The 56,873-nt window shown below is 67.3% G+C and carries 53 protein-coding genes, 1 tRNA gene and 2 pseudogenes (1 of these 56 running past the window's edge); 27 read left to right on the top strand and 29 right to left on the bottom strand.

Features of this window, described 5'->3' with window-relative positions; translation table 11 throughout:
• The 7 genes from ACFXC1_RS32130 to ACFXC1_RS32100 all read right to left on the bottom strand — a co-directional run.
• Positions 1-466, bottom strand: the 5' portion of a protein-coding gene (locus tag ACFXC1_RS32130; protein WP_381249208.1) for a 2-aminoethylphosphonate ABC transporter permease subunit. 377 nt of this gene lie to the left of the window's left edge; only the first 466 of its 843 coding nucleotides appear in the window; its start codon is at positions 464-466; its stop codon lies beyond the left edge, outside the window.
• Positions 459-1,502 (bottom strand): ABC transporter ATP-binding protein, encoded by a 1,044-nt coding sequence (locus tag ACFXC1_RS32125; RefSeq protein ID WP_381249206.1) that lies wholly within the window; start codon positions 1,500-1,502, stop codon positions 459-461. The genes ACFXC1_RS32130 and ACFXC1_RS32125 overlap by 8 nt, the downstream gene beginning before the upstream one ends.
• Positions 1,499-2,164, bottom strand: coding sequence for an HAD family hydrolase (locus ACFXC1_RS32120; RefSeq protein ID WP_381249591.1), 666 nt, complete (start codon positions 2,162-2,164; stop codon positions 1,499-1,501). The genes ACFXC1_RS32125 and ACFXC1_RS32120 overlap by 4 nt, the downstream gene beginning before the upstream one ends.
• 16 nt (positions 2,165-2,180) lie before the next feature.
• Positions 2,181-3,266 carry a TIGR03364 family FAD-dependent oxidoreductase gene (locus tag ACFXC1_RS32115; protein WP_381249588.1) on the bottom strand — a complete coding sequence of 362 codons (1,086 nt, stop codon included), beginning with the start codon at positions 3,264-3,266 and terminating at the stop codon, positions 2,181-2,183.
• A gap of 171 nt (positions 3,267-3,437) precedes the next feature.
• On the bottom strand, positions 3,438-4,193 hold the full coding sequence (locus ACFXC1_RS32110; RefSeq protein ID WP_381249203.1) for a GntR family transcriptional regulator: 756 nt from the start codon (positions 4,191-4,193) through the stop codon (positions 3,438-3,440).
• Between the two features lie 32 nt (positions 4,194-4,225).
• Positions 4,226-5,005 carry a hypothetical protein gene (locus ACFXC1_RS32105; protein ID WP_381249200.1) on the bottom strand — a complete coding sequence of 260 codons (780 nt, stop codon included), beginning with the start codon at positions 5,003-5,005 and terminating at the stop codon, positions 4,226-4,228.
• A 335-nt stretch (positions 5,006-5,340) separates the two neighbouring features.
• The gene (locus ACFXC1_RS32100) at positions 5,341-6,498 is read right to left on the bottom strand and encodes an ROK family transcriptional regulator (protein WP_381249197.1); all 1,158 of its coding nucleotides are present in this window, start codon (positions 6,496-6,498) and stop codon (positions 5,341-5,343) included.
• A 56-nt stretch (positions 6,499-6,554) separates the two neighbouring features.
• Between ACFXC1_RS32100 and ACFXC1_RS32095 the strand changes: the two genes are divergently transcribed.
• From ACFXC1_RS32095 to ACFXC1_RS32085, 3 genes are all read left to right on the top strand, one after another.
• Complete coding sequence (locus ACFXC1_RS32095) at positions 6,555-7,640, top strand: Gfo/Idh/MocA family oxidoreductase (RefSeq protein WP_381249194.1); 1,086 nt, start codon at positions 6,555-6,557, stop codon at positions 7,638-7,640.
• A 17-nt stretch (positions 7,641-7,657) separates the two neighbouring features.
• Positions 7,658-8,152: a heme-degrading domain-containing protein gene (locus ACFXC1_RS32090; protein WP_381249585.1), complete on the top strand. Its 495-nt coding sequence runs from the start codon at positions 7,658-7,660 to the stop codon at positions 8,150-8,152.
• Between the two features lie 69 nt (positions 8,153-8,221).
• On the top strand, positions 8,222-9,088 hold the full coding sequence (locus ACFXC1_RS32085; protein WP_381249191.1) for an LLM class F420-dependent oxidoreductase: 867 nt from the start codon (positions 8,222-8,224) through the stop codon (positions 9,086-9,088).
• Positions 9,089-9,096: 8 nt separating this feature from the next.
• Here the strand turns inward: ACFXC1_RS32085 and ACFXC1_RS32080 are convergent, their stop codons facing one another.
• From ACFXC1_RS32080 to ACFXC1_RS32070, 3 genes are all read right to left on the bottom strand, one after another.
• On the bottom strand, positions 9,097-11,196 hold the full coding sequence (locus ACFXC1_RS32080; protein WP_381249189.1) for an acyltransferase family protein: 2,100 nt from the start codon (positions 11,194-11,196) through the stop codon (positions 9,097-9,099).
• Positions 11,197-11,263: 67 nt separating this feature from the next.
• On the bottom strand, positions 11,264-12,121 hold the full coding sequence (locus ACFXC1_RS32075) for a fumarylacetoacetate hydrolase family protein (protein WP_381249186.1): 858 nt from the start codon (positions 12,119-12,121) through the stop codon (positions 11,264-11,266).
• Positions 12,122-12,256: 135 nt separating this feature from the next.
• A complete protein-coding gene (locus tag ACFXC1_RS32070) occupies positions 12,257-12,793 on the bottom strand; it encodes a winged helix-turn-helix transcriptional regulator (protein ID WP_381249183.1) in 537 nt (178 codons plus the stop codon).
• 68 nt (positions 12,794-12,861) lie between these two features.
• Between ACFXC1_RS32070 and ACFXC1_RS32065 the strand changes: the two genes are divergently transcribed.
• On the top strand, positions 12,862-14,259 hold the full coding sequence (locus tag ACFXC1_RS32065; RefSeq protein WP_381249180.1) for an MFS transporter: 1,398 nt from the start codon (positions 12,862-12,864) through the stop codon (positions 14,257-14,259).
• 13 nt (positions 14,260-14,272) lie between these two features.
• Here the strand turns inward: ACFXC1_RS32065 and ACFXC1_RS32060 are convergent, their stop codons facing one another.
• On the bottom strand, positions 14,273-15,055 hold the full coding sequence (locus ACFXC1_RS32060; protein WP_381249178.1) for a class E sortase: 783 nt from the start codon (positions 15,053-15,055) through the stop codon (positions 14,273-14,275).
• A 267-nt stretch (positions 15,056-15,322) separates the two neighbouring features.
• Between ACFXC1_RS32060 and ACFXC1_RS32055 the strand changes: the two genes are divergently transcribed.
• The 8 genes and pseudogenes from ACFXC1_RS32055 (at position 15,323) to ACFXC1_RS32020 (ending at position 22,325) form a co-directional block, all read left to right on the top strand.
• Entirely contained in the window at positions 15,323-16,798 is a 1,476-nt protein-coding gene (locus ACFXC1_RS32055; protein WP_381249175.1) for a glycoside hydrolase, read from the top strand.
• Positions 16,799-16,827: 29 nt separating this feature from the next.
• Complete coding sequence (locus ACFXC1_RS32050) at positions 16,828-18,033, top strand: MFS transporter (RefSeq protein ID WP_381249173.1); 1,206 nt, start codon at positions 16,828-16,830, stop codon at positions 18,031-18,033.
• 175 nt (positions 18,034-18,208) lie between these two features.
• A complete protein-coding gene (locus tag ACFXC1_RS32045; protein WP_381249170.1) occupies positions 18,209-19,219 on the top strand; it encodes an SEC-C metal-binding domain-containing protein in 1,011 nt (336 codons plus the stop codon).
• 9 nt (positions 19,220-19,228) lie between these two features.
• A complete protein-coding gene (locus tag ACFXC1_RS32040; protein WP_381249167.1) occupies positions 19,229-19,600 on the top strand; it encodes a nuclear transport factor 2 family protein in 372 nt (123 codons plus the stop codon).
• Between the two features lie 90 nt (positions 19,601-19,690).
• Positions 19,691-19,904, top strand: a pseudogene (locus ACFXC1_RS32035) (very short patch repair endonuclease); the annotation flags it as partial.
• A gap of 92 nt (positions 19,905-19,996) precedes the next feature.
• Positions 19,997-20,992 (top strand): NaeI family type II restriction endonuclease, encoded by a 996-nt coding sequence (locus ACFXC1_RS32030; RefSeq protein WP_381249165.1) that lies wholly within the window; start codon positions 19,997-19,999, stop codon positions 20,990-20,992.
• Positions 20,993-21,040: 48 nt separating this feature from the next.
• Positions 21,041-21,856, top strand: a complete 816-nt coding sequence (locus ACFXC1_RS32025; RefSeq protein ID WP_381249163.1) for an HNH endonuclease — start codon at positions 21,041-21,043, stop codon at positions 21,854-21,856.
• A 4-nt stretch (positions 21,857-21,860) separates the two neighbouring features.
• The gene (locus tag ACFXC1_RS32020) at positions 21,861-22,325 is read left to right on the top strand and encodes a very short patch repair endonuclease (protein WP_381249161.1); all 465 of its coding nucleotides are present in this window, start codon (positions 21,861-21,863) and stop codon (positions 22,323-22,325) included.
• On the opposite strand, the gene ACFXC1_RS32015 is transcribed toward ACFXC1_RS32020, so the two are convergent.
• Complete coding sequence (locus ACFXC1_RS32015) at positions 22,322-23,458, bottom strand: DNA cytosine methyltransferase (protein WP_381249159.1); 1,137 nt, start codon at positions 23,456-23,458, stop codon at positions 22,322-22,324. The two genes, ACFXC1_RS32020 and ACFXC1_RS32015, sit on opposite strands and share 4 nt — an antisense overlap.
• A gap of 173 nt (positions 23,459-23,631) precedes the next feature.
• Between ACFXC1_RS32015 and ACFXC1_RS32010 the strand changes: the two genes are divergently transcribed.
• Positions 23,632-24,408: an HNH endonuclease gene (locus ACFXC1_RS32010; protein ID WP_381249156.1), complete on the top strand. Its 777-nt coding sequence runs from the start codon at positions 23,632-23,634 to the stop codon at positions 24,406-24,408.
• Here the strand turns inward: ACFXC1_RS32010 and ACFXC1_RS32005 are convergent.
• Positions 24,381-25,013 (bottom strand): ATP-binding protein, encoded by a 633-nt coding sequence (locus ACFXC1_RS32005; protein WP_381249153.1) that lies wholly within the window; start codon positions 25,011-25,013, stop codon positions 24,381-24,383. The genes ACFXC1_RS32010 and ACFXC1_RS32005 overlap by 28 nt on opposite strands.
• A gap of 217 nt (positions 25,014-25,230) precedes the next feature.
• Between ACFXC1_RS32005 and ACFXC1_RS32000 the strand changes: the two genes are divergently transcribed.
• Positions 25,231-26,076: a helix-turn-helix domain-containing protein gene (locus tag ACFXC1_RS32000; RefSeq protein WP_381249151.1), complete on the top strand. Its 846-nt coding sequence runs from the start codon at positions 25,231-25,233 to the stop codon at positions 26,074-26,076.
• Positions 26,077-26,274 (top strand): DUF397 domain-containing protein, encoded by a 198-nt coding sequence (locus ACFXC1_RS31995; protein WP_381249149.1) that lies wholly within the window; start codon positions 26,077-26,079, stop codon positions 26,272-26,274. It abuts the gene before it with no gap.
• Between the two features lie 86 nt (positions 26,275-26,360).
• Here ACFXC1_RS31995 and drmB read toward each other — a convergent pair whose 3' ends face one another.
• The 4 genes from drmB to ACFXC1_RS31975 are packed head-to-tail and all read right to left on the bottom strand — an operon-like array spanning position 26,361 to position 34,367.
• A complete protein-coding gene (drmB, locus tag ACFXC1_RS31990; RefSeq protein ID WP_381249146.1) occupies positions 26,361-28,304 on the bottom strand; it encodes a DrmB family protein in 1,944 nt (647 codons plus the stop codon).
• A complete protein-coding gene (locus tag ACFXC1_RS31985; protein WP_381249143.1) occupies positions 28,301-31,753 on the bottom strand; it encodes a helicase-related protein in 3,453 nt (1,150 codons plus the stop codon). Before ACFXC1_RS31985 ends, drmB begins: the two co-directional genes overlap by 4 nt.
• Positions 31,750-33,495 carry a nuclease-related domain-containing DEAD/DEAH box helicase gene (locus ACFXC1_RS31980; RefSeq protein WP_381249140.1) on the bottom strand — a complete coding sequence of 582 codons (1,746 nt, stop codon included), beginning with the start codon at positions 33,493-33,495 and terminating at the stop codon, positions 31,750-31,752. The genes ACFXC1_RS31985 and ACFXC1_RS31980 overlap by 4 nt, the downstream gene beginning before the upstream one ends.
• Complete coding sequence (locus ACFXC1_RS31975) at positions 33,483-34,367, bottom strand: hypothetical protein (RefSeq protein WP_381249138.1); 885 nt, start codon at positions 34,365-34,367, stop codon at positions 33,483-33,485. The genes ACFXC1_RS31980 and ACFXC1_RS31975 overlap by 13 nt, the downstream gene beginning before the upstream one ends.
• A gap of 1,998 nt (positions 34,368-36,365) precedes the next feature.
• Here ACFXC1_RS31975 and ACFXC1_RS31970 point away from each other — a divergent pair.
• The 7 genes and pseudogenes from ACFXC1_RS31970 to ACFXC1_RS31940 all read left to right on the top strand — a co-directional run.
• Complete coding sequence (locus ACFXC1_RS31970) at positions 36,366-37,106, top strand: DUF6879 family protein (protein ID WP_381249135.1); 741 nt, start codon at positions 36,366-36,368, stop codon at positions 37,104-37,106.
• The gene (locus ACFXC1_RS31965) at positions 37,103-37,951 is read left to right on the top strand and encodes a helix-turn-helix domain-containing protein (RefSeq protein ID WP_381249133.1); all 849 of its coding nucleotides are present in this window, start codon (positions 37,103-37,105) and stop codon (positions 37,949-37,951) included. Before ACFXC1_RS31970 ends, ACFXC1_RS31965 begins: the two co-directional genes overlap by 4 nt.
• An 87-nt stretch (positions 37,952-38,038) precedes the next feature.
• A complete protein-coding gene (locus ACFXC1_RS31960; protein ID WP_381249130.1) occupies positions 38,039-38,482 on the top strand; it encodes a hypothetical protein in 444 nt (147 codons plus the stop codon).
• Positions 38,483-38,706: 224 nt separating this feature from the next.
• Positions 38,707-39,144 carry a glycine-rich domain-containing protein gene (locus tag ACFXC1_RS31955; RefSeq protein ID WP_381249127.1) on the top strand — a complete coding sequence of 146 codons (438 nt, stop codon included), beginning with the start codon at positions 38,707-38,709 and terminating at the stop codon, positions 39,142-39,144.
• Positions 39,145-39,226: 82 nt separating this feature from the next.
• Positions 39,227-39,616: a hypothetical protein gene (locus tag ACFXC1_RS31950; protein ID WP_381249124.1), complete on the top strand. Its 390-nt coding sequence runs from the start codon at positions 39,227-39,229 to the stop codon at positions 39,614-39,616.
• 189 nt (positions 39,617-39,805) lie between these two features.
• Positions 39,806-40,654 (top strand): hypothetical protein, encoded by an 849-nt coding sequence (locus tag ACFXC1_RS31945; RefSeq protein WP_381249121.1) that lies wholly within the window; start codon positions 39,806-39,808, stop codon positions 40,652-40,654.
• 328 nt (positions 40,655-40,982) lie between these two features.
• A pseudogene (locus tag ACFXC1_RS31940) lies at positions 40,983-41,915 on the top strand (hydrolase); the annotation flags it as partial.
• A gap of 192 nt (positions 41,916-42,107) precedes the next feature.
• Here the strand turns inward: ACFXC1_RS31940 and ACFXC1_RS31935 are convergent.
• From ACFXC1_RS31935 to ACFXC1_RS31925, 3 genes are all read right to left on the bottom strand, one after another.
• Entirely contained in the window at positions 42,108-42,767 is a 660-nt protein-coding gene (locus tag ACFXC1_RS31935) for an SDR family NAD(P)-dependent oxidoreductase (protein ID WP_381249118.1), read from the bottom strand.
• An 88-nt stretch (positions 42,768-42,855) separates the two neighbouring features.
• Positions 42,856-43,278 carry a hypothetical protein gene (locus ACFXC1_RS31930; protein ID WP_381249115.1) on the bottom strand — a complete coding sequence of 141 codons (423 nt, stop codon included), beginning with the start codon at positions 43,276-43,278 and terminating at the stop codon, positions 42,856-42,858.
• Positions 43,279-43,374: 96 nt separating this feature from the next.
• On the bottom strand, positions 43,375-44,721 hold the full coding sequence (locus ACFXC1_RS31925; RefSeq protein WP_381249112.1) for a DUF445 domain-containing protein: 1,347 nt from the start codon (positions 44,719-44,721) through the stop codon (positions 43,375-43,377).
• A gap of 106 nt (positions 44,722-44,827) precedes the next feature.
• Between ACFXC1_RS31925 and ACFXC1_RS31920 the strand changes: the two genes are divergently transcribed.
• Entirely contained in the window at positions 44,828-46,177 is a 1,350-nt protein-coding gene (locus ACFXC1_RS31920) for an SGNH/GDSL hydrolase family protein (protein ID WP_381249109.1), read from the top strand.
• Positions 46,178-46,198: 21 nt separating this feature from the next.
• Here the strand turns inward: ACFXC1_RS31920 and ACFXC1_RS31915 are convergent, their stop codons facing one another.
• The 4 genes from ACFXC1_RS31915 to ACFXC1_RS31900 all read right to left on the bottom strand — a co-directional run bounded on the left by ACFXC1_RS31915 (position 46,199) and on the right by ACFXC1_RS31900 (position 49,714).
• Positions 46,199-47,056, bottom strand: coding sequence for a DUF1707 SHOCT-like domain-containing protein (locus tag ACFXC1_RS31915; RefSeq protein ID WP_381249107.1), 858 nt, complete (start codon positions 47,054-47,056; stop codon positions 46,199-46,201).
• 33 nt (positions 47,057-47,089) lie between these two features.
• A complete protein-coding gene (locus tag ACFXC1_RS31910; RefSeq protein ID WP_381249104.1) occupies positions 47,090-48,067 on the bottom strand; it encodes an ABC transporter ATP-binding protein in 978 nt (325 codons plus the stop codon).
• Between the two features lie 2 nt (positions 48,068-48,069).
• Positions 48,070-48,834, bottom strand: a complete 765-nt coding sequence (locus ACFXC1_RS31905; RefSeq protein WP_381249582.1) for an ABC transporter permease — start codon at positions 48,832-48,834, stop codon at positions 48,070-48,072.
• Positions 48,835-48,913: 79 nt separating this feature from the next.
• Positions 48,914-49,714 (bottom strand): ABC transporter permease, encoded by an 801-nt coding sequence (locus ACFXC1_RS31900; RefSeq protein WP_381249101.1) that lies wholly within the window; start codon positions 49,712-49,714, stop codon positions 48,914-48,916.
• Between the two features lie 243 nt (positions 49,715-49,957).
• On the opposite strand from ACFXC1_RS31900, the gene ACFXC1_RS31895 reads away from it, so the two are divergent.
• Positions 49,958-52,384, top strand: coding sequence for a transglycosylase domain-containing protein (locus ACFXC1_RS31895; RefSeq protein WP_381249098.1), 2,427 nt, complete (start codon positions 49,958-49,960; stop codon positions 52,382-52,384).
• 77 nt (positions 52,385-52,461) lie between these two features.
• On the opposite strand, the gene ACFXC1_RS31890 is transcribed toward ACFXC1_RS31895, so the two are convergent.
• Complete coding sequence (locus ACFXC1_RS31890) at positions 52,462-52,818, bottom strand: GroES family chaperonin (RefSeq protein WP_026178110.1); 357 nt, start codon at positions 52,816-52,818, stop codon at positions 52,462-52,464.
• Positions 52,819-52,874: 56 nt separating this feature from the next.
• A complete protein-coding gene (locus tag ACFXC1_RS31885) occupies positions 52,875-53,222 on the bottom strand; it encodes a DUF3618 domain-containing protein (protein WP_381249095.1) in 348 nt (115 codons plus the stop codon).
• A 94-nt stretch (positions 53,223-53,316) separates the two neighbouring features.
• Between ACFXC1_RS31885 and bcp the strand changes: the two genes are divergently transcribed.
• Positions 53,317-53,784: a thioredoxin-dependent thiol peroxidase gene (bcp, locus tag ACFXC1_RS31880; protein ID WP_381249092.1), complete on the top strand. Its 468-nt coding sequence runs from the start codon at positions 53,317-53,319 to the stop codon at positions 53,782-53,784.
• On the opposite strand, the gene ACFXC1_RS31875 is transcribed toward bcp, so the two are convergent.
• Positions 53,781-54,323 (bottom strand): GNAT family N-acetyltransferase, encoded by a 543-nt coding sequence (locus ACFXC1_RS31875; protein WP_381249089.1) that lies wholly within the window; start codon positions 54,321-54,323, stop codon positions 53,781-53,783. The two genes, bcp and ACFXC1_RS31875, sit on opposite strands and share 4 nt — an antisense overlap.
• A 160-nt stretch (positions 54,324-54,483) precedes the next feature.
• On the opposite strand from ACFXC1_RS31875, the gene ACFXC1_RS31870 reads away from it, so the two are divergent.
• Both ACFXC1_RS31870 and ACFXC1_RS31865 read left to right on the top strand, forming a co-directional pair.
• Entirely contained in the window at positions 54,484-55,473 is a 990-nt protein-coding gene (locus ACFXC1_RS31870; RefSeq protein WP_381249086.1) for an HNH endonuclease, read from the top strand.
• A 53-nt stretch (positions 55,474-55,526) separates the two neighbouring features.
• A tRNA-Leu gene (locus ACFXC1_RS31865) sits at positions 55,527-55,610 on the top strand.
• Between the two features lie 43 nt (positions 55,611-55,653).
• Here the strand turns inward: ACFXC1_RS31865 and rdgB are convergent.
• Positions 55,654-56,256 (bottom strand): RdgB/HAM1 family non-canonical purine NTP pyrophosphatase, encoded by a 603-nt coding sequence (gene rdgB, locus ACFXC1_RS31860; protein WP_381249083.1) that lies wholly within the window; start codon positions 56,254-56,256, stop codon positions 55,654-55,656.
• 42 nt (positions 56,257-56,298) lie between these two features.
• Positions 56,299-56,706 carry a hypothetical protein gene (locus tag ACFXC1_RS31855; protein WP_381249080.1) on the bottom strand — a complete coding sequence of 136 codons (408 nt, stop codon included), beginning with the start codon at positions 56,704-56,706 and terminating at the stop codon, positions 56,299-56,301.
• Positions 56,707-56,873: the final 167 nt, after the last annotated feature.

The raw sequence follows: 56,873 nt of genomic DNA, 5'->3' as shown, positions 1-56,873 counted from the left end.
CGAGCAGCACCCCCCAGGGCGTGGCGAGGAACTGGAACGAGCCGACGATGCCGGTCGTGCCGTAGATGAAGAGCAGCGCGAGCGTGATCAGGAAGGACGGGAAGGAGAGATACACGTCGATGAACCGCGCGACCGTCCTCGCCCCGGGGAACGGCACGAAGGCGATGACCAGCGCGAGCACGAACCCGAGGACCAGACACCCGACGGTGGAGACGACGGCGATCCAGACGGTGGTCCAGAGGGCGGTGCGGAACAACTCCGAGGAGAAGACGTCGGCGTAGGCGGTAACCGGCTGAAACGACTGCCGAACAACGAGGGCGAGCGGATAGAGGAAAAGGAGGCTGAGCAGGGCAACAGGCGCGAGGGCAACCCCCCAGGGGCACGGAGCTGTATTCGATTTGCGGCTACCGCCGCGTGGGCGCGACCAGCCCCCACCGACCCGCACCCGACGAACAACCTCACTCATGGCCAACTCCAACAGCTAGCAGCGTCGCGTCCTCCGGTGCGAAATGCAGGGTTACGACGTCCCCGTGCGCGGGTGGAGCCTTGAGTTCCGGCACGTCGGCCATGACCCGATGCCCGTCCACCTCGACGGAGACGCGGTGGGTGGCACCGCGCCACTGCACCTCACTCACCGTCCCGGACAGCTGATTGGGCCCGGCCCCCAGGCCGACCAGATGCGGCCGTACGCACAAGGTCGCCGCTCCCTCCACAACCCCCCGCACCTCGATCCGCTGCTCCCCGAAGAACACGCCCCGCTCCCCCACCGACACCGGCAGCAGATTCGCGCTCCCGACAAAGCCCGCCGTGAACTCGCTCCTCGGCGCCCGGTACAGCTCGCGCGGTGTCCCGCACTCCTGGAGCCGGGCCTTGTCCATCACGGCGATCCGGTCGGCCAGGGTGAGCGCCTCGACCTGGTCGTGGGTGACGTAGAGGATCGAGACGTCCGGCAACTCCCGGTGCAGCCGGGCGAGTTCGGAGAGCATGCCGGAGCGGAGCTGCGCGTCGAGCGCGGACAGGGGTTCGTCGAGGAGAAGGACGCCGGGCCGGATCGCCAACGCCCGCGCGATCGCGACCCGTTGCTGCTGGCCGCCGGACAACTCGCGGGGATACCGGCGCCCGTACTCCGCCATCCCGGTCAGCTCCAGCGCCTCGGCGACCCGGGGCCGGATCTCACTCCTCGCGACCTTCTGCGCCTTGAGCCCGAAGGCCACGTTGTCCTCGACGCGCAGGTGCGGGAAGAGGGCGTACTGCTGCACCACCATCCCCACACCGCGCCGGTACGGCGGCAGGTCGGTCACGTCGCGTCCGCCGAGGAACACCCGCCCGGACACCGGCCGCACGAAGCCGGCGACCGCCCGCAGCGCGGTGGTCTTGCCGGAGCCGGACGGTCCGAGCAGCGCCATGACCTCGCCGGGTTCGACGGTGAGGTCGAGGGCGTCGAGGACGACGGTGCCGTCGTAGGCGACGGTGACGGACTCGAAGCGGATGCCGCCGGTCATGCGAGGACTCCGGGCAACTGTCCTACGCCGTCCAGCACTTGGGTCGCTCCGGCGGTCCGCAGCGCGTGTGCGTCGTGTGCTCCGGTGAGGACACCGGCGACCACGCCCGCTCCGGCGCGGACCCCGCTGAGCATGTCGTACGAGGTGTCGCCGACGACGGCGAGCTGCCGTACGTCGTCCGCCGCGGCCGTCCGCAGGAACGCGGTGAGGACCATGTCCGGGTACGGGCGTCCCCGGCCGCCGGCGTCGGCGGGGCAGAGGGCGAGGTCGGCGAGGTCCTGCCAGCCGAGGGCGGACAGGATCGCGTCCTGGGTCGCGCGGGCGAAGCCGGTCGTCAACACCACTGTGCGGCCTTGGGACTTGAGGGTCTCGATGGTTTCGCGGGCGTCGGGCAGGGCCGTGACCCGGCCGGCGCCGACGAGGTCCGCGTATGCCGCCTCGAAGGCCTTGTTGGCTTCCTGGGCCTGCGATTCCGTCCCGAACAGCTGCCGGAAGACGGAGATCTTGGACTCGCCCATGGTGGCGCGGACGTGGTCGAGCATGCCGGCGGGTTCCGCGCCCAGGTGCCGGGCCGCGGCCGTGAAGGCTTCCTCGACGAGGCCGTCGTCGGCGACGGTGGTGCCGGCCATGTCGAGGACGACGAGACGGATGTCGTGGGTCATGAGGCTCATGGGGGTGTCACCAGTCCAGTTCGTTCGCGGTGGTTTCGGCGATCGCGGGGGAGCAGGTCATGCCGCGTCCGCCGGGACCGGTGACCAACCACACGCCGTCGCGCACCTGTTGGCGGTGGACGACCCGGGCGGGGTCGGTGCACTGGGCGTACACGCCGGCCCAGCGGCGGCGGATCTTCGGGAGGGGGCGGCCGAGCAGTGACTCGACGACCTCGGTGAGGTGGTCGTAGGGGTCCTCGACGGTGTCGAAGGCGAAGGGGTGCTCGTACTCGTGGGTGTCGCCGATGGTCAGGCCGCCGTCGGCGCGCTGCACCATGAGGAGTTGCATGGCGTGCGCGGCCGCGGTGGGCAACTGCGGCTGGTGCGCCGCGAGTTGGTCGAGGGCGGGGCCTCGGTAGGCGGGGTAGTAGCGGAAGCTGTCCGCGTCGGCGACCGAGGTGGGGAGGGGTTCGCCGAGCGGGTCGGTCTGCATCATCTGCAAGCGGACGCGGCGGACGGGGAGTTGGGGTCCGGCGAGTTCGCGGACGAGGCCGCCGAGCCAGGCGCCCGTGCACAGGATCACGGCGTCGGCGGGGTGCACGTCCCCGTGGTCGTCGCGTACCGCGTGGTCGCCGACCACCTCGCGGACCTCGCGGCCCGGCAGGAAGGTGTAGCGCGGGGACTTCGACAGCTCGGCGCGCAGGGCGAGTTGGGCGGTGCGGGGTTCGACGGCCGCGTCGCGCTCGCAGTACAGGGCGGCGGTGAAGTCGCCGCGCAGGGCGGGGTTGAGGGCGCGGGCCTCGGCCGGGGTGAGGAGCTTGTAGCCGCGGGCGGCGGAGTCCTCGCGGGCCACCGACGCCTCGGCGACGGCGAGTTCGCGGTCACCGCGGACCGGGGTCAGCGAGCCGTTGGCCCGGAAGCCGAGCCCGGGGACGCGGGCGCCGATCTCCGCCCACAACTCCCTTGCCCGCAGGGCGGTTTCGAGTTCCTCGCCGCCCGCCCGTCCGCTCACCCAGATCTGCCCGAAGTTGCGCAGGGACGCGCCACGAGCCTCCGTCTCGCGCTCGATCTGTACGACCTCATGGCCGCGTTCCACTGCTTGCCAGGCGTGCATGGTGCCGACCACGCCGCCTCCGACCACTGTCACTCTCACGACGGCCACGCTCCTCGGGATCCGGGAACCGGAAAGGTCCGGCTCCCAACGAGAGCGTGAACGAGCCATCACGTTTGGGCTAGACCCGTTATCTATTCGTGACAATCCTGAGGTGAGCGGCGTGGGTGCGGTTCAGCCCGCGTGGTGTGTGGTGAAGGAGAAGCGGTCGCCCCGGTAGAGGCCGCGCACCCGCTCCAGCGGCTGCCCGTCCGTGTCCCGTGACACGCGGTGGATCAGCAGCATCGGCAGGGCCGGCGGGGTGCCGATGAGCAGGGCCTCGCGCGGGGTGGCGAGCACCGTCTCGATGCGTTCGTCGGCGTCGCCGAAGCGGATACCTCGGGCGCCGAGGTAGCCGTAGAAGGAGGAGTCGGGGTCGAAGTCCGTGTCCAGGTGCGGGAGTCGGGCGACGGAGACATAGGTGCTTTCGAGGCCGACCCGCTCCTCGTCGGCGAGCAGCACGCGCTCCAGGTGCCAGACGGGTTCGCCGCGGGTCAGTCCGGTCTCGGCGGCGAGCGCGGCGGGGCAGGGGAAGCGGTCGAGGGTGACGAGGCTGCGGCCCGGGGTGCGCCCCTGCCGCCGTACGCCCTCGGTGTAGCTGGCCAGGGACAGCGGCTGCTCCATCTTGGGTCCCGCGACGACCGTGCCCCGGCCCTGCCGGCGCAGCCTGCCCTCGAGTACGAGTTCGCGCAGCGCCTGGCGGACGGTCTCGCGGGCCACCTCGTACCGCTCGGTGAGGTCGCGCTCGGTGGGGATCACCGCGCCCTCCCCCAACTCGTCGACGAGCGCGGCGATTTGGGCCTTCACCGCGTAGTACTTGGGGATGCGGCCGTGCTCCGGGATGCCGTCGCGGACGGGGGCGCCGGGGGCCTGGTCGTTCGGGTAGTCCACGTGGAGATGGTCGCAGAAACGACGTCCCCCGTTTATCGGCGCCTCCGGGCCAGCAGCAGGGCGCCGGCGGTGACGAGGAGGACGGAGGTGGCGGCGAGGACGAGGTGGGCGGTGCCGATTCCGGTGCGGGCGAGTTCGTCGGCGAAGGAGAGGTCCTCGGCGGGCGGGGTCGTGGCGGAGGGAGCCGTTGTGGCGGGGGTGGGCGTGGCGGCTCCCGGGGCCGCCGCTTCGACGTCGAAGCGGTAGTCGTTCGACTGGCCGACCCAGTCGCCGTCGTCGGCATGGCGTTGTACGACGGCCGCGTTGGCGATGATCTCGTTCGGTCCGGTGTCCGGGGCGAGCGCGAGACGGACCTTGACGGTGAGGGTCTTGCCGGGGTCGACGGTGAAGCCCGGGAAGCCGTCGTCGAAGGCGCCGACGAGTTCGGCCTCGTCGGTCGTGGCGAAGCGGACGGGGTGCGGGCGCGGGCCGGTGCCGTCGTAGAAGTCGAGTCGGGGCTGCGCGGGCTTCAGGGCGCGCTGCTGGTCGACGAGGACGACGACCGGGTGGATCGCGGTGCAGCGGCGGGCGGTGGTGTTGGTGAGGTCGAGGTACCAGGTGCCGTAGCCACCGCCGGCCTCGTAGGTGTCGGGGCCGTCGTGGATGCGGGTGGTGAGGGGGAAGGTGCGGGCGCCGGGGGCGGCGCAGGTGGGGGTGGGGTCCGCCGCGCGCGCCGGCGTGGTCGCCGTGAGGAGGAGGAGGGGGGCGGCTGCGGCGAGGCAGAGGGACAGGGGGGTGCGCAGTGGGTTGCGCGGTCTCAGGGGCAGTCGCATAAGCACATGAGCGTGCCGGAGACGGGGGCCGATGGAGGGTGACGCGGCCGGTGGGGTGCCTCGAACGGGCGCGGATTTGTGCCTCGAACGGGCGCGGCGGGACCCCTGTTCGACGGATGTGTCACAGGTCTCGGAGAAAGTGACACACTTTTTCAGAACACCCCCGCCGGACGGCCGGATGGCCGGACAGCCGGACAGCCGGATGGCCGGACAGCCGGACAGCCGGATGGCCGGATGGCCGGACAGCCGGACAGCCGGACAGCCGGACAGCCGGACAGCCGGACAGCCGGATGGCCGGATGGCCGGACAGCCGGACTGCCGGATGGCCGGACGGCCTACCCGCCCGCCCGGCCGAACAGCGGTCCGAGCAGCAGCTGCGCCGCCCCCTCCGCGACACCCCGCGCCCCGCCGGCGGCGACCCGCACCGGTACGGCGGCCTCGCCCGCGCCCTCGCGCCGGGCGCGTTCGTCGAGGACCGCGGCGACTCCGCGTACGAAGGGCTCCGGGTCGGCGGCGACGGTACGGCCGCCCAGCAGTACGAGGTCGATGTCGAGCAGACCCACGAGGTTCGCGGCGCCCGCGCCCAGCACCCGCGCCGCCTCCCCCACGTCCCCGCGCGCCACGGCGGCCAGGCACAGGGCCTCGATGCAGCCCCGGTTCCCGCAGTCGCAGGGCGGCCCGTCCAGCTGGATGACCTGGTGCCCGAACTCCCCGGCCCCGGTCCGCGCCCCCCGGTGCACACCGCCGCCGATCACAAGACCGGCGCCGAGCCCCGTACCGAGATGCAGATAGGCGAAGGCCCCGCCCTCCCCGCCGACGGCCAGCCCGAGCGCGGCGGCGTTCGTGTCCTTGTCGACGACGACCGGAACCCCGAGCCGCCGCGAGAGCGCGTCGCGCAGCGGAAACCCGTCCCACTCGGGGAATCCGGTGACGCGATGCAGCACACCGTGGATGTGGTCGAGCGGACCGGGCAGGGCAACGCCCACACCGAGCGGATGACCGTCGGGCGCAAGGCGCGCCACCTCCCCGACCAGCCCCTCGACCTCCCGGGCCACCGCCTCCACGACCACCGCGGCGCCCGCCCCCAGGTCCAGCGGGGCGCTCCGCTCGCCGACCACCGTGCCGGTGAGATCGACGAGGACGACCCGCAGCTCGTCCCGGTCCAGGTGCACACCTACCGCGTGGCCGGCCTCCGGGACCAGCCGCAGTACCGTGCGCGGTTTGCCGCCGGTGGAGGCGCGGCGGCCGGCCTCCGTGACCAGGCCGGGCTCCCGCAGCCGGGCCGTGATCTTGCTGACGGCCTGGGGGGTGAGCCCGGTGCGGTCGGCGAGTTCGAGACGGCTGATCCCGTCCGGCCCGGCGGTCCGCAGCAGGTCGAGCACCAGCGCGGTGTTGTGACTGCGTACGGCGAGCAGATTGGCCCCCACCGCACCGGCCCCCGCGCCCGTACCCGCCGTAGCTCCGGTTCCACTCCCGCTCCGCGCACTGTTCACTCCCCCATTCTCCCCACCACTTGCACTTTGGCAACAGCGTTGCGAAAGTGGAGGGCATGACTGGACGCACCACTCGCACACCCCTCCGCGTCGGCCTCGTCGGCTACGGCCTCGCGGGCTCCGTCTTCCACGCCCCGCTGATCGCCGCCACCGAGGGCCTCGCCCTCGACACGGTCGTCACCTCGAACCCGGAGCGGCAGGACCAGGCCCGCGCCGAGTTCCCCGACGTCCGCATCGCCGCGTCCCCGGACGAACTCCTGGACCGCGCCGCCGAGTTGGACCTGATCGTCATCGCGTCTCCGAACAAGACGCATGTCGCGCTCGCGACGAGCGCCCTGAAGGCCGGCCTGCCGGTCGTCGTGGACAAGCCGATCGCCGGCACGGCAGCCGAGGCCCGCGAGCTGGCGGCCCTCGCCGAGGAACACTCCCTCCTCCTCTCCGTCTTCCAGAACCGCCGCTGGGACAACGACTTCCTGACCCTCCGCAAGCTCCTGGCCGAGGGCGAGCTGGGCGACGTGTGGCGCTTCGAGTCCCGATTCGAGCGCTGGCGCCCGCAGCCCAAGGGCGGCTGGCGCGAGTCCGGCGACCCGGCAGAGATCGGAGGTCTGCTCTACGACCTCGGCAGCCATGTCGTCGACCAGGCACTGACCCTCTTCGGGCCCGTGACCTCGGTGTACGCCGAGTCGGACATCCGCCGGCCGGGCGCGGAGACGGACGACGACACGTTCATCGCGCTGACCCACGCGAACGGCGTCCGCTCGCACCTCTACGTCTCCGCGACCACCGCCCAACTCGGCCCGCGCTTCCGCGTGTTGGGCTCCAGGGCGGGCTACGTCAAGTACGGCCTCGACCCCCAGGAGGCGGACCTCCGGGACGGAAAGCGCCCGGGCACGACGGACGGCTGGGGCGAGGAGCCCGAGTCGCTCTACGGCCGTGTCGGGTCCGGCGAGTCCCCGCTAACCGGCGGTGGCCGCCCCGAACCCACCCTCCCCGGTGACTACCCCGCGTACTACGCGGCCGTCGCCGCCGCCCTCCGCGACGGCGCCCCCAACCCGGTGACCGCCCTGGAGGCGGCCGCCGCCCTCGACGTACTGGAAGCCGCGCGCCGCAGCGCCCGCGACGGAGTGACGGTGACCCTGTGACCCAGCACAAGCCCGCGATGACCCAGCGGATCGCCCCCGAGATCACCCCGACGGTGGAGGAACTCGAGGCGCAGGAACGCCGGTTGGTGTTCCAGCACTTCACCTACGACGACGCCTGGGCGCTCGGTTCCCTCCTCGTGGAACTCGCCCGCGAGAGCCAGGCCCCGGTCGCCATCGACATCCGCCGCGCCGGCCAGCAGCTCTTCCACGCCGCGCTGCCGGGCTCGAGCCCCGACAACGACGCGTGGATCGACCGCAAGCGCCGGGTGGTCGAGCGCTTCGGCGCCGCCTCCTACCTGGTCGGCACCCGCTTCCGCGCCAAGGGCACCACCTTCGAGGACTCCTCCCGCCTCGACCCCGACGAGTACGCGGCCCACGGCGGCTCGTTCCCGATCAGGGTCGACGGCGTCGGCGTCATCGGCACGGTGACGGTGAGCGGCCTGCCGCAGCTGGAGGACCACCGGTTCGTGGTGGCGGCGCTGGAGCGGTTCCTGGACGACGACCGGAATTAACCCCGGGCCCCATCCGGTTGGGACTGTCCAGCACTTCCAGCGCATCCGACACCGGAGGGAACGGGACCGATGAGCAGTGCCCTGAAGGAGAAGGTCGGCCGGTACGGCATCTGGAGCGTGGGGCTGCGCTCCGAAGAGCCGTCCCGGCAGGGCGAGTTGGCCGAGGCCGCGGCCGAGCTGGAGCAACTCGGCTACGGCGCGGTCTGGTTGGGCGGCAGCAGCGCCGCCCGCAACGCCGTCCCGCTCATCGGGGCGACCTCACGGATCGTCTTCGGGACCAGCATCCAGAGCATCTGGCAGTACCCGGCGGCCGAGAGCGCGGCGAGTTTCGGAGAGCTGGAGCGGGCCCACCCCGGCCGCTTCCTGCTCGGCCTCGGGGTGGCCCACGCCAGGAACACGGCCGAGTACCGCCGCCCGTACTCGGCCCTGGTCGATTACCTGAACGCCCTGGACACGGCCGGTGTACCCGCGGACCGCCGCCTCCTCGCCGCGCTGGGCCCGAAGACGATCGAGCTGGCCCGGGACCGGGCGGCGGGCTCGATCCCCTACCTGGTCACCCCGGAGCACACGGCACGCTCCCGCGAGATCCTGGGTGAAACACCGCTGCTGGCACCGGAGTTGAAGGTCGTCCTGGAGACGGATCCCACCCGCGCCCGCTCCCTGGCCCGCGAGGCCCTCGCCCCCTACCTCGGGCTCCCGAACTACACCGGCAACTTCCTGCGCAACGGCTTCACCGAGGACGACATCACGGACGGCGGCAGCGACCGCCTGGTCGACGCGGTGTTCGCGTGGGGCGAGGAGACCCGGATCCGGTCCCGGATCGACGAGTTCGTCGACGCGGGCGCGGACCACGTGGCACTACAGGTGGTGGACGGCGCCTCCCGCGAGTCCCTCCCCCGCGAGGCATGGCGCACCCTCGCTTCCCTGCTGGCCTGAACCGGGGGTCAGACCCCCAGCTTCCGCAGTTCCTGCCACAGCACCGGAGTCAGCGCCTCCGCGTACGTCTCCGCCATGTGGCTCTCGTCTCGGTAGACGAAGGTGTTGCCCACGGCCACGGGGCAGCGGCCCGACGTGGGGCAGAGCCAGGGCTTGGGGTCGATCACGGTGGCGCCGGCGCGGAGTGCGCCCTCGCGGTTGGCCTCGCGGAGGGTGCGGTTCTTGGTCGCGTCGCGCTGGTCCGGCTCGCACTTCTCCAGCCGCAGGGGATGGGCCGACGCGCATTCGACGGGGTCGCCCAGCGGCCAGGGGGTGTCGAGCACGACGGCCACATGGTCCGCGGCGCGGGTCAGGCGGTCGTAGACGCGTGCGTAGCCCGCCGTCCACTCGGCCGACGGGTCCTGCATCGCCTTGTACGGCGCGGCCACCTCGGAGGAGGAGGCCACCACCAGCATCGGGTGCAGGTCGGCGATCCGCGCCAGCGCGTCCTTCCGCCAGGTGTCGCACGAGGTGTACGGGCCGTGGTTGTTGACGGTCGTGATGTCGGCCGTCTTGCAGGACGACTTCGTCAACGACACGAGTTTCCAGCCGTATCGGCGGCTCAGCTTCTGCAACGCCGGGAACCACTGGGCGGCATGGGAGTCGCCGTAGAGGACGACGACCTTGGTGGACGAAGGGTCCCCGTAGACGCAGGCGGGCGAGCGGGTCTTGACGTAGTTGAGGTGGCAGCTGTCCAGGTAGACCGCCGAGCGCTTCGCCTTGATGGCGGTGAGTTCCGGTGACAGGTTGCTCGGCAGCGCGGTCTCGGAGCCGGTGAGGAGGCCGGCGAGCCGGGCCTGGGGGTCGGGCGCCTTCGTGAGGGCCTCGGCCAGGCCGGGCACGCGGGTTGTGGAGCCGATCGATGGCGGGAAGGACGTCGCGACGACGGCGACGGACACGACGGTCGCGGACAGACCGAGGCCGAACGCCACGGCCACCGTGGGTCGTTGACGCAGCGCGCCGCTGAACCGGACCGGGTTCTCCACCAGGCGCAGGTTCACCCAGGCCAGCGCCAGGGCCACCGCGCACAGCGCGAGGTTCGTCCGGGGCCCGGCCGCCCGTTGCAGGGCCATGGGGCCGATCACCAGCAGCGGCCAGTGCCAGAGGTACCAGCCGTAGGAGAGGTCGCCGAGCCGCGCCAGGGGACGCACTCCGACCAGCCGGGAGGCGGCGGACGGGGCGTCGGCGCGGCAGCCGCCCGCTATCACCAGGGCGGCGCCGAGCACGGGCAGCAGCGCGAAGTGGCCGGGGAAGGGGGTGTCGGCGTCGTACAGCGTCGCCGCCGCGGCTATGCCGGCCAGCCCCAACCAGGCACCGGCTGCGGCCAGTTGGCGCGGAAGTCGGTCAAGTGACCCGGCGCCGAAGGCCAGCAGGGCCCCGACGCCCAGTTCCCACAGCCGCGTGTGCGGACCGAAGTAAGCCCAGGACGGCGAGACTTCGGTCGCCCGGACACCCAGGACGTACGACACCGCGCACAACACGCCGAGCGGCAGGACCCGCAGCCACGGGCGCCGGATCAACTTCCAGCTGACGAGCAGGAGTACGGGCCACAGGAGGTAGAACTGCTCCTCCACGGACAGCGACCAGAGGTGCTGGAAGGGCGACGGCGAGCTGCCCTCCTGGAGGTAGTCGGTGCCCGACCGCGCGAGGTCGACGTTCACGAAGTACAGCGCGCCCGCCGCCGCGTCGTGCATGAACTCGGCGTAGCGGATCTTCGAGGCGAAGAGCCGGCAGCCCAGGATGGTGGCCAGCGACACCAGGGTCGCCAGCGGGAGGATGCGCACGGCCCGCCGGGCGTAGAAGCGCCGCAGGGAGAGCGAGCCTGTGCGCTCCGTCTCGCGCAACAGGCCCGAGGTGATGAGGAATCCGGAGATCACGAAGAAGACGTCGACCCCGACATAGCCGCCGGCGACGTGCCGGACTCCGGAGTGCGCCAGCACGACGAGCGTGACGGCGAGGCCGCGCAGCCCCTGTATGTCGGGCCGCAGCGGTGGCCTCGCCGCATGGGCGGGCCGCGGGTCCGGTGCCGTGTCGCGCGCCGGACCGGCGGCCGTAGGGGTGTACGTCATACCCGGAACTGTCCTACAGGCGAAGGGCGTTCCGGTGATTCACCTCACAATGGTTCCCCGTTGTTCGTCAGGCGTCCTTCAACTCCTGCCGCTGCCGCCCGAGTCCGGAGATCTCCAGCTCCACGACGTCCCCGGCCCGCAGGAACGGCTTCGGCTCGGGCTGCCCGAGAGCGACCCCCGCCGGCGTACCGGTGTTGATGACGTCCCCGGGGTACAGGGTCATGAACTGGCTTACGTAGCGCACCACTTCGGCGACCGGGAAGATCTGCTCGGCGGTGGTGCCGTCCTGCTTCAACTCCCCGTTGACCCACAGCTTGAGCGAGAGCGCCTGCGGGTCCGGCACCTCGTCGGAAGTCACCAGCCACGGCCCCAGCGGGTTGAACGTCTCGCAGTTCTTCCCCTTGTCCCAGGTCCCGCCCCGCTCGATCTGGAACTCCCGCTCGGACACGTCGTGCGCGACCGCGTACCCCGCGACATGCGCGAGCGCCTCCTCGTGGGAGTCCAGGTAGCGGGCCGTACGGCCGATGACGACGGCGAGTTCGACCTCCCAGTCGGTCTTCACCGACTTGCGCGGCACGAGCACGGTGTCGTAAGGCCCGACGACCGTGTCCGCCGCCTTGAAGAAGATCACCGGCTCGGCGGGCGGCTCGGCGCCGGTCTCGCGGGCGTGGTCGTGGTAGTTCAGCCCGATGCACACGACCTTGCCGATCCGCGCCAGCGGCGGCCCGACCCGCAGCCCGTCGGCGTCCAGCGCGGGCAGCGACCCCGCGTCGGCCGCCGCGCGGATCCGGCCGAGCGCGGCGGTGTCGGCGAGCAGCGGCCCGTCGATGTCCGGGACGATCCCCGACAGGTCCCGCAGGATCCCCTCGGCGTCGAGCAGCGCGGGCCGCTCCGCCCCTGCCGTACCGACTCGCAGCAGCTTCATCTTCACCATCTCCATCGATCGCGCGGGCGCCGTCGACCGACGGGTGCAGCCATCGGAGGACTGGTCGATCCTCCAAGCTCAAGGTCCAGTCCGCAATACCCGGTTCACGGACTGGACCGTGAACACCGCCCCCTACTACCGCCCCGCCGTCGGGTCGGTCTCGAACGGCTGAAGCAGTCGCCGCGGCTGGAGGAGGGCGCGGCTGATCGGGTCCGTCGGGTTCGGATCGAGGCCGGGGCCCGGGTCCATGAGGACGTCGGCGACGGGGACGACGACCGCGCAGCGCGGGCACTCGCCGTAGACGCCGAGTTCGGTGCCGCAGTCGGCGTGCCGGAAGTAGCGCAGCTGGGGTTCGTCGAACTGCTCGCGGCCCCAGCGGCCGAGCGAGCGCAGCGTCGGCCACAGGGCGAGCGCGCGGGCCGTGGGGATGTACTCGTCGCGCGGCGGCGACTCCTGGTAGCGGCGCTTTTCGAGGATGCCCTCGGCGGTGAGCGCCTGGAGGCGGGCGGCGAGGACCGCACGCGGGATGCCGAGGTGGACGAGGAAGTCGTTGTAGCGCCGTACGCCGTAGAGGGCGTCGCGGATGACGAGCAGCGTCCAGCGCTCGCCGACCACCTCCAGTGCCCGGGCGATCGAGCACTCCTGCGTCGCGTAGTCCTTGCCCAGTGCCATGCCGTCCACCTTAGCCATTTTCCGACTCAAGGTTCAATGAACGAACCCACAATGCTACGGTACTCCGCATGACTAGGTTCAGTGAACGAACCCTCTCCCCGGTTTCCGAGAAACCCGAGGTCACCGAGGCAGACGCGCCCCGCCCCCGCGCCACCCTCGCCGTGACCAGCGCGGCCACCGCCGTAGCGCTGATGACGTACACCGCACCTATGGTCACGCTCCCCGACATCGCCGCCGCCCTGCACACCCCGCTCTCCGCCCAGGCCTGGCTGCTGAACGGCACCCCGCTCGGCCTCGCCGCGCTGCTCCTGGTCGCCGGCAGCCTGGCCGACGACTACGGCCGCCGCCGGATCTTCCTCGCCGGCACCTTCGCGCTCGGCATCACCACCGCGCTCTCCGCGCTCACCTCCTCGACCCTGCTGTTCACCCTGACCCGCATCGCGCAGGGCGCCTCCAGCGCGGCGCTCCTCGCCAGCAGCCTGGGCCTGATCGTGCACGCCTTCCCGACCCCGCGCGGCCGGCTGCACGCGACCGGCGTGTGGGGCGCGTTCGTCAGCGGCGGCATAGCGGTCGGTCCACTGGTGACGGGCGCGATGCCCGACTGGCGCCTCGCCTACGCCGTCCTCGGCGCCGCCGCCCTGATCGTCGCCGCCCTCGGCATCCGTACCCTCTCCGAGTCCCGCGCGCCCCGAGGCGGACGCCCCGACCTGGCCGGAGCGGTCACCTTCGGCCTGGCCCTGGTCGCCCTCGTGGCAGCCCTGACCCTCGGCCGCGACGGCTGGCTCCGGGCCCCGGTCGGCCTGCTGTTGCTGGCGGCCGTACTCCTCGTCGGCGTCTTCGCCCTCGTCGAACGCCGGGGTACGACCCCGATGATCGACCTGAGCCTGCTGCGCCACCGCCCCTTCCTGGCCTCCTCGGCGGGCGGCCTGTTCACGGGCTTCGCGGTGATCGGCCTGTTCAGCTTCCTGCCGGCGCTGCTACAGCAGACCCTGGGCCTGTCCGCGATCGACACGGCGTGGCTGTTCCTCCTCTGGTCGGGCCTGTCCTTCACGGTCGCCCTCCAGGCCCGCCGCCTCTCCGGCCGCGTCTCCTCCCGCCACCAACTCGCCCTGGGATTCCTGCTCCACGCGGCCGGCGTCCTGACGATGCTCGGCGCACTCGACTCCGGTTCCTGGACCCGGCTGCTGCCGGGCCTGGTCATCGCCGGGGTGGGCAGCGGCCTGCTGAACGCCGCGCTGCCGCTGCTGTCGGTGGAGTCGGTACCGGCGGCCCGGGCCGCGATGGGCTCCGGCGCGCAGCAGACCTTCCGCTACATCGGCTCCTGCGCGGGCGTCGCGCTGACGATCGCGATCGCCACGTCGGCGGGCAGCGGCCTCGCCCGCGGCGCGGACATCGCGATGGTGGTGTCGGCGGCACTCGCGGTGCTGGCGGCGGGGAGTGTGGTGGTCCTGCGCGAACGGGCGTGAACCCTCTGAACGCTCACCGGGACCGCGTGGATGTGAGCGTGCCCCACACCACCATCCGGTACCGGGAGGTGAACTCCGGGGTGCAGGTGGTGAGGGTGATGTAGTAACCGGGCCGGCTGTAGCCGTAGGACGGTTTGACGGTCGAGCGCGGGACAGGCCGGATGACGCCGGAGTCGGCGGCGGAGGTCTGCGGCAGGATCTTGTCGACCGTGTAGGTGTAGATGGCCGTGCTCGTCTCGACCTGGACGGTGTCCTTGAGCCGCAGTCGCGGAAGATACCGGAAGGGTTCGCCGTGGGTGTTGCGGTGCCCGGCGAGCGCGAAGTTCCCTGCCTGGCCCGGCTGTTGGGTGCCGGGGTAGTGGCCGACGTACCCCTTGTTCAGCACCTTCTGCTTGCTGACGCCTTCCGCGATCGGGACACGGAGGTGGAGGCGGGGGATGGTGAGGATGGCGTAGGCCTGGGAGGGGTGGAGGGTGGTCGTGGATCCGCCGGATCCCGTGGTGGCAGTGGTGGCGGTGGTGGTCCGGTGCGGTGAACTGCCGTCGCCGGCAGCCGTGTTGGCCGGTGTCGATGTTGCCCCCGGCGCCGGTGTCTGCGTGGCCCATTGCCGTTCCAGCGCCTGCACTTGGCGCTCCGCGCCCTGGCGGGCCTCCCGGTTGGTCCACCACAACTGCTGGACGACGAGAAGGAGCAGAACGACCCCGGCGGTGACGAGCAATTCCCCGCCGGTCCACAGAACGCGTCGGCGCAGCGCACGGCGTCGACGGATGTGCTGCTGCACGACGGGGACCCGCATGGGCGGCACGATAAGGGCGGGTTCCTGAACTCACCAGAGCCATGGCTCACGTTGACGCTCCTGATGGCACTCCCGACGGCACTCCGGTCGAAGCTCCCGTTGACACGTGAAGGTCGCCGTTCGATCCTTCGTACACGGGTTTTAGAAAGGGGTGTCACAACCCTCGACAACCCCAGGCACCACACCCGATGCTTCCTGGTGGCACGAGCCGGGGGGGATGGCCGACGCCGGTGGGACGACCGGCGTTTGAGCGAATCGGGAGTAGAGATGATCCGACGCAGAACCCTGCTGGCCGCGGCGGGCGGTGGCCTCCTCGGCACCGCCCTGGCGACCGGTACCGCGCGCGCCGACGCGACGATCGCGGTCAACCCGGCTACGAAGTACGGCACTTGGGAGGGCTGGGGCACCTCGCTGGCCTGGTGGGCGAACGTCTTCGGCGCCCGCGACGACTTCGCGGACATCTTCTTCACCACCAAGTCGACGACGTACAACGGCACTTCGCTCCCCGGCCTGGGCCTGAACATCGCCCGCTACAACCTCGGCGCGTGCAGCTGGAACTCGGTGAGCGGCGCGTCGATGGTCGCCTCCGCCAACATCCCCGCGTTCAAGCAGATCGAGGGCTACTGGCAGGACTGGAACAACGAGGACCCCACGTCGTCGGCATGGAAGTGGACGGCGGACGCGACCCAGCGCGCGATGCTGGTGAAGGCGACGGCACGCGGCGCGACCACCGAGCTCTTCGCCAACTCCCCCATGTGGTGGATGTGTCTGAACCACAACCCCTCCGGCGCCTCGGGCGGCGGCAACAACCTCCAGTCCTGGAACTACCGCCAGCACGCCTCCCACCTGGCTGCCGTCGCCCTCTACGCGAAGAACAACTGGGGCGTGAACTTCGCGACGGTCGAGGCCTTCAACGAGCCCTCGTCGAGCTGGTGGACGGCGACCGGCACCCAGGAGGGCTGCCACATGGACTCGACGGTCCAGGCGGCCGTACTGCCTTATGTCAGAAGCGAGTTGGACAGTCGCGGCCTGACAAGCACGAAGATCTCGGCCTCCGACGAGACGAGCTACGACCTGGCGCGCACGACCTGGAGCTCCTTCTCCTCCACGACGAAGGGCTACGTCAACCGCGTCAACGTCCACGGCTACCAGGGCTCGGGCGGCCGTAGGGACTTGTTGTACACGGACGTGGTGACAACGGCGGGCAAGGCCCTCTGGAACTCCGAGACGGGCGACAGCGACGCCACCGGCCTCACGATGGCGAGCAACCTCCTCTACGACTTCCGCTGGCTGCACCCCACGGCGTGGACGTACTGGCAGGTCATGGACCCGTCGTCCGGCTGGGCGATGATCGCCTACGACCAGAACACGCTCACGGCCGGCGCGGTGCAGACGAAGTACTACGTGATGGCCCAGTTCAGCCGCCACATCCGCCCCGGCATGACGATCCTGGACACGGGCGTGAGCTACGCGGCTGCGGGCTACGACGCGTCGGCGAAGCGCCTGGTGATCGTCGCGGCGAACACGGGCACGTCCTCGACGACCCTCACCTTCGACCTCTCCAAGTTCACGACGGTGGCGGGCGGTACGAGCGGCCTGGTCCCGCGCTGGAACACGGTGACGGGCGGCGAGGGCGACCTCTACACCTCCCACTCGGACACGTATCTGAGCGGTAAGACGGTGAGCGCGACGTTCGCGGCCGGGGCGGTGCAGACGTTGCAGATCGACGGGGTGGTGATCTGACCGCGCGGCTCCGGGATGGTGCTGGGCAGTTGGGCCTGCTGGCGCTGGCGCTCGGCGGTTTCGGAATCGGCTTGACCGAGTTCGTGATCGCCGGGCTGCTGCCGCAGGTCAGCCACAGCCTGAACGTGTCGACGGCCGCAGCGGGTTGGCTGATCTCCGGCTACGCCCTGACGGTAGCGGTGGGCGCGATAGGAGTGACAGCGGCGACGGCAGGCCTACCGCGCAAACCGGTCCTGGTAGGCCTGGTGGCCCTCTTCGTCGCGGGCAACCTGCTCTGCGCGATCGCCCCGAACTACCCGACCATGCTCCTCGGCCGCGTGGTGGCGGCCCTCTGCCACGGCACGTTCTTCGGCATCGGCTCCCTGGTGGCCCGCCGCCTGGTCCCACCGGAACGGGCCTCCCGAGCGGTCGCGATGATGTTCGCCGGCCTGACGGTGGCGAACGTGCTCGGCGTCCCGTTCGGCGCCCTCGTCGGCGAACGGTGGGGCTGGCGGGCGACGTTCTGGGCGATCACGGCGACGGGGGCGGTGGCGCTGGCGGCGATCGCGGTACTGGTGCCGGGCTGGGCGGGCCGGGTGAGTGGGGGTGCAACTCTGAGGGTCCAACTCCGCTCCTTCCGCTCGACTCAGGTCTGGCTGACCTTGACGGCCACGGCCCTCGGCTACGGCGGCATGTTCGGCGCGTTCAGCTACATCGCGTACACCTTCACCGAGGTCACGGGCTTCTCCACGACGGACGTCGCCTGGCTCCTGGTGGTCTACGGCACGGGCCTGGTCGTAGGCAACATCGCCGGCGGCCGGGGCGCCGACCACAACAGGGACGTGACGCTGATCGTCTCGTTGGTGGGCCTGGCGGCCACGCTGACGGCGTTCGGGCTGCTGGCGAGCAGCCGTCCGGCGTCGGTGATCCTGGTCTTTTTGTTGGGCGCGTTCGGGTTCGCGACGGTCCCCGGGATGATCACACGCGTGACGGACGCGGCGGGCGGGGTGCCGCTGGCGGCCAGCGCGAATGTCTCCGCGTCGAATGTGGGGAACGCGGTGGGGGCGTGGCTGGGGGGTGTCGTGATCAGCGCGGGGTGGGGGTATACGGGGCCGTTGTTCGTGGGGGCGGGGATTGTGGGGGTAGGGGTGGGGGTCATGGGGTGGGCGGCGTGGTCGGGACGCCCGGCGGGGGCGGCAGGGGCTACGGCGCCGGCTACGGCGCCGTCAGAGGACGCGGTGGCGCGGCGGTCCTAAACCTGCTGGAAGCCGGGGAGCCACCCGGGGTTCGCGATGGCCGGGCCTCCCCACGTCTGCTCACGTCTGCCTCACGTCCGTCTCACACCTGGCTCACGTCTCTCTCACTGGCCGACCTGCGGATATCTCTCCCCTTGCCTCCATCTGCGTCGGCATCGGCAGTACCGTGTCGTTCATGCGCCCCGACACGCCCGCCGAGAACGTCGACCACCCCGCCGAAGCGGCCCGCCTGGAGCGGACGGCCGCCCGCTACCCCGAGGACGCCGAGGCCCTGCTCATCCAGGCCGCGGCCCACCTGGAACTGGCCGGCGACCGCCCCGCCGCCACCGCGCTCTACGACCGCCTGCTGTCGTCGCCGGACAACCTGGAAACCCCCCATCTGGTACGAGCCCTCAAGGCCTCGAACCTCTGGGAGTACGGCCACGAGGCCGAGGCCAGGGCGATCATCGACGGTGTCCGCGCAGCGTCCCCGCGCGATCCCGCGCCCTGGGTGATCGTCGCGGAGTCCTTGGAGTCCCACGACGAGCTGGAGGCGGCGCAGGAGACGTTCACGGAGGGAGTGCTTCTTCTGCTGACAGACGTACCCGAACCGCCGTACTCCACCCACCCGTTGCTGTTCGGCCGCCACCGCGTCCGGCGCATGCTGGGCGTGTCGCACGACGAGTGGGACACGCTGGCGGACACCCTTCACTCGTCGCCGGTGTCGCTGGACGAGCTGCACGACCCGAAGAGGGTGTGGTCACTCGGCTCCGACAACCCGGCGGAGCTTGAGGCCGAGATCTCGCGACTGCGGGCAGAGCTGGGGGCGTTCCGGGAGGCGCTGTCCCGCCCCTTCCCGGTGGCCGTACTGCACTGGCCCGAGGGAGAGTTGGCGGAACTGGTGGGGTCGTATGCCTCGCTGGCGGAGGAGTACCCCTCGCACGAGGAGCACCTGGCGACGATAGAGGGGTCGCTGCGCGAACTGGCGGCTTCGGGGACCCCGAACCTCGGGATCGTGACGGGGACGGTGCCTTCTTATGAGGCGTTCGCGGCTTCGGAGGGGGCTTCGCCCGGGGATGTTGATCTGTTGCCGCAGTACGCGACGACGCTGGCTGCGCGGGGGCGGGCTGTGGTTTGGCCGCCTCAGCGGGGGGCTTCTTGTTGGTGTGGGTCGGGACGGGCTTATGCGGAGTGCCACGGGGACTGAGGGGCGATGGTGACTGCTGGACCTGAACAACACACGTCCACTGAACGCCAGTTGGTGCTCCGCTACTTCGAGATGTGGAACACCGGCGATTCGACGGTCGCCGGTGAGGTGCTCCATCCGAAGTGGCGGGACCATGCGCATCCGGAGATCACGGGGCCGGACGATGTTCGGCGGGCGGTGGAACGCGTCCGGACCGCCCAGGCGGATCTGCGCTTCGACATCAGCGCGGTGTTGAGCGAAGGGGAACTGCTGGCTGCGGTTGGGGAGGTGAGCCGTGGAGCCGGTTCGACGGCGACGGCGAGCGGGCTGATCTGGCTGATCCGCGTTCGGGACGGCCTGCTGGCGGAAATGTGGACGTACCGGCGCGACGAACGGGCGTGATCTGCGGCTCTCACCACAACGTCTCAAGTATGCCGGCACAATACTTCCGTGCCAGATGCCGTCCCGTCCTCCCCTGCCGTGTCCGCCCGCATGAGCCGACAGAGCTCCCGCGACACGGCCCCCGAGGTGGCGGTCCGACGCCTCCTGCACGCCGAGGGCCTGCGGTACCGGGTGAACGTGCCGGTGCCTGGCATGCCGCGTCGCACGATCGACATCGTGTTCCCGAAGGCCAAGATCGCGATCTTCATGGACGGTTGCTTCCCGCACAGTTTCCGAGCATGCGAAGCAGCCCAAGTCGAAGGCGCTCAGGCGAGACGGAGCACAGGTTGACTATCGTTGGTGTCGGCTCAGGCTCGGCTACTCTCACCTCCTCAACTCGCGGAACGGGGACCAGAATTGTCACCACTCGACGACGACATCAGAGCTGCCACGGCACTCGCGCTCTGGTCCACCGAAGAGGATTCACCTGGGACCGACGATGAACTCACCAAGGTCATCGAGCACATTCGTTCCCTGCCGCACAGCAAGCTGCGCTTCGCCAAGGTCTTGCGGAACACCATCGACCAGTTGCTCGACGGGGAGAACACCGGACGCTACGACTGGAACAGCCTGTACAAGACCGAGAGAACCCACGCCGGCACGCTGGTTGAGATAAACCTCCAGCGGGAGTTCAAGTTCGCTGACGGCGACCCTATGGACTACCGGATCCGAGGCATTGACGTGGACTGCAAGTACTCGCAGAAGTTCGGGAGCTGGATGATTCCGCCAGAAGCTCTGGGACACCTGTGCCTCCTGGTCTGGGCCGACGACTCCAAGTCACGCTGGCGTGCAGGGATCATGCGGATACGTCAGGAGTGGCTGAACAGCGGCAGCAACCGGGACCAGAAGTCCACGATCGCCAGCAGCCATCGGGACAAGATCCAGTGGCTCTGGCCGGAGAACGAGTGCGAACTGCCTGAGAACGTTCTGCTGCATCTGCCGCCCGATGACGTAAAAGCTGTATTTACTCCCACGTCTGGGCAAGAGCGGCTCAACGAACTCTTCCGGCGCGCACAGCGCCGCGTCATCAGCCGCAACGTGGTGCGCACGGTAGCGCAGCAGAAGGACTACATGAAGCGGGTCCGGGGAAATGGTGGCGCCCGCTCTGCTCTCGCCCGTGAAGGAATACTGATCATGGGTGACTATGAAAAGCACCGTCGGGTGGCCGAACAACTCGGTTTGCCCGTTCCTTCGGATGGCGAGTTCATCAGCGCACGCGTAGTCCGAGCCCGCGCTCATAACGCGCATCAGAAGCAAGTCGAGCTAAGCGGAGAAAGCTGGGTTCTAGCCCAAGCGAACGACGCCATAGAGGTGGGACCTAGCTTGCCAGACCACAGGAGCACCTCGGCTTGATCCAGTTCTCCTGACAGTAACCAATAGATCACTACAGGCGGCTATACCTTGCCCGAAGAAACCGAGCGCCCACTGCCACAACCCGATTCCCCGGAGATCCTGGAACTCTTCAGTCTTGACAGTGTTCGCGCGCTCTACGGGTTTCTCTACGAACGTCGCGAGGATCCTCCGTCAACGTACGAAATCAAGGATTTCATTACGCAGAAGTACAGCGAGGAGCAATCAGAGTCAATGCGGCGGCTCCGTTCGCTTCGCGAATGCTTCCAGGTGGAACGCATCCAGAAAGGCCGGATTCACCGATACCGGCTAACCGCTTGGAAGAAGGCCCGCGCTGGAAGTGTGCGGGCCAATGTGAGCTCGCGTGTAAGAGCCCAGGTGCTCGCCCCTCAGCGCTGTGCCCAGTGTGGGCTCACTCCTCTTGATGACCACGTAAAATTGGTCGTTGACCACAAACTCCCCGTGGCATGGGGCGGCACCAACGACCTCTTCAATCTCCAGCCCCTCTGCGAAGAATGTAACGGCGGAAAGCGCGACTTCTACGCAACCTACGACACCTACTCGGAGCAGATCAGAGCAGCCGCACAGCATGACGAACCTCATGGTCGTATCGGCGAGCTCCTCAAAGCACTTGAAGGCGAATGGGTACCCTCCGAACTCATCGGCGTTGTGGCGTCGATGAAGCAATACCAGGATGACTGGGAACGGCGGCTACGTGAACTCCGTCACCTTGACTGGATCATCGATAATCATGTGCGCCGCCCTGCCGGTCAACCTCACATCTCGGAGTACAAACTCACACACTGGGAGCCCTGGCCTGAGGGCCGCATTAAAGCTGAGATTGACAAGCGGAAGAAGATGAAATAGAGCCGTGGACAACTGGACTCCGCCAGAGGGATCCTGGGCCTCCTCTGCCGCCCGGCGCCGCAACATGCAGGCAATCCGCAGTAGAGACACGAAACCCGAACAGCTGATCCGCCGGCTTGTACACGCCCAGGGACTGCGCTATCGCGTTGCCGCGAGGCCTTTGCCGCATCTCCGGCGTACGGCCGACATGGTGTTCCGCCCTGCCAAGGTCGCAGTGTTCATCGACGGTTGCTACTGGCACGGCTGCCCGTACCACTACATTCCGCCAAAAACCAACCCGGGCTATTGGTCCGACAAGGTGGCCGGGAACATGACCCGCGACCGGGACACGGACCAGAAATTGAAAGACGCAGGATGGCTCGTACTCCGCTTCTGGGAGCACGAGCCATCTGACGAATGTGCAGCGCGGATTTCAACTGCAGTACAGCAGAGGCGCGAAGCCCTTAAATCCGAGCAGAAGGAAAGCTAGCACTTCCTGCTATCGCGCTCGCGGTGAGCCTTCAGCACCTCGATGATCGACTTCCCGATGGCCTGGGCAACGGGGGGCGGAAAAGCGTTTCCGACCTGGCGGTACTGTGCCGTTTTTCCCCCGGTGAACTTCCAGTCCCGAGGAAACCCCTGAATGATCGCCGCTTGCGGAACCGTGAGCATCGGACCGTCATCGCCGAACAGGTCCCTGTCTTCTGTTCCAGTCGGCTCACCGTTCACAGGAGCATTGGCCACACCCATGCCGGATACGCCTAGGGCCTTCCATGCCTTCTTGGCCCTGCTAGGGCCCAGGTCGGCACCACCATGTTTTTTCGAGCCGCCGACGAGCGTGGGTGCCACATCTTTGCGCGCCGCGACCTCCCACGTCTCGTACACCCGCCGCGCAGTAGCAGCATGGGCCCCCTGCTTAAACGGCTTGAGACGTGCCTGCATCGTTTCTTTGAGGGCATCGTAAACCGTGACTCGCTCGGCGCTGGGCGCAGGACGTTCATACTTGAGGTCCTTCAGGACGTCTCTGCGGAAGGCCACGAGAATGGAACGGGGCCGAAGCTGAGGGACGCCGAACTGCTCCGCCTCATAGACGTTCCATCCCACGACCTCGTATCCCGGTAGCCCATCCTCGTCCGGTTCCATGTCTTCAAGCTGAGCTTTGATGCGTTCCCTGTAGCCATCGAATTTCGCATCCATAAGACCGCGGACGTTCTCAATCATCACGGCCCTCGGACGGATGTCCTGCGCCAATTTCAGGATGCGCGGGAAGAGATCGCGCTCGTCATCTTCGCCCAGCTGCTTCCCAGCATGAGAGAACGGAGGGCACGGAACACCACCAGCAAGTAGGTCAACCTCCCCCTTGCGGTAGAGCTCCTTGCTCTTCTCCAGACTCCCCTTGGGATCGAAGTTCACGACGTCCATGCACAGCACGTCACAGTGCTGACGCTCCCACTTCCATTCCGAGCGTGCCGCGATATTGCTGGTCAGGGTAGCCGCCGCGTGTTTGTCGATCTCGACAAGCGCGAGATGCCTGAAGCCTGCGGCGTGCAGACCGATGGCCTGGCCACCCGCGCCCGCGCAGATCTCGATCGACGTGTAGCAGTCCTGGTCAGTGTCGGTCATGGACCCTCCTCTTGCACGAAACTCCGCTGACGCCCCGCATCGCCAGCCACTACAGAGGGTGACAGATGCCACTGACATCGCGGCCGACATCGCGGCCTCCACCAGTTTGCGTCATCACACACCCGACTCAAGCCACTCCCGAAACGACATCGAATGCCCGTACGATATCGCCCATGGCGAGAATCTCCTGGACCAGGGACGAGCTGCTGCTCGCCTGTGCGCTTGTTGCCGAGAACAGCTGGAACGAGCTGCGGCAGACCGACCCCGAGGTCCTGGAACTGTCCGACTTGCTGCGCGCCCTGCCCTTGCATGGCACTGCAGCAAAGTCCGACCCCAAGTTCCGCTCGCCGAACAGTGTCAGCCGCAAGACCACAGACATCGCCACGGCGCACCCTGACTACCCAGGGACAACAACGCGAGGCGGCCAGCCAACGCGGGATGTCGTCACCGACTTCCTCCAGCACCCAGCAGAAATGGCAGCTGCCGCCAACGCCATTCGCTCCGGCATCGCTTCCGGGGAGCTTCACCGCATCCAGCCCCAGCCGGAAGAAGTCGGCGACGACGAGGAGACCACTGCACGCGAAGGCCGGCTGCTGGCGCGGTGGGCGATCCACCGCGAACGTGACCGCGGGCTGCGGGACCGCAAGATCCTGCAAGCCCGGCGTCTCGGCGAGGCGATCCAGTGCGAGGTCTGCGGCTTCAACTTCACACACGCCTACGGCGACCTGGGCACCGACTATGTCGAGGTTCACCACAGGCTGCCCCTCCACGTATCCGGCCCCACAGAGACCAAACTGAAGGACCTGGCCTTCCTGTGCGCCAACTGTCACCGCATGTGTCACAAGAGCTTCCGTGGAGAATCCTGGCGCACCCCCGACGCCCTGCGGGCCGAGATACAGAAGACCTCCCTCGACAGAGCCCTTCACGCCGCCTCCGACTCGGCTTCGTAGTGCATCTGAGCACGATCGAGGATGTCGTCCGGATCATGTCCGCCAGCGGCACTCCAGTGCAGCAGATCGGCGATCAGCTCGACCGCTGACTCCGCAAGGACTGCATCCCGCCGCCGGCCCTGCAAGAGCGTGTCATCACCCGCTCCCTGGTAGTTCTTGAGCGCTTCAACCGCCCGCTCAAGGCGCAAGCAGGCGAGTCCCCTATCCACAGAAACCTCGCACCAGACCACCTTGCCCACGGCGGACATGACCGTGCCCCAGTCCGCCGCAAGCTCAGCAAGCAGATGCAGCCCGCGGCCACACTCCTGGCTGCACTCAGCCGACTTGAGCAAGGGCAGCACATGACTCTTGTCGTGCACTTCGAGCCGCAGCCGCTCGCCTCGCCACTCCAGGATCAAGGTTGCCGAGGTCCCCTCGCCAACGTGCTTGACCACGTTTGTGGCTAGCTCTGTGACGAGCAGCTCCGCCTCGTCAACGGCTGCAAGCAAGCCCCACTGGCCAAGCTGCTTGGCAGCAGCTCTGCGCAGCAGGCGCACTTCAGCCGGCGCCGCCTCGAAAGGCAGTACACAGCGGAGTTGGGGTTCGGTGACTTCACCACCAGGCATGACCACTCCTCCCTCCCTAGCCACGCACTTGCCGCGCCCGCCATGTCCGTACGGCTGCGCTGCGTAGCGATCCGCGAGCGAGCATGACACAGAGAACTCTCACTGTGTAACTTCTCACGAGAATCTATCGAGTGAATCTGATGAGGGTCCCCGTCTCCGGTGCCTAGCCTGATGGGGATCTCCGGGCCGACCGCCCGGCGCCTGGCGAAGGAGCCGCATGTCAGAACGGACCACAACCCGCCGCCGCCAACTAGGCGCGATGATGCGGAAGTTGCGTGCCCGAAAGGGGATGACCCTTGAGGAGGCAGGCGGGCTCGTCGGCGTATCGAAAGCGACGGTCAGCAGGTACGAGACTCAGGCAGGGCCCGTGAAATGGCTCGTCGTTGATGCGTTGTGCCGCGAGTACGGAGCAACTGAGGCCGAGCGCAAGGCTGTTGTCGGGCTGGCGAAGGACGCCAAGCAGCAGGGCTGGTGGAGCTCCTTCGCCGACTCCATCCCGGAGAGCATGAACCTGCTGCTCACTCTCGAAGACGAAGCCGTGCACGAGAGTCACTTCGCCTGCGTCTACGTTCCCGGTCTCTTGCAGACGCGCGCCTACAGCACCGCGCTACAGAAGGCCAACGAAGTGCCCTTGGAGACCGCCGAGATCGAGCGGCTGGTCGACATCCGCATGAAACGGCAGGAGATCCTCACGCGCCCGAAGCCTCCGCGACTCTGGGCGATCCTGGACGAGTCCGTGATCCGCCGTGTTGTCGGATCACCGCAGACCATGAAGGAGCAGCTCGACCGACTGCTCGAAGCCAACGAGTCTCCCCACATCACGCTCCAGGTGCTGCCCTTCTCTCAGGGAGCCCACGCGGCTGCCCTCGGAAGCTTCGTGATCATCGGCGGCACCGAACCAGCCCTTGATGTGGTCTACGTCGACTTCCATACGGGCTCGCTCTTCTTGGAGAAGGACGAGGAACTGAACCGATACAGACTTGCGTTCGAGTACCTCCGGGCGCAAGCGTTGGACATGGAGGCTTCTTCATCCATGATCCACCGCATCCGCAAGGAGCTATGAATGCTTAGCACCCCTCAGCCCATACCTGACTACGCGTGGTTCAAGTCCTCATACAGCGGCGGCAACGCAACCGAGTGTGTGGAAGCTGCCTTCGTTTCGACTGGTGTGCGGATACGGGATTCCAAGCAGCGCCGAGGTCCCTGCCTCGCAGTGTCGGCAAAGGCGTGGAAAAGCTTCGTGGCCTACTCGTTGAGATGAGGCGGTCTGTACGGGTAGGCACCATCGATGCGCCTACCCGCCCGCGCCAACGTAGTTAGACACAGAACGAGATACGTCCCCTGTTGCTACAGAAGGCCGTGAAAGTACCCAAGGCTTGGCTGATCAAGGGTGCCGACAACTACACCCCTGTCCAGAAAGCGATTGAACTCTTCACAGGCAGTCTCTGGCAGCAGTGCGCAGCTGTGACAGGCGGCAAGGTTGCACGAGTCAGGACCCTGGCCTCGGCTATCGATGCACACAGGGTCGGAGGAACACCACCGCGCTGCGGAGAGAGCACTGCGGAGCGCCTGTTCGAAGCGGCCTGGCTGCCCCATCCGCACCAACCCACCGAGAGTGCCCTCAGCGTCGCCCGCCGCGGTGTAGATCAACAGTCCAGCCATGCCATCGGGATCCGGGCTCACGTAGAGGCGCTCCCGCAACGAGGCAGAGCTGTAGCCGCACTCATAGGTCAGCTGATTGATGAGCAAGTGCGCAAGAGTATGAATCAGGGTGAATCTGGGCGAAATTTCACGCTGCTCCAGGTGACGCTGCTCTGCCATGGCATGGAAAGCCTGCGCCATGTTCTGCAGACGAGCCGAGGAAGTCGGTTCCCACTCGGTCAACTGGACAGGATCAAGTTCAAGGTAGATACCTTCACCGAGAACACTGTAGGCCGGCAACCAAGCATCACCATGATCCACGGGGTCTCGACGCAGTAGCGCCATGCGGGATGCGAACTTTGTGTCCTGCTCGGCGTACACCCGGTTGAAGCCCCAGAGCGCTCGGGTCTCCTGAAGCTTCTCGACCAGGCGAATGCGTGGGAAGAACGCGGAGATCTGCTGGTCATAGCTTCCACCGGCGCTCCGTACGACCAATTGCTGGGAGTCAACGGACTCTCGCATCAGCTGATGCTCGCGCCGCCGGAGTTCCATGGTGCTGGCCGCAGACGACACAGCCTGGGAGTGCTGCGTCTGTGGTTGTGTGTTCGTCAGCCCCTCTACGACGTCCAGGGCCTTCTGCAAAACGTCGTCACCGAAGCCCTCAATCAAATAGGCGCACTTCGCACGGCCGGCCAATCTGCGTACAGCCTTCGCTTGCAGGACCGCACGCTCGTCGTCACCGTCCTCGTAGTCGTGCAGCTCACGGCGAACCCGCTGCAGCGCCAACTCATCCAGCGCCTTCATCGCAGAAGGGTCGGCGTCTGCGCCGCCAATCATCTGCTCTGGGATGAAGATCGAGCTGATCACGAGAGGGTAGTAGACGTTCGAAGCGCCGCGTAGAGCAGCACGCAGCGGATTACGGCAGGGCATACCATCCAACTCGGAACGCCCGAGCCAAGGAGTGGCTCCCCTGCACATGTACGGCGTACCGGGCTCTAATTCCTCGGTGAGATAGCTGGACTCGGTGCCGTCTGCACCACGCGCGGGCGATGTGATGCCCTCCAGGGGCCGCTTAAGATCACACCCAATGCAATGCACCATTTGCGAGGCAAGTGTGCCGCCACCAGAGGAGCGGAGCTCCAGAACCATGCGTCTACACGTTGGCGAGGCACTACGGTGCACCCATTCCTTCCAAGGGAAGTCCTGAACGTGCCCGTGCTCGCAAAGGGCAATAAAGGGAACCTGCGAAAGAAAAGGCCCCTTCTTGCGTTTCGGCGAGGTGCAGTGATCACACCGTGGATGTTCCTGCTGGTTAAGTCCGTACTGGGAAAGACGTCGGCAAGCAGGACAGAAACTCCATCGAGGAAACCGAAGCACGGGGACGACCAGGCCAAGGTTCTCTTCGCTGCTGTTGTAGGCCGTCGGACGTCTGTAGTCGGGCGGCATTCGCAGAGCGCGTACACCGAGCTGCTGTTCAAGCCGCCACTCGTCGATGCGGAACTCATCTGCATCAAATGGACGGTCCGTAGGCGTGAACCAGTGATCGAGACCAGCTGTGATCACCGAGGTACCGTCGGCCAAAACCTGCATTGCTCCTGGACCAAATGGCATGACAAACTGCGAGCGCCGTACCGCACCACGGATAATCACTGTTGAGCTCCCCTTTCGGCGTACAGCCTCGTGACTTCAGCACGGCATTCGGCATCAGCGCCGCGCATTGAGGTCGGGGTCGGCCAGCTTGAGGTCCGTAACCGGCCCTCAACGTGCTTCCCGACTGGGTGCATAAGCTGGTTGGTGCCCACCTCACCGCCTGGCTGACCCCATTCAGATGGCTGCCAATGGGTCCACTCCCTGCGCCGTTTGTCAATCAGCTCGTCGATTCGATTGACCTCTGCCACGTCGCACACCACGGCGCGAGCGCGCAGAAGGTTTGCCGCCCGCTCGAAGAGATCTTCCGGAAATGGGAAAGGATCATCCAGAACGCGGGGGGCCATCTGCCGAATGTAGGCCACCAACACGGCGTGCAGAGCACGATCCAGCACAGGTGGAGCAAAGGGAGTGGCACTGGTTGGCTCGACCTGGGCGTACAAGCGCTGGTGGTAACTACGAAAGTGCTCGAAGTGCGAGCGATCGCGAGGTTTTGCTGCACCATAAAGCGTGACAATCAGGCCCGGCCGGTCGACGCGGCGTCCTACCCGCCCGGTGACTTGGATGTACTGAGAAGTTGACTTGGGCTGACCAACCACAGTCATCAGGGAGAGACGGTCGATGTCGATACCGACCTCGATCAGACTGGAGGCCAGGCAGACGTCCACCGCTCCGGCTGTCTCCGTTGTCCGGGCGAGCTTCTCCATGGCCTCGGGGATCTGGTCCTGCCGTAGTCGGCTGGTCATCTCCTCCACGATCCGCAACCGGCGTCGATCGGTGCGGTCTTGTGCCGAGCGGCGATTGATCGTGATGAGGTAGTCGGGAATGTCGGACTGAAGCAGAGAAAGCGAATTTCCCAGCTCCCGGAGGCTGTTGAAGAAGGCCATCAACGTCCACCATGGATCCTTCTCATTCTCCTGGGCATCCTGCGCAGCCTGCAGCAGGGCGGAGAATGAACGCACCTGCGCCGTCTGCATCGAGCCAAGCGCCGGCGCATGGACCCCGATGTACTTACGGCCAGGTAGCAACTTCCTGGTCTCGCGGTCGCGGGCATACACAGCAAAAAATGAGTCGGAGGCGTCAAGTCCGTGAGGCGGGAAGAGGTGCACGGAGCCGCGGCCGTAGAGCGACTTGACCTGTTCTTCGTATCTCCGGATCGTTGCTGTCGAGGCAATGATCTTCGGAAGCACAGGGGCAGAGCCACTGTGGTCGGTACACAGCTCCTCGATGACACCTTCGTAAAGGCCCGCGATCGAGCCGAGCGGCCCGGCGATGAGATGTAGCTCGTCCTGGATTACCAAATCCGGTGGTGAATACGTGCGTTGCCCATCGTCATCGATACCGAAGATTGCCCGCGCTTCGGGACGCCAGGCCAGCAGGGCGAACTTGTCGATCGTGCCGATGACCATGGAAGGCCTGGCCGCGTACACGTCTTCGTCAACCACATGAACGGGAAGGCGTCGCTCAGCCTTGGAGAAGTCACACCCAAGGTCTGGACACTGGAAGACGACTCGGCTGCCCTGTCTCACATATCCAGCTACGGATCCCTGCCTTGTGTTTCGTCTGCCTCCACGCCGTCGAGCCCCCTGTTGGCTGCTGCCACCAGTTGATTCCACCGGGCCCATCTGGGCGGCACACCAAGGGCATCGCAGCAGCAGGAAAGGGTTCTCGCCTCCTCGTTCCATATTATTGAGGTAGGAGACGGCGTCACTTCGGCTGTTCGGTGTGGAGTCACCGCCCACCCAGATACCGATGGAGAAGGGCTCCTCTCCCAGATCGTCCCGGCTGTCACGGATCGTCTCAAGGGCACAGATTAGGGCTGCAGCCCGCAAGAACTGCTGAGTGGTCAGCAACCGAAGGGTGTAGCGCATTAGAACCGTTACACCCACGTCTCCCGGATCGCGTAGACGCCGAAGCGCCATGGAAAACGCCGAAAGACCCAGGTACGCCTCCGTCTTGCCGCCACCTGTCGGGAAGAAGATCAGGTCCACACTGCTGCGGTGTTGGTGACCCGGGTCCGCGACAGAAGGGATGGAGGCCAGAAGGAAGGCGATCTGGAACGCACGCCACCGGCCTCGGCGGGGGGGCTCGTCATCCTTAGCCGGTGTCGGCAATGGCTCTACCCGGAACCGGCCGTCTTCTGCCAGCGTGGTCTTCCTACGCTCCCGGCCCGACCGAACCTGCTGTTTGAACATTGCCTGATTCGCAATACGGAAGGCCTCAGTGATCAGCGAATCATCACCTCCCTGGACTAGGGCTAGCCCCTCCTGCATGCGCTCCAATGCATGCACGCACTCTCGGATGTGCCGATCGGCGGTAGTTCTGAACTCACCTTCTAGAGCTTCAGCCTCAGCCTTGCGCTCATCGATCCACGCCTTGTATGCGGCAAGAAGCTCGTGTAGTTGCGTCAGCCCTGCTTCGTTTCCAGAAGCCAAGTCCTCCATAGAGACGGTCAGTTCAGCGCCGTCTTCACGCACAATGTCCGGGGTGATCCGAGGTACATCAAATTCAGGCAAGGGGTCAGCCGCCACCCATGCCGGTTGGGACCCGTCAAACGAGTCTTCCCATGTCGCGGCACACCCGTGACCCACAGCATAAGTTCGTACCTTGCTGTAGAGAAGCCTGAATGAAGCATCGTCGGAGTGTTCACTAGTATCCTGAGCTTCGGGGTAAGGCAGCAGACGACGGTCCTGTGGCGTTGCGGTGAATTTCGTTTGGAAGAGACACTTCGAAGCAAGCGCCCGCCCGCCAGGCTGCGATTTATTAACGATTGCTGCTGTGACCAGGACACCATCTGGGTGCTGAGCCAGATGCACCGTGAGGCGTACATCGATGCCTTCGAGGCCAATACTTTGGTCGGCTTCCGGGAGGCAATCACGCAGCACGTCAGGAATTTTAGCCAGCTGCTGTGGACTCAGTCGCCACCGGGCAGCAATCCTATTACGCACCCACCAGGTCCGCTGCCTCGACGATGGCACATCAACGCGAAGCTCTCGGTAGCGGCCACCTTCAAGCAAGATCTCAAGACCACCCGTGCTGCCGGACTCCAGCAAGAAGGACAGGCCCACTGCTGTCGGCTTGCGTTCGTTGGCTCCTGACAGATCGAAGTCGGCGTCGTCGGCCGGACCAGTCGCAGTTGGGAGCACAAGACTTGGTGCTGGATCCGAGCCTTCGGGCGCCTCAGGCTCGAACAAGCCGGTGAGTTCAGTCTGCTCATCCGATTGCTGAATTCCGTCGCCGGTGGGGGCCGGGTACAGAACACCCACTCCGTACCTTACAAGCGGGTTTCGCTCAAGAACTTCCTCTCCGTTTTCCGGATCGGTCCATGGGCCGTACGAGGATTCCTTATCCGCGAAAGGCAATGCCAAAGGCTTGCCATCGGGTGCCGGCCCGAGTAGCTCGCGGCGCAGCGCCGTGACGATGGTTTCGCGTCCTGTTGTGGAACTGTTCATGCTTGCTCTCCGAGTACGAGGCGGCGGAGGTCTTCGCGGGCTTCCCTTGAGGCCAGCACGGTGAGGTCGTCCCGAGCCCGCGAGGTAGCGACGTAGAAGAGGGATTCTTCTCGCGGCCCAGCCACTCTGTCGAAATCTGTGACGACCACAGCTGCCGCATCCATGCCCTTGTAAGCCCCGACACTCGCGTAAGAGATCTGCCGCAATGTTGTCTTACCGATTAAACCGAGACGACGGCTCCACTTCTGTGAACGGGAGAGCTTCTGGGCAGCACTCTCATTGGATAGCGGCGAGAGAACAATAATCTCGTCAGGGCCGAATCCATCACTTAGCAGTCGACTGAGGTGCTGATCAAGCAAAGCCAATTGCTCAGAATCGTCTTTCCAAAAAGCCTGGACACGCTCGCGGCCGTTCTCTGGCCGCAGGTAACCAACATACCCCGGAACCAGTCGAGAGCTCGTTTCCACATATTGCGCTACGGCGGGCACATTTCGGCAGTTTTTCCCCAGCGTGAGCGATGTGAGGAACGGAGCTCGGCTTCTGAGCAGTTCCAAACCACTGTCTGGATTGCCGAATATTGCCTGATTGGTGAAGTCGCCTGCAATCAGCCACTCTCCTGCGCTTAGGCCGCCGCGCAGTGATGCGTCAAATACGTCAAGATAGGGTTCGGCCATCAGGTCCTGGGCTTCGTCCAGGACAAGCGCATCGTATGGCGGCCGAGGCGTCAACTCATCGTCCAAGAGTACGGTCAACGCGGCCTCGGGTAGTTCCTCCTCGAAGTACAACCTACGGGCGGCCGATTGCTCAGGAACAGGATTCTTCTGATGCCCTGTGATACTTCTCAGATGGCCGTGCAGGGTGCCGGCTGAAATCAGCTTGTCACCGGCGGTTTCAGTATCTAGCCAGTCGCCAAGCAGTCGGTTGTAACAGCAGAAGAGGACGTTCTTGCCCTCTGCAGCCATCCGCCGGGCAGCCTCAAGGGCTATGAAGGTCTTTCCTGTCCCAGCCGGCCCAGTGGCCAGGCATCGCGGGTTGCCAGCGATGGCGTCAAGGAGGTGGAACTGTTCCTCTGTGAAATGAATGGCTTCTGTCTCACGTCGATATCTCCGGATTTGAGGAGGCTCAGCAAACTCGAAGGACGGACGAAGCTTCTGGAGGAGCTGCTCAGATTGCCTCCCCGTTGGCGCCTTTGAATCGGCCCGGAACCAGCCCTTGGCGCTGCTCGTTGAGGCCAAGTGACGACGCCAGTTGCGCAAGATCCGCAGCAGTAGATCAGAGACCGGACGCCGATGAAATGCCGTACTGTCGAAAAACTGCCAGCTATGCCACTCGGGGGAACGAGGTGGAGTGAATTCAGCATGCGTGAAGCCGACGGCCGGCACCATAGGAATATCCCGGGCGACCTGATTGACATACTTGACCAACCCGTACATGGCCTCTTCGGCCTGCCTGAACGGACTGCGTTCCGTAGGTGGGCGGAGGCCAAGCTGCCAGCGTCCGTCCGGCAGACGGCTAACCGTCGTGTGCGCCTTCAGTTCCAGGAAAATAATCCCCTCGCCAGGCACGATCACTACAAAGTCAGCCTCCCCTCTTAGCTGCCGTGGATGTTCGGCGATTCCTAGGGAGTGCAGGGCAATCCATCCTTCAGTCCCGGGATCGTCCCGCAGCCGTTCGAAGAATTCCCGCTCGCCCGGAGACGGAGTGTCTTCAAGATTGAAAGACGGCGGAATCATCCGTGCCATTGACTCTCCTCAAAAGTGTGGCGGCTGCACAACATATGGCTTGGAACCATCAGAGGTTCGGGAAGAATCTGGTCAACGCGGACGAGGTCAGTACGTTCACCCTGCACTGAAAGTGCCATCTCGCTGAACCCATGCTCAACCACGGCACGTAGGTCCACGGCGCTGAGAGCGCGCTCCAGATCCGTGGCAAAGTGACGACCAGCCTGTCTGTGTGCCGAGTCAATTCGGCCCAGTTCCCTCCAGAGCCAGTCAGCCTCGTCCCTACGGCCGAGGTAGGCTAGGACGATACGAAACGTGGCCAGGCTTCGAGTCCTGATGCAGTGTCCGCTGGTCCAGTAGTTGACGTTCGCCGTCTCGGCGCCCAGTCGGCGCAGGTCGTTTGCCACGCCCGCAGAACCCTGTGGATGAGCCGAGACACGCTGCCACAGTTGGTGCTTCCACTTCTTCTGCAACGCGCGAAGCCGCAGGGCATCAACTCCCAGGAGCGCATCCGCACGGTCTTTGAGATACAAGTCATGCGAAGACCGCCGAAGCACCAGGAAGTCTCCTTCCTCCAACAATCCGTTGAGCACCTGTATAGCCCGTTGGCCTCCGGCAGGATCCAAACGCACCCTGAGCGTGCTGCCGCTGCCTGGGGCTGGAACCAGCGTGTACGAGGAATCAGCGAGGAGCGCCATCCGGGCAGGCACCAACGGAACGGGCTCGTTGGATGTGCCTTCGCGGAGGCGCGCATGCCGGATCGCATCGAGCAGTTCCTCGCCGGGTGCGGACTCCTCACGGCTCAGCGTGAAGCTGTCCTCTGTCGATTCATCCGCTGCATGCTCAGCATTGCTCTCCAGAGCCTGGGGAAGCCCCTGACCAGCAACGAACACAGGGGCCGCAGTGATGGGGTGTGCAACTGCCCGGCCAGTGACAGCGTTTCCGAACACGGACCTGAGTAGGGGCGTCGCATCAGACCTGGTACGAAAGCAACGGAAGTAAACAACGGAGAGATTCTCAGCACGCGGGGCATCAAGTACAGCCGGAGGAATCCACTCGGGGGGCCCGACGGCTACAGCAGACTCGATGACACGTTCGCCCTGAAGCGCAGGGTAAGCGTCCACGAACACAGGTACGCCAGATCGCCTCATCGACTCGGCGACCTGACTACTGAACTCACGGCTCGAAAGGGTCAGCAGACGCCCGCCCGGGGTGCCAACACTGAGAAAGTCACGAACACAGTCTCCTAGTGGATCTTCTCCTTGCCTGTGCAGTGTGGACAAGACCGCAGCGCACTCCAGAATCAGGTCTCGGCGTTCCGTCTCGTGGGCATCTACGGCATCGGCAGCCCCGCGGAGCTGCTCGGCAGCATGAAGGAGCCCGAGTTCCGGTGCGCTACCTGACAGTGGCACGTGCGTGACCCTGCGTCGGCAACGCCTGACGGTTTGAGCATGAGGAGACCAGCGAGTCAGTTCCGCGCTCTCACCCAGAGACCGCAGGAAACGAGTAGCAACGCGCACAAACCGTTCAGTCAGCTCATGTTCAACAGGCTGATCCCATGCCTCCGAGACCTCGGCGCATCGGTAAATCGCCTGCACATCCGCAAACATCAGCGCCCGCCTCCCTCGTATCGCCACGCGAGCACTTCAATGCCTGAGGGGACACGTCTCAGCTCCTGCGGAAGGGGGATATCCGCAGCGCTGCGCGCTCTTTGCTCCTTCAACGCATCAATGGCCGCCTCCGCACTTGGTGCGGTGCGCTCCACCACAGACACGGTCACCGGGCACAGGGGTTCAGCAGCCCAGCGCGCAACTGCGACTGCCCCGTCGAGCACACACACCGAGCGGCACAGGACCGAGAGGTGTCCCGCCCAGTCGGCGGGATCGTCATAAACCGGCACGTGCAGACTTCGATACGGCTGAGTCAGCCTTTCGGCATCCCGAATGCGCAGGATGTGCTGCAAAGCGACCGCTGGTTGACCAGGCCCCGCAGCTACCGGGAGCAACGCATCCTCATCAAGGCGGGTTCGGTGTCCCACCAGCACCGCATAGCACGAACTGAATCCGCAATAGTCAGCGGGTGGCCCCGGAAGCAGTTCTGCGAGCCCCGGCGGACAGCCCAGCGGCTGTGAAACTGTGGGCCGTCCCGCCCAGTCGTCACCAGTGTCCGGCCAGCGCAAAACGTCAAGACGGTAGCGATCAGCAGGGAATGAACTCGCCCCGACCTGATAGCGAGCGCCCCGGGCATCGTCACGAACTGCAATGAGGATGCCGGTCTGCAACGTACCGCCGTCTACGGGTACGAGGCGTACGGCCTGTCGCGGAGGCAGGCAGTACGCCCGGCTGAACTGCTCTGCACCTGCACTCGGATCGAGGTTCAGCTGAGGCCGAAACAACGCGTGAGCAGCCCCACAAGAGATCAGCACGGACGCCATCCGCAGGACTGGCACCGTAACAGCCACACCGACGCGCTCTCCACGGTCGGCGAGAGTCCCGAGCCAACTACCGAATTGCACGAACCAGGAAGCCCAGAAGGGCAGCGGAGCAGAGCCACTTGGGCTGTGGACCAATGCAACACTCAAGGGATTGTGCGGTACTGCCGATGTCACTGGACCCCCACGACTGCGCTTCTCATGAAGTACGCCGGAAACGCAGGTCACGACATATAGAACGGAGGCTACAGCAGCGGAGTATGTCTCACATCAAGTTCACACTGGTTCCGCCCAGAAGTGACCAGATCGGACGGCTGGGGAGCTAGCGAAGCTTCGCTCTACCCTACTTGTGCGCAATCTCAGCGCACTGCCCACCATGCGCAATCTGCTGCAATCCTGAGACGCACGCGCGCCCCGCCCACGCATCCTGGATCCCCAACAACCGCAGCTGGAGGGTCACATGACGCTCAGGTTCCTCGGTACGACCAGCGACGACGGCGACTGCCCCACCCTGTACGAGATCGAGGGCAGCGACGAGATCCTCGTCCAGGGCGAGCGAGAGGCCGACCCCGAGCATCTTGCCCAACTACGCGACGTCAAGGAGTCCGAGACCTTCGTCCGTGTGCCTCGCAGTCTGCTCAGCCGCTACGCGCCGAGTGGTGCAGCACCCGAACTCCAGCCGTTCGCCTCGATCTCCGGTCTCTTTCGCGACTTCAAGCACACGGCCTGGCGCCTGGAGACCCGCCGTGGCTACGCCTCCGACCGCAACAACCCCAAGTGGGCCCGATTCCTTGCGGGTGAGGACATCGCCGGTGAACCGGACAACTCCTGGCGGAAGAACGTGCGCGCGCAAGCCGCGCTGGGCAAGCGGTTCGAGCGCGTCCGGGTGGTTGACCAACCGCTCACACAGGGACAGGAGTTCCTCCTCGCGAGGGCGCCCAGCAACGTCGCGGCAGGAGAGGACATTCGCAACCTGACCCGCGCCCAAGCACAGCAACTGCGGCTGCCGGACCAGGACTTCTGGCTCTTCGACTCCAAGGTCCTCGCCCGCTTCGCGTTCGACGACGAGGACACTACATTGGGTGTCTACGTCACCGAGGACCCCGCCGAAGTACTCGCCGCCTGCCAGGCCAGGGACGCCGCTTGGCACCACGCCGTCCGTACCGAAGAGTTCGCCAGGCGGGTACGTTCCATCGTGTGAGCACGGACTACCAGACCGCCAGAGAAGCTCTTGGCGCGCGGCTGCGCGAGTTGCGCACCGAGGCCGGTCTGGAGGGCAAGGACCTTGCTGCCAAGCTCGGTTGCCAGCCGTCGAAGGTCTCCCGCCTCCAGAACGGCAAACAGACTCCGACCGCGGCCGATCTGACCGCTTGGGCGCAGGGCTGCGGTCGGACTGACGTGGAGGCTGAGCTCCAAGGGCTTCGAGCCGGACTGGAGTTGAAGCAGCGGCACCGCTCCTGGCGACGCCAACTGGCCGGCGGACACCGGGGCCGTCAGGAGATCGCCGTGCGCCAGACCGAGGCCACCGGAGTGATCCGGGGACTTGAGGTGTCACGCGTGCCCGGGCTGTTTCAGACGCCTGAATACGCCCGGGTCATCTTCGACTCCAACGCCGAGTTCAGGGGCATCCCGCCGACCACCGAGTCCGCCGTAGAAGCGCGCATGCGCCGTCAGGAGTCGCTGTACGACCCTGAGAAGTCCTTCCGGTTCCTCGTCTGTGAGGCCGCCCTCTACCACCGCTCATGCCCCGTGGACGTAATGGCTGAGCAGTTGGACAGGCTGTACAACCTGGTGGGCCAGCGCCGGATCGAGCTCGGCATCCTGCCCTTCGGTGCGCAGTTGCGGCGTACAGCCCCGCATGCTTTCTGGATTTACGACCGTCGGTTGGTCATCGTCGAGACGATCAGCGAAGAGCTGTGGCTCACCGGCGAAGAGGACATCCAACTGTACGAGCGAGCTTGGGACTGGCTCGCCGAATCAGCCGAGCACGGGTCGTCAGCACGCCGTCTGATCGGGCGGGCAAGGGCATCTTTGAATCCCGCATGAGCAATCAGCTGCAAGCCTGTTCTCTGGGTGCGCAATCACGAGCAATCGCCATCCTCATGCGCAATCGCGCCGTCTAACGTCCTGGTCATGACCACAAAGCCCGCCTTGTGCGACGGCCCTTGGATGGCGACCAGTGCACCTTCCGCGCACACCACGGATACCGAGCCCGAATCACCGGCGCTCAGCGAAGTTCTCTTACGATCCGCCATCGGTCTGCGCGACCGTGTCGCGGTGCAGGCCCTCGTCGCGGAAGAATTACTCCTCGCTCGGGACGCGGTCCGCAAAGCGCTTGTGGCGGAGCAAGACGGCGTCACTGCATGCCGCTGGGAGGGCATGGCCGGGCGTCTTTACACGCTGGGGCTCGACGCAAGCGACCGCGCATTCCTCGGGCTGGTGTTGTCGATCGTGGGCGTGCAGCAGAGCTACCTCGCCGCGGTGGAATACCTCGATGAGCGCCGTCTGAAAATCGTGCTCCAGGCGATGCTTCGGCTGGCCAACAACGACCGGATCGCAATCGGCACACGAATGTGAGCCTACAAAGCCGGCACACGCCCTCTGGGCCGCCCCGAGCTTGATGGCACCCCGAAATCTCTCGCCCAAATGTGCTACCCCCATGCCCAGTTCCAAGAAGTGGGTTGCCCGACAATCCCTCAACCGCGAGGTGAAGCAGTGCTCCACACGACCCCGCCAACGCCCGAAAGGCCACCCGGTCCGACCCCGCCCAGTCCGAGTACAAGCACGAAAGCGAGCATGCGATGACTACCGCAGTAGCCACCACAATCCGCACCGGCCGCTCCCTCGTCCCCGACGCCGACTTCGCCATGCTCGCCGCGTTCTGCGCCGACGAGTACGGACTCGAACGCGCCGTCGCAGACCGGGTCGTGGACCAAGCACTCGCGCTGGTCTTCGTCATGGGCTCGACTGGCGAGGGCGCCTCCATGGCGCCGTCCCAACAGGTCGATCCCGGCTGGCACACGCTCATCCTCCACACCGACTGGTACGCCAACTGGTGTCAGGAGCAGTTCGGTTACTTCCTGCATCACCAGCCGAACAGCAAGACCCGTACCGGCGGGCTAATGACCCAGGTCGTCGAGAAGATCCGGGCGGCGGGCTTCGAGGTCGATAAACGGCTGTGGGGTACGGCCGCGGAGTGCAATCCGCCGGCCTGCTGTGGCGACGGGCCCTGCTGCTGAGCCTTCCCCAACCCCCGGGCGGCCCAGCATCCCAAGGCCGGGCCGCCCCGTCCGCTCCTCCATCCCAGAACGGACTCGCACCGTGCCGCTCACCGTGCTGACCGCCACCAGTCGCGTGACCGTGTTTCCCCTCGAAGGCCTCACCGTCGCCTACACCACGCAGTCCAGCGACGAGCGCGGGCTGGGAGACATCGGGCTGGTCGCCGTCGTAGGCAAAGAAGGAAGAGAAGGTGGTGAAGACGACGGGGACTCTCTCTGGCGGTTGGCGCGCGACCTCGGCGGGCGTGCGAACGGTGAGGATCAAGCCCGATGGATCGTCACGCAGGCGAGTCGCGCGCGGGTGGTCAGGGCGTACGCGGACCTGCCGCATGCAAAGTGGACGGCGCACATCAACCGGCGCTTCGAGCTTGACGCGCTCTTCGCCAATCACGAGGTGCTGATGACCGGCCGGATTGCGCTGGTGAGGTCCTGAGTGGTGATCCGAGCTCCGCGGCGCGACCTCTCCGAGTCGACGCCAACTCCCCCATCCCCACTGTCCCGTTACGCACTTATTGCACAAGAGATCTTCACCATTTCCGACGTGAGTTCATATGATGCGGAGATCAACTGGCCCGGCCAAGCGGAGACTTGGGCGGGCCTCTCGGGTTCCTGTGGGGGTTTCATGCGTATACGCGTTGCCGCCGGTGTCGTCTCCGGTGCTGTCGTTCTGTCCGCGCTCGCTCTTCCGGTTGCCGCTCAGGCGGCGGAGCGCAAGGGGGCCTCGGCGGAGCTGAGGTCCTTCGCCTCGGCGGCTGTTCAGCCCAGAGACTCCCTGGGCAACACCAAGTTCTCGCACGCTGTCATCAACGGCGGCAAGGACATCGTCCTCGGCGTCAGCGGCACGAAGTCCGTCACCGTCACGTACACCGCGACCGACCAGAACGGTGTCGCTCTCACCGAGGCCTTCCTGTGGCAGGGGACGGACAGTTCGACCACGGACGGGATCACCGGCGGACTGGGGACGGACGACGACCCCGCCTGCACGGAGACGGCGACGCAGGGGACGTACACCTGCAAGGCGGTCTTCAACATCCACCCGGCCACCGACATGAAGGACAACGGCGTTGCCGGGACCTGGAAGTTGTTCCTGGGGGCCTGGGACCTGTACGCGAACGCCAGTTACAACGACGACGTCGCCACCGCCTCGATCAAGAAGGCCGCCACACTGACCGCCGACGCCACGCCCGAGCCGGTCAAGAAGGGCAAGACCATCACGGTCACGGGGAAGCTCGCCCGGGCGAACTGGTCGACGGGCAAGTACGCGGGGTACGTGTCCCAGCCCGCGAAGCTGCAGTTCCGCAAGAAGGGCAGCAGCACCTACACCACCCTCAAGACGGTCAAGACCAACAGCACCGGTGTCCTGAAGGCCACCACCACGGCCACGGTCGACGGGTACTACCGGTACGTCTTCGCCGGTACCTCCACCACCGCCGCGGCGACCGCGCCCGGCGACTTCGTCGACGTCCGGTAAGCGGCTCAACTCCGCTCGGTTCGGGTTCCGTTCAGGCTCGGTTCGGTCAGTCGCAGCGCGTCATTTCCGCTCGGCCGCTCCGCCGAGTAAGAGATCTACGTGAACCGGCGGGAGGCCCTCCCGCCGGTCCCGGTCCCGTGTGTACCGTCCTCCCTTGTGTTGATCGGTGATCACTCAACCACCGTTCTACGCGCGGAGATTCACCGCGGTTCGCCCCAGTGCACCGCAGTCGGCGACAACCGCAGCACCCGCACCCGCACCCCCTGTTCACTCCACTTCATTCCACCCCCCACTCATGGAATCCCCCCACTTCACGGAGGTTCACCGGATGCCCAGTCTTGGCAAGTTCACGTCACGTCGTAGGCTCACCACCGCGCTCACCGTCCTCGGTCTGCTCGCCACCGGCGCCGTCGCCCAGGCCGCCACCGTCACCCCCGCCGCCGCAGCCACCACCCACCGCGTGCTGTTCGACGACGGCCACGCCGAGGAGGCCGGCAACGCCGACTGGATCATCTCCACGAGCAAGCCGGACCCGCTCGCCCAGGACTCCTCCCCCTCCTCCGACAAGGACTGGACCGGAGCCCTCTCCTCGTGGGGCATCGCGCTGCAGAAGACCGGTAACTACAGCCTCAAGACCGCTACCAGCGCGCTGACTTACGGGGGTTCGTCGGCGAACGACCTCTCGAACTTCGACACGCTGGTGCTGCCCGAGCCCAACATCAAGTTCACCGCCGCCGAGAAGACCGCCATCATGAACTTCGTGAAGGCCGGTGGCGGGCTGTTCATGATCTCCGACCACACCGGGGCCGACCGCAACAACGACGGGTACGACGCGGTCCAGATCCTCAACGACCTGATGACCAACAACAGCGTTGATTCGACCGACCCGTTCGGGTTCTCCATCGACTCGCTGAACATCAGTTCCGGCTACCCGGCCGCCATCAGCGACAGCAGCAACCCGGTGCTGCACGGTTCCTTCGGCACCGTCACCAAGAGCCTGATCGCCAACGGTACGACCGCCACGATCAAGCCCGCCGACAACTCCGCCGCCAAGGGGCTGCTGTACCGCAGCGGTTACTCCGGCAACACCGGCGCCTTCTTCGCTACCAGCACCTTCGGGAGCGGCAAGGTGGCCTTCTGGGGCGACAGTTCGCCGATCGACGACGGCACCGGGCAGTCCGGCAACACGCTTTACGACGGCTGGAACGACACCGGCGCCACCAACGCAGCCCTCGCCCTCAACGCAACCGAGTGGCTCTCCTCGTGAACCGACTGGCCATCAGCCAGTACTGAGTGGGCTGGGTGCGGCTCCCGAGCCGCACCCGCCCTTCAGCACGCCCCGCCCTTCAGCACGCCCCGCCCTTCAGCACGCCCCGCCCTTCAGCACGCCCCGCCCTTCAGCACGCCATGCCGTCAACGGCCGTCAACTGCCGTCAACTGCCGTCAACTGCCGTCAGACGTAGAGGAGTTCGGCCTCCCACTGGTCCTGCGGCTGCCGGTGCAGGTCCAGATAGGCCGCGGCCAGGGTCGCGGGAGCGAAGCGCGGGTCGTCACCGCCGATGTAGCCGCCGACCGTCACGGTCGTCACATGGACGCCTGAGCCCTGCTGCTGCTTGTGGAGGGACTGGACGTAGGAGCGCAGTGCCGCCTTGCCCACCGACAGGGACGTGTAGTCGGGCGAGGGGTCGAGTGCCAGACCGCCACCGGTGAACAGCAGGCTCCCCCGGCCCTCGCGCAGCAGCGGGAGGACCGTACGGGCCGCGACGACGGCTCCCGTGACGTTGACCGCGAGACTGTCGGCGAACTCCCCCGCGTCCAGCTCGGTGGGCGCGTCTTGCTTGATCAGGGCCGCGTTGTACACGAGCACTTCGGGCGCCCCGCCTTCGTCCGCGGCGCGGGTGAGCGCGGCGGTCAGGCTCTCGGGGTCGGCCGCGTCCACGGCGTAGGCGCGGGCGGTGCGGCCCTCGGCGGTCAGCTCGGACGCGTACTTCTCCAGGCGGGCCGCGTCCCGCCCGAACAGCGCCACGGGGTGGCCGTCCGCGGCGAACGCCTCCGCGAGGGCCAGGCCGAGGCCCGGTCCGACTCCGACGACAAGCGCGGATCCCTTGGTCATGATCGCTGCTCCCTCTACCGAGTGGTGACATCCCGACGGGACAGCCAACAGCTCGGAGAACGACCTTGTTCCGCCGGCGTACGGCGCCTCACGGCCGGCGGGCGCAGAGCAGGCCGTCCGTCGGGTCGTCCCGGCGGGGCCTGAAACGGCGTCCCACCGCCGTCGCGAGCAGCGCGCCCGCCGCGATCACCAGCGTCGCGAAGGCCCACTCCAGCGGCTGTTCCGACTCGAACGACACGTACATCAGCACCGCGGGCGGCACCGCCACCAGCAGCAACGGCCAGGCCAGACCGTCCCGGTGACCGAGGTAGCCCGCCAGGAGCAGCAGGACCACGACCAGCACCAGCCCACCGCCGCCGGGCACACGGTCGTCCGACACGGGCACCGGCCCCGACGGGACGTGGACGCAGACGACGTACGCCGCCGTCGCGGCCCCGGCACCGAGCACGCGGGTCAGCCAGCGTTCCGGCCAGGGGCGGGTCCGCAGAGGGCTCAGCAACTTCTCGGTCATGTGTACGAGGGTTCCCGCACCGGCCGGGGCGCGACAGAGTACGCGTACTCAGATCCGGCGAACTCGCGTTCGGCGACCGCGGGTTGCCCGACTCCTCTACACCCCCACCACCCGCGACACCGTATAGATCAGCAGCCCCGCCAACGACCCCACCACCGTGCCGTTGATCCGGATGAACTGCAGGTCGCGGCCGATGTTCGCCTCGATCTTGCGGGTCGTGTGCTCCGCGTCCCAGCTCGCCACGGTGTCCGTGATCAGGGAGGTGATCTCCTTGCGGTAGGTGGTGACGACGTAGACCGCGGCGCCCTCCAGCCAGCCGTCGACCTTCGCCTGGAGCTTCGGTTCGACCGCCATCCGCGCGCCGAGCGACAGCAGGGAGGCGCGCACCCGCAGCCGTAGCTCACTGCGTTCGTCCTCGGCGGCCGACACGATCATCGAGCGTACGGACGTCCAGGCGCTGGCGATCAGGTCCTGGACCTCGCCGCGGCCGAGAACCTCGCCCTTGAGGCGCTCCACACGCGCGCGGGTGTCCGTGTCGGACTGGAGGTCGGCGGCGAAGTCGCCGAGGAAGCGGTCCAGGGCGCCGCGGGCCGGATGGGAGGGCATGTCGCGCATCTCGGTGACGAAGCGGAGCAGCTCCTTGTAGACGCGCTCGCCGATCCGCTTGTCGACGAATCTCGGGGTCCAGCCGGGGGCGCCGCCCTCGACGGCGTCCATGACCTGCTCGTCGTGCAGGACCAGCCAGTCGTGCGCGCGGGTGACGATCAGGTCGACGACCCGCTTGTGACCGCCGTCCGCGACGATCTTCTCCAGCATCTTCCCTATGCCGGGCGCGATCTCCTGGGCGTCGGCGCGACGGGTGATCGCCTCGCCGACCACCGCCTGGACGTCGGAGTCCCGCAGCACCGTGAGGGCCCCGCGGAGGGCGGCCGACAGCTCCGCCGTCACCCGGTCGGCGTGATCCGGTACGGCCAGCCAGGCGCCGAGGCGGCTGCCGATGCCGACCGCGCGCAGCCGCTGTCGTACGACCTCCTCGGAGAGGAAGTTCTCGCCGACGAACTCACCCAGGGAGACGCCCAGTTGGTCCTTCTTGGTGGGGATGATCGCGGTGTGCGGGATGGGCAGGCCCAGCGGGTGGCGGAAGAGCGCGGTGACCGCGAACCAGTCGGCCATCGCGCCGACCATGCCGGCCTCGGCCGCCGCGGCGACATAGCCCGCCCAGGGGCCCGCGCCCGAGTTCGACGCCCACTTGGCGAGCACGTACACGACGGCCACGAAGAGCAGCAGGGCCAGCGCCGTCAGCTTCATCCGGCGCACGCCGCGCTGCTTCTCCTCGTCGGCCGCGCTGAACGTGGTCATCGTGCGGCGGGACGGGGCCCCGTCGCTCTCAGCACCCACTTCCGTACGTTCCATCCGCTCCACCCGTTCGCCGGTACCGTGCATATTGTCCCTTCCTGACCGACTCCCGGGACAGAACAGGAGTTCCCGACGTCACCCGAAAGGGCAAAATGGCAGGGCCCTGCCACTCACCCGAGGAGATCCGCGCCGCGTGACCGAGCGACCTGCCGAAGGCGAGGGGGTGTCCCCCACCAAGCATCGTGCCCTGCTGTCCGCGATCATCACCCTGATCGTGGTCCTTTCCGTCGGCATCTACGTCGGTGTCTCCGCCGGCGACGGAACCCGCGGCAACGGGACGAACTCCGCCGGGGCCCACTCCGCCGACCCCGCCTCGGCCGGCACCTGGGTCGGCGCCTGGTCCGCCGCACCGGTCGGCGGCGAGCCCGGCACCGAGGCTGCGGGCATGGCGGGCCGCTCGGTGCGCAACGTCGTCCACACGAGCGCCGCCGGGACGAGCGCCCGGATCACCCTCTCCAACCTCTACGGCCGGTCCCCGCTCACCTTCACCCACGCCTCGGTCGCCCTCGCCGCCCGCCACGACAGCTCCGCCGCCGCCCCCGGCACCATGCGCCGGCTGACCTTCGGCGGCGCCGCCTCCGTCACCGTCCCGGCCGGGCGGCAGGTGCTGAGCGACGCCGTCCGCCTCCAACTCCCGCAGGGCGCCGACGTGTTGGTCACCACCTACGCCCCCGCCGGGTCCGGCCCGGTCACCTACCACCCGTACGCCCGGCAGATCTCCTACATAGCCGACGGCGACCGGGTCGAGAACCCGAGCGCCACGCCGTACACCCGACGGACCGCCGTGTGGCGCTACTTGACCGCGCTGGACGTGCTGAGCCACGACGCGAACGGCACGGTCGTCGCGTTCGGCGACTCGATAACCGACGGCTCAACCTCGACCGAGAACACCGACCGCCGCTGGCCGGACGCCCTTTCGCGGCGGCTGCGCGCGGCCGTGGCGGCCGGGCAGCAGGACGTGCCGCGCTACAGCGTCGTCAACGCGGGCATCAGCCGCAACCGGATACTCACGAGCTTCCCCGGCCGGCCCGCCGAGAACCAGAGGGGCATCGACCGCTTCGCCCGTGACGTGCTCGGCCGTCCGAACGTCAAGGTCGTCGTCATCGACCTCGGCGTCAACGACGTCCTGCACGACGCCGCCGCCGACCGGATCCTCACCGGCCTGCGCACCCTGGTCCGCCAGGCGCACGCCCACGGCGTCAAGGTCGTCGGCGCGACCCTGATGCCCTTCGGCGGCCACCCCCGCTACTCGGCGGCCCACGAGGCCGTACGGCAGAAAGTCAACGCGGGGATCAGGAGCGGCAAGGTCTACGACGCCGTCGTCGACTTCGACAAGGCACTGCGCGACCCGTACGACCCCCGCAGATACGCCCCCGAGTACGACTCGGGCGACCACCTCCACCCCAGCGACCGGGGCTACCGCGAGATGGCCGACACGATCGACCTGACGGACCTCAAGGGCGCGGCCCCCGCCCGGTTGTGAGCCGCCTTCAAGGATCGGCCCTCAGTCCCAGTCGCGGTGTCTGCGCTCCCGCCGCTCCCGGTGCCGCTCGCGCCGCTCCTCGTGCCGTTCCCGCCGCTCCTCGTGCCGGCGGCGCATCGCCTCGCGGTGCTCCTCCATGGCCTCGCGGTGGGCGTCGTCCAGGCCGGAGAGGGCGTCGCGGTGGGAGCCGTAGAGCTCCTTCGCCGACGAACCGCCCTCCAGTTTCTGCCGGCGCCGCTCCTCCTTGAGCCGCTGGCGCTCGGCCCGGGGGAGCTTGCGCTCCACGCCGACCCCGCCCCAGAAGGCGAAGCCCGTGACGATCACGCGCGGGGCACCGGGGTCGCCCGGCACGCCCTCCTGACTGTGGTCGAAGCCGCCCATGATGCCGATGCCGCGCACGACGACCTCGACGCCCGGCGGCACGATGATCTGCGCACCGCCCATGATCGCGACGCAGTTGATCTCGACCTCGCGGTCCGCGAAGTTCGCCTCGCGCAGGTCGATCTCGCCGCCGCCCCAGAAGGCGACGGCGGTGAAGCGCTTGGGGACCGTCCAGCGTCCCTTGCGCTGGAATCCGGACATGATGGCCACGGCGGCGCTCGAGGACCCCTCGCCGCCGACGATCCGCGAGGCCCAACTCCCGCTCTCCACCGGTTCCTTGACCATGTTCACCGGCGGCGGGGTGACCCCGGGCGCGGGCAGGTCGGCGGTGATGGGGGTCAGTTCGCCGTACGTCCGCGCCTTGTACGTCGCCTCAAGACGCTCCTCGAACTCCTCCATGTCGAGCCGGCCCTCGGCGACGGCGTCGCGCAGGACCTCGGCGACCCGCTCACGGTCGGCGTCGGATGCGCGGAGCTCCGGGACTGCGTCGTCGGTCATACAGGGCAGCCTACGAGACCGTTCGGCGGAGGGCTACGAGACCGCTTTCTCCGCCTGTTCCGCGTACATCTTCGCGATGACCGCCTCGATGTCCGGCTCGCGCACCGACAGGTCCACCATCGGGTACTCCGCCGCGATCCGCGCCACCAGCGGAGCCGCCGACGCCGAGGCCGGGAACGTCAGCCACTGCCGCGGGCCCTCCACCTTCACCGTCCGCGCGTCCGGCACCTCGATCGGGGGCAACTCCCGCTCCAGGTCCACCACAAGGGTCCGCTCGCTCTCCCCCGCCTCGTGCAGCCCGGTGAGCGGACCGTCGTACATCAGACGGCCGTGGTCGATGACCATCACCCGCGAGCACAACTGCTCGATGTCCTGGAGGTCATGGGTGGTGAGCAGGACCGTGGTGCCGCGCTCGGCATTCAACTCCCGCAGGAACTCCCGCACTTTGGCCTTGGAGATGACGTCCAGGCCGATGGTCGGCTCGTCGAGGTAGAGCACCTCGGGGTCGTGCAGCAGGGCCGCCGCGATGTCGCCGCGCATCCGCTGGCCGAGCGAGAGCTGCCGTACGGGGACGTCCAACAGGGCGCCCAGTTCGAGGAGTTCGACACAGCGGTCGAGGTTCTCGGCGTAACGGGCGTCCGGGATGCGGTACATGCGGTGCATCAGCTTGTACGAGTCGATCAGCGGGAGGTCCCACCACAGGGTCGTACGCTGCCCGAACACCACGCCTATGCGGTGCGCGAGCCGGGTGCGCTCGCGGGACGGGTCGATGCCGGCCACCCGCAGCCGGCCCCCGGACGGGGTGAGGATGCCGGTCAGCATCTTGATGGTGGTCGACTTCCCGGCGCCGTTCGGCCCGATGTAGCCGACCATCTCGCCGCGCGCCACGGCGAAGGAGATCGAGTCGACGGCCCGCACCTGGCGCCGCTCCCGTTTCATGAACCCGGTCTTCTTGCGCACGTCGAAGACCTTCTCGACGCGGTCCAGCTCGATGAACGCCTGCTCTGTCACCCTCAACTCCCGGTGCTTCGGTACGACTTGAGCCCCGTCCGCCAGGCCAGCCCGGCCAGCACGCAGCAGACGAGCGCCACCAGCGGCGAGGCGAACTCCGCGCCCGGCGGCAGATCCAGCGGGTACGGCCGCCCCAACACATAGGAGGCGGGCACCCAGTTGACGAAGGCGAGCGGCAGCATGAAGGTCACGCCCCGCACGAAGTCCTTGCCGAACACCACCGGCGGATACGACAGCAGGGTGTTGCCGCCGTACGTGAACGCGTTCTGCACCTCGGCCGCGTCCTGCGCCACGATCTGGAAGGCCGCGCCCGCCACGAACAGCGCCCCGAAGATCACCGCCCCGCAGACCAGCATCACCGGCACCAACAGCAGCTTTCCGAAAGTCCAGTTGACGTCGACGGAGACCAGCGCGTACCCGAGGACCAGCCCGCCCTGGGTGATCCGGCCCAGCCGGCGCAGCGCGAAGTGGTCGGCGCCGATCTGCGCCAGCACCGGCGCGGGACGCACCAGCAGCGTGTCGAAGGAGCCGTCGCGGATGCGGGTGCCGAGCACGTCCATCGAGCCGAGGACCAGGTCGGAGATCCCGAACGCGGTCGCCGACAGGCCGTACAGGAAGGCGACTTCGGGCAGCGACCAGCCGCCCAGCGAGTCGACCCGCGAGAACATCAGCAGGATCGTGGCGAAGTCCAGACCGGTCACCAGCAGGTTGCCGACGACCGTGATGACGAAGGAGGCGCGGTAGGTCATGCTCGACCGGACCCACATCCCGGCGATCAGCCCGTAGGCGCGCAGCCCCTCGCGCCAGCGCGGCAACTCCCGCACGTCGTCCGGCAGTCGAACGGTCTCAGCCACCTTGCACCACCACCCTCCGTGTAGCCGCCGACTGCAACAGCCGCCCCGTCGCGAGCAGCGCCACCGCCCAGGCCGCCTGGAAGGCGTACGCGTGCAGCGGGTCGGTCTTCCCCATCAGCAGGTCCGCCGGAACCTGGATCTGTGCCGCCCACGGCAGGGCCCGTACGACCTCGCCGAGCGCGCCCGGGAAGGCGTTCAGCGGGAGCACCATGCCCGAGCAGAAGATCCCCAGGATCATCATGGCCTGGTTGACACCGGTGCCGTCCAGCAGCCAGAACGTGCTCAGCGCGGCCAGATAGCGGATGCCGAAACTGACGAGCACCGCCAGGAGCAGCGCCACCAGCAGGGCCGCCCAGGAGCCGACGTCCGTGGGCAGCGCCATCCTGAAGAACAGCGCGCCGACGGCGAACGGGATCACCCCGCGCCCCAGCATCTGGAACATGGCCCGCCCGAAGTCGCTTGCCAGCCACCACAGTTGGAGGTCGGCGGGCCGGTACAGGTCGACGGCGATGTCACCGGTGCGGATGCGCTCCATCAGGTCCTTCTCGAAGCCGCCGCCCTGGATCGCCAGCGTCGCGTACAGACACTGCCCGAGCCACACATAGGTCACCGCCTGCGCCTGGTCGTAGCCCCCGAGATGCGGGCGCTCGTCCCACAGCGCCAGATAGGTGTAGACGAGGACCACGCCGAAGACGGTGTTGGTGAACACCCCGGCGAGCGTCGCCGCCCGATACGTCGCGTACCGTCTGAAACCCCCCGCCGCGACGGCCGCGTACAACCGACCGGCATCCACCAGAAACCCACCCTCCACGCCCTCTTGACACCGAAGCGCAGGAGCCTAGTGCGCAGGTGGTGACGCACGCCACGCATTTTCCGGGCAAGTGCGTGCCGATGGGCGGGAACGGAACGCATGGTGCGAGAGTCTTCGTCTGGGGGCGCAGAAGCGCACAAGGCCGTACAGGAACATACGCACCCGTATGGGAACATGCGGGGCCGTACGGGACGGTACGACGCGAAACAGGAGTCCGTGCACGACATGAGCGACCAGCCGCAACCGCAGCAGCCCGAGCAGGGCTGGGCACCCAGGGAGCCGGAAACAGCGGCTCACGAGCCTGAGGCGCCGGGGGGCAAGAAGCCCAAGCGGCCCAAGCGCACCGGGTGGCGGCGGATCATCCCGACCTGGCGGATGACGCTCGCCGGAGTCGTCACGCTCGTGGCGCTGCTGATCGGCGCCTTCTACCTCGGCTACTCGCTGGTCAAGATCCCGCCCGCCAACGCGCTCGCCACCAAGCAGTCGAACGTGTACCTCTACGCGGACGGCACCCAACTCGCCCGCGACGGCGAGGTCAACCGCGAGAACGTCGGCCTCGACCAGGTCTCCGCCGACGCCCAGCACGCCGTACTGGCCGCCGAGGACCGGGACTTCTTCTCCGAGTCCGCAGTCGACCCGAAGGCTATGGTGCGCGCCGGCTGGAACACCGCCACCGGCAAGGGCACCCAGTCCGGCTCCACGATCACCCAGCAGTACGTCAAGAACTACTACCTGGGCCAGGAACAGACCGTCACCCGCAAGGTGAAGGAGTTCTTCATCTCGATCAAGCTGGACCGCGAGGAGTCCAAGTCCCAGATCCTGGAGGGCTACCTCAACACCAGCTACTTCGGCCGCAACGCCTACGGCATCCAGGCCGCCGCCCAGGCCTACTACGGCAAGGACGCCGTCGACCTCGACGCCGGCCGCGGCGCCTACCTCGCCGCGCTGCTGAACGCGCCGAGCGAGTACGACGTCGTTGCGCACCCGGAGAACAAGGCCGCGGCGGTGGCCCGTTGGAACTACGTCCTCGACGGCATGGTCAAGAAGGGCTGGCTCACCCAGTCCGCGCGCGCCGGCATGAAGTTCCCGATGCCGAAGGAGGCCACGGCCTCAACGAGCATGTCCGGGCAGCGGGGTTACATCGTCACCGCGATCAAGGACTACCTCGCCACCAACAAGATCATCGACGCGGACACCCTCGAAGCCGGCGGCTACCGCATCACCACCACCCTGCAAAAGAGCAAGCAGGACGCCTTCGTGAAGGCCGTCAACGACCAAGTCATGTCCAAGCTCGACAAGAAGAGCCGCAAGGTCGACAACTACGTGCGCGCGGGCGGCGCTTCGGTCGACCCCAAGACCGGGCAGATCGTCGCGATGTACGGCGGCATCGACTACGTCAAGCAGTACACGAACGGCGCGACCCGCGGCGACTTCCAAGTCGGCTCCACCTTCAAGCCGTTCGTCCTCGCCTCCGCGATCCAGAACGGCTCGCAGACTCAGGACGGCCAGACCATCACTCCGAACACCTACTACGACGGCACCGACAAGCGCCCCGTGGAAGGGTGGAGCGGCGGCTCCTACGCCCCCGAGAACGAGGACGGCGTCTCCTACGGCGACATCACCGTCCGTACGGCGACGGACAAGTCCGTCAACTCGGTGTACGCGCAGCTGGCGGTGGACGTCGGCCCCGCCAAGGTGAAACAGACGGCCATCGCCCTCGGCATCCCCGCCGACACCCCCGACCTCACCGCCACCCCGTCCATCGCGCTCGGCCCGTCCACCGCGAGCGTCCTCGACATGGCGGAGGCCTACGCCACCCTCGCCAACCACGGCCAGCGGCACACGTACACGATGATCTCGAAGATCACCAAGGACGGCACCGCCCAGATCAAGCTGCCCGCGCAGAAGACCACCCGCGCGGTGAGCCGCGAGTCCGCCGACACCACGACCAACGTCCTGGAGAGCGTCGTCGACAACGGCACCGCGACCGCCGCGCAGGGCGCCGACCGCCCGGCGGCCGGCAAGACCGGCACCGCGGAGAAGGACACGGCGGCCTGGTTCGCCGGCTACACCCCCGACCTCGCCACCGTCGTCTCCGTCATGGGCCAGAACCCGACCACCGCCGCCCACGAGCCGCTCTACGGGGCGATGGGCCTCGCCCGCGTCAACGGCGGCGGGGCGCCCGCCGAGATCTGGGCCCAGTTCACCAAGTCGGCGCTGAAGGGCACCCCGGCGAACGACTTCGACCTCCAGCTCCAGGACGGCGCCGAAACGGTCGCGCCCCCGAGCATCCAGCCCTCCCAGCCGTCCACGACCGACGGCCAGGACAACGGCGGCACGACCACCACCGGCGGCCAGGGCGACCAGGGCCAGACCCAGGGCGGCACCACCAACGGCGGAACGACCGCCGGCGACACCACCGGAGGCACGACCACCACCAACGGCGGCACTACGACAACCGGCGGCACCACGGGAACCACCACGGACGGCGGCACCACCACCACCGGCGGCACCACGGGAACCACCACGGACGGCGGCACCACCACCACCGGCGGCACCACGGGAACCACCACGGACGGCGGCACCACCGACGGCACGACGACCGGAGGGACGACGGCGGGGCCGCAGAGCACGGCGCGGAAGAAGGAGTGAACGGTCGTACGCGCTGAGCGGGAGCGCACGGCAAAGGGGCTGGTGACGATGGTCACCAGCCCCTTCGAGACTTCGTGCTACAGGTACAGCCCGGTCGAGTCCTCGGAGCCCTCGAAGCGGTCCGCAGCGACCGCGTGCAGGTCGCGCTCGCGCATGAGGACGTAGGCGATCCCGCGCACCTCGACCTCGGCGCGGTCCTCGGGGTCGTAGAGGACGCGGTCGCCGGGCTCGACGGTCCGTACGTTCTGGCCCACCGCGACGACGTCGGCCCAGGCCAGCCGCCGCCCGACCGCGGCCGTCGCCGGGATCAGGATCCCGCCGCCCGAACGCCGCTCGCCCTCGCTCTTGTCCTGCCGCACGAGCACACGGTCGTGCAGCATCCGGATGGGCAGCTTGTCGTGCTGGGTGCTCTGCTCGTCTCTCTTGGCGCTCACACCCACGAACCTACCTGCCTCGGACCCGTCGGTACGCAGTCGGGTACCCCACGAAATCAGCCCTTACGACCCTTGCCGCGCCGGGAACCGAGGACGAACAGCCCCACGACCCCGACGGCGACGAGAGCGACCGGAACGATCCGCTCCATCCTCGGCGCGCCCTCGTCGTCCACGAACTGTCCCTTGACGTCACTCACGACCCGGTTGACGCCGACGTACGCCTTCCCGAGGGTGTGATCGATGCTGGACGCGACCTTGGCCTTCGCGTCGCCCACGATGGTCTTCGGGTGCACCCGCACCCCGATCTCGTCGAGCGTGTCGGCCAGGACGTCGCGGCGACGCTTGATGTCCGCCTCGATCTGCGCCGGGGTTCTGGTGTCCGGCGTGTTCGACGTGTCCGTCACCGTACGGCCTCCGAAGTCTGCTGGTACTTGTGCCGGACAGTCTGTCAGCTCTCGCGCGGAGTGCACTGTCAGCACCCCCGGTTACGCTAGCGCGATGAGTGAACGACTCCAGCCCGGGGACGTTGCCCCCGCCTTCACGCTCCCCGACGCCGACGGCAACGAGGTGTCCCTCGCCGACCACAAGGGCCGCAAGGTCATCGTCTACTTCTACCCGGCCGCCCTCACGCCCGGCTGCACCAAGCAGGCCTGCGACTTCACGGACAACCTGGAGGTGCTGGCCGGCGCCGGGTACGACGTCATCGGCATCTCCCCCGACCAGCCGGAGAAGCTCGCCAAGTTCCGCGAGAAGGAGAACCTCAAGGTCACCCTCCTCGCGGACCCCGACAAGCAGGTCCTCGACGCCTACGCGGCCTTCGGCGAGAAGAAGAACTACGGCAAGACCTACATGGGCGTGATCCGCTCCACGATCATCGTGGACGAGGCCGGCAAGGTCGAACACGCCCTGTACAACGTCCGCGCGACGGGCCACGTGGCGAAGATCATCAAGGACCTGGGGATCTAGCCCTCCAGCGCCTGTCCGTACCGGAACGAGATCCACACATCGGGAGGCAGGTCGGCCCGCCCCGGCACCGGCCTGCGCTCCTCGCTCCACTCCCCCGGGGCAAGGTCCTCACCGACCCGCCGCCAGAACGCCACGGCCCCCGGATTGGCGTCCTGAAACGCGATCTCCCAGTCCCCCGGGTGCCGCGCGACCACCTCGGCCACAGCCCTCCGCCCCACCCCGCCGCGCCGGATCCCCCGCACTACGAAGAAGCTGTTGAGCACCCGAGTGGGCCCACTGAGCCCCCGCACAAACGCGAACCCGACGGGCCGCTCCCCCCTGACGAAGAGATACGGCGCCCAGTCCTCCCCACCCCCACCGAACGCCAAGTCCACCCGCTCACTGCGGAACGTGCCGTCGGGGTTGGGCAGTTGAGGCTCCGCCGCGGTGTCGAACTCGGACAGGTCGTGCCTGAACATCAACCAGAGCCGCTCGATGGTGGGGCGGTCGGCGGGGGTGGCGGGTCGTATGTCCACGGTCGTGGATGAGGTTCCGGTCATGAAAAAAGCCTCCCAGGCGGACAAGGGTCCGCGTTGGGGAGGCTTCGGCGACTTGCAGTCTACCAATCCTCTTTACGGTTCGGGCGTGACTGTCCGATAAGCGGTTCGTTACTCCGTACGAGGCCACGAACGTGTGGTCGGCAGCGGAGAGGGGATCTGCGTGTACGGCAAGGAACAACTCGCACAGGTCGTCGCCGAGGCCCGCAACTGGACCGATCTGATGCGGCGGCTCGGACTCAAGGCAAGCGGAGGGCAACGGCGTGTGCTGCAGGAGAAGGTAGCGGGGCACGGGATCGACACGACCCACTTCGCCAAGCGCAGCCCGTGGCGCAAATACCCGGACTCGGCCATCGCCGAAGCAGCCGCATCATCCTCATCGCTGCGCGAAGTGGCTCTGAAACTTGGCGCCACCCCGGCGACAGGGACGCTGTCGCACATTCGTCGCCGTATTCACGCGGCCGGCATCGACGTCAGCCACTTTCCCGGTATCGCCAGGCCCGACCTGGACCTGCCCTTCACCGCTGAAGAACTCAAGGCGGCTACCGAAGCGGCAACCAGTGTCCGTGGCGTTGCTCGCACCCTGGGCGTACCTGACGACAGCCGTTCACGGGCGACCCTGCATCGCATGCTGCGCGCCGAGGGCATCGACCTCGCGCACTTCTCTCACCAACGCGTATCACTGCCCGAGGACAGACTCCGCGGCCTCGTACAACACTCGACAAGCTATGCGGACGTCCTGCGCGGTCTCGGCCTGAACGTCGACGACACCAATCACCGGCGGGTCCGACGCGCGGCGGCTCGACTCGGCCTGGACACGAGCCATTTCAAGCGCCGGTCATGGGCACGGCCGGAACGCCCCTCTCCCGAGCCCGTCTCCCACAGGATTCTGGTCGTCCTGCCTTCTGGCGCGGGCCGGACCAACCGAACCCAGCTGCATCGAGCCCTGACCGAGATTGGGGTGCCTTACACGTGCGAGACCTGCGGCAACACCGGCGAGTGGCTTGGCCGTCCGATCACCTTGCAGATCGACCACGTCAACGGAGACTGGCGCGACAACCGCCGGGAGAACCTGCGGTACCTCTGCCCCAACTGTCATGCACTGACGGAGACCTGGTGCCGCCAGAAGGGAAGGGCGCCCCTCGTCGCGTAGGTTGCTCTGCCCTTAGACTGAACGCTGCCGGTCGAGCGTGATGACCGTTTTGGGCGGCCGTGATGGAATTGGCAGTCATGCTGGGTTTAGGTCCCAGTGGGTTAACACCCGTGTGGGTTCGAATCCCACCGGCCGCACACGCAGAAGGGCCGCCCAGCTGGGCGGCCCTTCGTCTGTCACTCACCCCAACAACTCCCGCACCACCGGCACCAACCCCCGAAACGCCTTCCCCCGATGGGAGATCGCGTTCTTCTCCTCCGCCGTGAGTTCCGCGCAGGTCCGCGTGTCCCCCTCCGGCTGGAGGATCGGGTCGTAGCCGAAGCCGTTCGTACCGGTCGGGGTGTGGCGTAGTACGCCCCGCAGCTGGCCCTCGACCACCCGTTCCGTGCCGTCCGGCAACGCCAGCGCCGCCGCGCATGCGAAGTGGGCGCCCCGGTGTTCCTCCGCGATGTCCGACAGCTGGGCCAGCAACAGGTCCAGGTTGGCCTTGTCGTCGCCGTGGGTGCCGGACCAGCGGGCCGAGAAGATGCCCGGCGCGCCGTTGAGGACGTCGACGCACAAGCCCGAGTCGTCGGCGACCGCGGGGAGGCCCGTTGCCCGGGCCAGGGCGTGGGCCTTGAGGAGTGCGTTCTCGGCGAAGGTGACGCCTGTTTCCTTGACGTCGGGGATGTCGGGGTAGGACTCGGCGCCGATCAGTTCGTGGGGCAGTCCCGCGTCGGCGAGGATCGTCCTCAGTTCGGTGATTTTCCCGGCGTTGCGGGTGGCGAGGATCAGGCGTGTCATGGCGTTCAGTATCCCAACCCCCGCCGCCCGTCCATACGACGTCTACGACGTGCAGACCTTCGTCAGCTCGCCCGCCGCGTCCGTGACGGGGCTGATGTCGGGGGTGTTGTCGCCGTTCCTGACCGCCGTACGGACGTTGTCGACGGCCTTGTTGAGGTCGTCGACCGCCTTGTTGACGTCCGCGTTGTCGGTCTTGTCGCCGATCTTGTCGAGGTCCTTCTCGATGGAGTTGAGGGACTGGTCGGTCTGGGTGGGGTCGTTGGCGGCGTTCTCCACCGCCTGTTGGAGGCCGGTGACGCTGTCGGCGATGGTGTCGGCGGTCTGGACGCAGTCGATGGCCTTGTCGACGGCGTCGCAGCCGGTGGCGAGTCCGGCCGTGAGGCCGATCACCGCCACGGTGGCGGCCAGGGCGATACGGCTACGACTGCGGCGGCGGCTTGCGGCGGCCATGGTTCGGTTTCCTCCCCGTGGGGGTGGGCTGCTGCGGCCACTCCCCGTTTCCGTTCCGTATGCGTAGGGACGCGGACGCGGGGGGGGGGGGGGGCCCCCCCCCCCCCCCCCGAAAAAAAAAAAAAAAAATAAAAAGTACAAATCGAACAAATAAAAAAACAACACCC

Source organism: Streptomyces hokutonensis, assembly GCF_042751305.1.
Lineage (GTDB): Bacteria > Actinomycetota > Actinomycetes > Streptomycetales > Streptomycetaceae > Streptomyces > Streptomyces hokutonensis_A.
Note: the sequence above shows the minus strand (reverse complement) of the source record. Positions and strands in the feature narration are given on the sequence as shown.

Coding starts and splice junctions, on each gene's coding strand:
- ACFXC1_RS32125 (WP_381249206.1), bottom strand. CDS start 1,502: ATGACCGGCGGCATCCGCTTCGAGTCCGTCACCGTCGCCTACGACGGC.
- ACFXC1_RS32120 (WP_381249591.1), bottom strand. CDS start 2,164: ATGACCCACGACATCCGTCTCGTCGTCCTCGACATGGCCGGCACCACC.
- ACFXC1_RS32115 (WP_381249588.1), bottom strand. CDS start 3,266: ATGCACGCCTGGCAAGCAGTGGAACGCGGCCATGAGGTCGTACAGATC.
- ACFXC1_RS32105 (WP_381249200.1), bottom strand. CDS start 5,005: ATGCGACTGCCCCTGAGACCGCGCAACCCACTGCGCACCCCCCTGTCC.
- ACFXC1_RS32095 (WP_381249194.1), top strand. CDS start 6,555: ATGACTGGACGCACCACTCGCACACCCCTCCGCGTCGGCCTCGTCGGC.
- ACFXC1_RS32090 (WP_381249585.1), top strand. CDS start 7,658: ATGACCCAGCGGATCGCCCCCGAGATCACCCCGACGGTGGAGGAACTC.
- ACFXC1_RS32085 (WP_381249191.1), top strand. CDS start 8,222: ATGAGCAGTGCCCTGAAGGAGAAGGTCGGCCGGTACGGCATCTGGAGC.
- ACFXC1_RS32080 (WP_381249189.1), bottom strand. CDS start 11,196: ATGACGTACACCCCTACGGCCGCCGGTCCGGCGCGCGACACGGCACCG.
- ACFXC1_RS32075 (WP_381249186.1), bottom strand. CDS start 12,121: ATGAAGCTGCTGCGAGTCGGTACGGCAGGGGCGGAGCGGCCCGCGCTG.
- ACFXC1_RS32070 (WP_381249183.1), bottom strand. CDS start 12,793: ATGGCACTGGGCAAGGACTACGCGACGCAGGAGTGCTCGATCGCCCGG.
- ACFXC1_RS32065 (WP_381249180.1), top strand. CDS start 12,862: ATGACTAGGTTCAGTGAACGAACCCTCTCCCCGGTTTCCGAGAAACCC.
- ACFXC1_RS32060 (WP_381249178.1), bottom strand. CDS start 15,055: ATGCGGGTCCCCGTCGTGCAGCAGCACATCCGTCGACGCCGTGCGCTG.
- ACFXC1_RS32055 (WP_381249175.1), top strand. CDS start 15,323: ATGATCCGACGCAGAACCCTGCTGGCCGCGGCGGGCGGTGGCCTCCTC.
- ACFXC1_RS32045 (WP_381249170.1), top strand. CDS start 18,209: ATGCGCCCCGACACGCCCGCCGAGAACGTCGACCACCCCGCCGAAGCG.
- ACFXC1_RS32015 (WP_381249159.1), bottom strand. CDS start 23,458: ATGACCGACACTGACCAGGACTGCTACACGTCGATCGAGATCTGCGCG.
- ACFXC1_RS32010 (WP_381249156.1), top strand. CDS start 23,632: ATGGCGAGAATCTCCTGGACCAGGGACGAGCTGCTGCTCGCCTGTGCG.
- ACFXC1_RS32005 (WP_381249153.1), bottom strand. CDS start 25,013: ATGCCTGGTGGTGAAGTCACCGAACCCCAACTCCGCTGTGTACTGCCT.
- ACFXC1_RS32000 (WP_381249151.1), top strand. CDS start 25,231: ATGTCAGAACGGACCACAACCCGCCGCCGCCAACTAGGCGCGATGATG.
- ACFXC1_RS31995 (WP_381249149.1), top strand. CDS start 26,077: ATGCTTAGCACCCCTCAGCCCATACCTGACTACGCGTGGTTCAAGTCC.
- ACFXC1_RS31985 (WP_381249143.1), bottom strand. CDS start 31,753: ATGAACAGTTCCACAACAGGACGCGAAACCATCGTCACGGCGCTGCGC.
- ACFXC1_RS31980 (WP_381249140.1), bottom strand. CDS start 33,495: ATGGCACGGATGATTCCGCCGTCTTTCAATCTTGAAGACACTCCGTCT.
- ACFXC1_RS31970 (WP_381249135.1), top strand. CDS start 36,366: ATGACGCTCAGGTTCCTCGGTACGACCAGCGACGACGGCGACTGCCCC.
- ACFXC1_RS31960 (WP_381249130.1), top strand. CDS start 38,039: ATGACCACAAAGCCCGCCTTGTGCGACGGCCCTTGGATGGCGACCAGT.
- ACFXC1_RS31955 (WP_381249127.1), top strand. CDS start 38,707: ATGACTACCGCAGTAGCCACCACAATCCGCACCGGCCGCTCCCTCGTC.
- ACFXC1_RS31945 (WP_381249121.1), top strand. CDS start 39,806: ATGCGTATACGCGTTGCCGCCGGTGTCGTCTCCGGTGCTGTCGTTCTG.
- ACFXC1_RS31935 (WP_381249118.1), bottom strand. CDS start 42,767: ATGACCAAGGGATCCGCGCTTGTCGTCGGAGTCGGACCGGGCCTCGGC.
- ACFXC1_RS31930 (WP_381249115.1), bottom strand. CDS start 43,278: ATGACCGAGAAGTTGCTGAGCCCTCTGCGGACCCGCCCCTGGCCGGAA.
- ACFXC1_RS31925 (WP_381249112.1), bottom strand. CDS start 44,721: ATGCACGGTACCGGCGAACGGGTGGAGCGGATGGAACGTACGGAAGTG.
- ACFXC1_RS31915 (WP_381249107.1), bottom strand. CDS start 47,056: ATGACCGACGACGCAGTCCCGGAGCTCCGCGCATCCGACGCCGACCGT.
- ACFXC1_RS31905 (WP_381249582.1), bottom strand. CDS start 48,834: ATGTGGGTCCGGTCGAGCATGACCTACCGCGCCTCCTTCGTCATCACG.
- ACFXC1_RS31895 (WP_381249098.1), top strand. CDS start 49,958: ATGAGCGACCAGCCGCAACCGCAGCAGCCCGAGCAGGGCTGGGCACCC.
- bcp (WP_381249092.1), top strand. CDS start 53,317: ATGAGTGAACGACTCCAGCCCGGGGACGTTGCCCCCGCCTTCACGCTC.
- ACFXC1_RS31875 (WP_381249089.1), bottom strand. CDS start 54,323: ATGACCGGAACCTCATCCACGACCGTGGACATACGACCCGCCACCCCC.
- rdgB (WP_381249083.1), bottom strand. CDS start 56,256: ATGACACGCCTGATCCTCGCCACCCGCAACGCCGGGAAAATCACCGAA.
- ACFXC1_RS31855 (WP_381249080.1), bottom strand. CDS start 56,706: ATGGCCGCCGCAAGCCGCCGCCGCAGTCGTAGCCGTATCGCCCTGGCC.